The sequence below is a fragment of the Pectobacterium versatile genome, from assembly GCF_020166435.1.
Lineage (GTDB): Bacteria > Pseudomonadota > Gammaproteobacteria > Enterobacterales > Enterobacteriaceae > Pectobacterium > Pectobacterium versatile.
The window spans coordinates 1-57,671 of record NZ_JAINZP010000025.1 but is presented as its reverse complement, the minus strand read 5'-3'; the positions used below and the strand labels follow the sequence as shown (position 1 = coordinate 57,671).

At 48.0% G+C, this 57,671-nt stretch carries 54 protein-coding genes, 7 pseudogenes and 1 other annotated feature (1 of these 62 running past the window's edge); of the genes and pseudogenes, 33 read left to right on the top strand and 28 right to left on the bottom strand.

The window, feature by feature from the left end:
• From manX to mntP, 5 genes are all read left to right on the top strand, one after another.
• Positions 1 to 184 carry the final stretch of a PTS mannose transporter subunit IIAB gene (manX, locus tag K7X24_RS19480; protein ID WP_224557744.1) on the top strand. It extends 779 nt beyond the left edge of the window, so the window shows 184 of its 963 coding nt (coding positions 780-963); its start codon lies beyond the left edge, outside the window; its stop codon occupies positions 182 to 184.
• A gap of 196 nt (positions 185 to 380) precedes the next feature.
• On the top strand, positions 381 to 1,178 hold the full coding sequence (locus K7X24_RS19475) for a PTS mannose/fructose/sorbose transporter subunit IIC (protein WP_039300201.1): 798 nt from the start codon (positions 381 to 383) through the stop codon (positions 1,176 to 1,178).
• 14 nt (positions 1,179 to 1,192) lie between these two features.
• Positions 1,193 to 2,035 carry a PTS mannose transporter subunit IID gene (locus K7X24_RS19470; protein ID WP_224557741.1) on the top strand — a complete coding sequence of 281 codons (843 nt, stop codon included), beginning with the start codon at positions 1,193 to 1,195 and terminating at the stop codon, positions 2,033 to 2,035.
• 78 nt (positions 2,036 to 2,113) lie between these two features.
• The gene (locus K7X24_RS19465) at positions 2,114 to 2,572 is read left to right on the top strand and encodes a DUF986 family protein (RefSeq protein WP_103940420.1); all 459 of its coding nucleotides are present in this window, start codon (positions 2,114 to 2,116) and stop codon (positions 2,570 to 2,572) included.
• Between the two features lie 424 nt (positions 2,573 to 2,996).
• A complete protein-coding gene (gene mntP / locus K7X24_RS19460; protein ID WP_224557740.1) occupies positions 2,997 to 3,569 on the top strand; it encodes a manganese efflux pump MntP in 573 nt (190 codons plus the stop codon).
• Positions 3,570 to 3,636: 67 nt separating this feature from the next.
• Here mntP and rlmA read toward each other — a convergent pair whose 3' ends face one another.
• The 3 genes from rlmA to K7X24_RS19445 form a co-directional block, all read right to left on the bottom strand.
• A complete protein-coding gene (gene rlmA, locus K7X24_RS19455; RefSeq protein WP_224557730.1) occupies positions 3,637 to 4,467 on the bottom strand; it encodes a 23S rRNA (guanine(745)-N(1))-methyltransferase in 831 nt (276 codons plus the stop codon).
• A 107-nt stretch (positions 4,468 to 4,574) separates the two neighbouring features.
• Positions 4,575 to 4,784, bottom strand: coding sequence for a transcription antiterminator/RNA stability regulator CspE (gene cspE, locus K7X24_RS19450; RefSeq protein WP_005968829.1), 210 nt, complete (start codon positions 4,782 to 4,784; stop codon positions 4,575 to 4,577).
• Positions 4,785 to 4,825: 41 nt separating this feature from the next.
• On the bottom strand, positions 4,826 to 4,942 hold the full coding sequence (locus tag K7X24_RS19445; protein WP_224557728.1) for a DUF2627 domain-containing protein: 117 nt from the start codon (positions 4,940 to 4,942) through the stop codon (positions 4,826 to 4,828).
• An 883-nt stretch (positions 4,943 to 5,825) separates the two neighbouring features.
• Between K7X24_RS19445 and K7X24_RS19440 the strand changes: the two genes are divergently transcribed.
• The 5 genes from K7X24_RS19440 to K7X24_RS19420 all read left to right on the top strand — a co-directional run bounded on the left by K7X24_RS19440 (position 5,826) and on the right by K7X24_RS19420 (position 10,465).
• Positions 5,826 to 6,740: a metal ABC transporter substrate-binding protein gene (locus K7X24_RS19440; protein ID WP_224557726.1), complete on the top strand. Its 915-nt coding sequence runs from the start codon at positions 5,826 to 5,828 to the stop codon at positions 6,738 to 6,740.
• A complete protein-coding gene (locus K7X24_RS19435) occupies positions 6,737 to 7,627 on the top strand; it encodes a manganese/iron ABC transporter ATP-binding protein (RefSeq protein ID WP_224557724.1) in 891 nt (296 codons plus the stop codon). Before K7X24_RS19440 ends, K7X24_RS19435 begins: the two co-directional genes overlap by 4 nt.
• Entirely contained in the window at positions 7,627 to 8,490 is an 864-nt protein-coding gene (locus K7X24_RS19430) for a metal ABC transporter permease (RefSeq protein WP_224557722.1), read from the top strand. The genes K7X24_RS19435 and K7X24_RS19430 overlap by 1 nt, the downstream gene beginning before the upstream one ends.
• Positions 8,487 to 9,344 carry a metal ABC transporter permease gene (locus K7X24_RS19425; protein ID WP_103860780.1) on the top strand — a complete coding sequence of 286 codons (858 nt, stop codon included), beginning with the start codon at positions 8,487 to 8,489 and terminating at the stop codon, positions 9,342 to 9,344. Before K7X24_RS19430 ends, K7X24_RS19425 begins: the two co-directional genes overlap by 4 nt.
• 260 nt (positions 9,345 to 9,604) lie before the next feature.
• A complete protein-coding gene (locus K7X24_RS19420) occupies positions 9,605 to 10,465 on the top strand; it encodes a fructosamine kinase family protein (RefSeq protein WP_224557749.1) in 861 nt (286 codons plus the stop codon).
• A 70-nt stretch (positions 10,466 to 10,535) separates the two neighbouring features.
• Here the strand turns inward: K7X24_RS19420 and K7X24_RS19415 are convergent, their stop codons facing one another.
• The gene (locus K7X24_RS19415) at positions 10,536 to 11,084 is read right to left on the bottom strand and encodes a YniB family protein (RefSeq protein ID WP_044207798.1); all 549 of its coding nucleotides are present in this window, start codon (positions 11,082 to 11,084) and stop codon (positions 10,536 to 10,538) included.
• A gap of 186 nt (positions 11,085 to 11,270) precedes the next feature.
• Between K7X24_RS19415 and hxpB the strand changes: the two genes are divergently transcribed.
• A complete protein-coding gene (gene hxpB, locus K7X24_RS19410) occupies positions 11,271 to 11,939 on the top strand; it encodes a hexitol phosphatase HxpB (protein ID WP_224557720.1) in 669 nt (222 codons plus the stop codon).
• A gap of 109 nt (positions 11,940 to 12,048) precedes the next feature.
• Here hxpB and K7X24_RS19405 read toward each other — a convergent pair whose 3' ends face one another.
• Positions 12,049 to 12,381, bottom strand: coding sequence for a cupin domain-containing protein (locus K7X24_RS19405; protein WP_198999098.1), 333 nt, complete (start codon positions 12,379 to 12,381; stop codon positions 12,049 to 12,051).
• Between the two features lie 307 nt (positions 12,382 to 12,688).
• Here K7X24_RS19405 and K7X24_RS19400 point away from each other — a divergent pair.
• From K7X24_RS19400 to K7X24_RS19350, 11 genes and pseudogenes are all read left to right on the top strand, one after another.
• A pseudogene (locus K7X24_RS19400) lies at positions 12,689 to 12,898 on the top strand (5-dehydro-4-deoxy-D-glucuronate isomerase); the annotation flags it as partial.
• A gap of 83 nt (positions 12,899 to 12,981) precedes the next feature.
• A complete protein-coding gene (gene kduD, locus K7X24_RS19395; protein WP_044207793.1) occupies positions 12,982 to 13,743 on the top strand; it encodes a 2-dehydro-3-deoxy-D-gluconate 5-dehydrogenase KduD in 762 nt (253 codons plus the stop codon).
• A 273-nt stretch (positions 13,744 to 14,016) separates the two neighbouring features.
• The gene (gene pelW, locus K7X24_RS19390) at positions 14,017 to 15,648 is read left to right on the top strand and encodes a pectate disaccharide-lyase PelW (RefSeq protein WP_224557710.1); all 1,632 of its coding nucleotides are present in this window, start codon (positions 14,017 to 14,019) and stop codon (positions 15,646 to 15,648) included.
• A 47-nt stretch (positions 15,649 to 15,695) separates the two neighbouring features.
• Entirely contained in the window at positions 15,696 to 16,586 is an 891-nt protein-coding gene (locus tag K7X24_RS19385) for a carbohydrate ABC transporter permease (protein WP_005968854.1), read from the top strand.
• Positions 16,579 to 17,484, top strand: coding sequence for a carbohydrate ABC transporter permease (locus K7X24_RS19380; protein WP_044207784.1), 906 nt, complete (start codon positions 16,579 to 16,581; stop codon positions 17,482 to 17,484). The genes K7X24_RS19385 and K7X24_RS19380 overlap by 8 nt, the downstream gene beginning before the upstream one ends.
• A 13-nt stretch (positions 17,485 to 17,497) precedes the next feature.
• The gene (locus tag K7X24_RS19375) at positions 17,498 to 18,625 is read left to right on the top strand and encodes an ABC transporter ATP-binding protein (RefSeq protein ID WP_044207782.1); all 1,128 of its coding nucleotides are present in this window, start codon (positions 17,498 to 17,500) and stop codon (positions 18,623 to 18,625) included.
• Between the two features lie 15 nt (positions 18,626 to 18,640).
• The gene (locus K7X24_RS19370) at positions 18,641 to 19,930 is read left to right on the top strand and encodes an ABC transporter substrate-binding protein (RefSeq protein WP_224557708.1); all 1,290 of its coding nucleotides are present in this window, start codon (positions 18,641 to 18,643) and stop codon (positions 19,928 to 19,930) included.
• 256 nt (positions 19,931 to 20,186) lie between these two features.
• Positions 20,187 to 20,909 (top strand): oligogalacturonate-specific porin KdgM family protein, encoded by a 723-nt coding sequence (locus K7X24_RS19365; protein ID WP_198996782.1) that lies wholly within the window; start codon positions 20,187 to 20,189, stop codon positions 20,907 to 20,909.
• 348 nt (positions 20,910 to 21,257) lie between these two features.
• Positions 21,258 to 22,211 carry a pectin acetylesterase PaeX gene (gene paeX / locus K7X24_RS19360; protein WP_224557706.1) on the top strand — a complete coding sequence of 318 codons (954 nt, stop codon included), beginning with the start codon at positions 21,258 to 21,260 and terminating at the stop codon, positions 22,209 to 22,211.
• 80 nt (positions 22,212 to 22,291) lie between these two features.
• Positions 22,292 to 22,798: pseudogene (locus K7X24_RS19355) on the top strand (metal-dependent hydrolase); the annotation flags it as partial.
• 364 nt (positions 22,799 to 23,162) lie between these two features.
• Complete coding sequence (locus K7X24_RS19350; protein WP_224557703.1) at positions 23,163 to 24,557, top strand: L-cystine transporter; 1,395 nt, start codon at positions 23,163 to 23,165, stop codon at positions 24,555 to 24,557.
• A 109-nt stretch (positions 24,558 to 24,666) separates the two neighbouring features.
• Here the strand turns inward: K7X24_RS19350 and osmE are convergent, their stop codons facing one another.
• Complete coding sequence (gene osmE / locus K7X24_RS19345) at positions 24,667 to 24,996, bottom strand: osmotically-inducible lipoprotein OsmE (RefSeq protein WP_224557701.1); 330 nt, start codon at positions 24,994 to 24,996, stop codon at positions 24,667 to 24,669.
• Between the two features lie 224 nt (positions 24,997 to 25,220).
• On the opposite strand from osmE, the gene nadE reads away from it, so the two are divergent.
• The 4 genes from nadE to K7X24_RS19325 all read left to right on the top strand — a co-directional run bounded on the left by nadE (position 25,221) and on the right by K7X24_RS19325 (position 29,432).
• Positions 25,221 to 26,045, top strand: a complete 825-nt coding sequence (gene nadE / locus K7X24_RS19340; RefSeq protein WP_224557699.1) for an ammonia-dependent NAD(+) synthetase — start codon at positions 25,221 to 25,223, stop codon at positions 26,043 to 26,045.
• Positions 26,046 to 26,133: 88 nt separating this feature from the next.
• Positions 26,134 to 27,021, top strand: a complete 888-nt coding sequence (gene yddG, locus K7X24_RS19335; RefSeq protein WP_224557690.1) for an aromatic amino acid DMT transporter YddG — start codon at positions 26,134 to 26,136, stop codon at positions 27,019 to 27,021.
• A gap of 130 nt (positions 27,022 to 27,151) precedes the next feature.
• Positions 27,152 to 28,870, top strand: a complete 1,719-nt coding sequence (locus tag K7X24_RS19330; RefSeq protein ID WP_039489636.1) for an ABC transporter ATP-binding protein — start codon at positions 27,152 to 27,154, stop codon at positions 28,868 to 28,870.
• Positions 28,871 to 29,006: 136 nt separating this feature from the next.
• Entirely contained in the window at positions 29,007 to 29,432 is a 426-nt protein-coding gene (locus K7X24_RS19325; protein ID WP_224557678.1) for a nitrous oxide-stimulated promoter family protein, read from the top strand.
• A gap of 61 nt (positions 29,433 to 29,493) precedes the next feature.
• Here K7X24_RS19325 and ihfA read toward each other — a convergent pair whose 3' ends face one another.
• The 18 genes from ihfA to K7X24_RS19235 form a co-directional block, all read right to left on the bottom strand.
• Positions 29,494 to 29,790, bottom strand: coding sequence for an integration host factor subunit alpha (ihfA, locus tag K7X24_RS19320; RefSeq protein ID WP_009112984.1), 297 nt, complete (start codon positions 29,788 to 29,790; stop codon positions 29,494 to 29,496).
• A gap of 4 nt (positions 29,791 to 29,794) precedes the next feature.
• Positions 29,795 to 32,182 (bottom strand): phenylalanine--tRNA ligase subunit beta, encoded by a 2,388-nt coding sequence (gene pheT / locus K7X24_RS19315; protein ID WP_109224733.1) that lies wholly within the window; start codon positions 32,180 to 32,182, stop codon positions 29,795 to 29,797.
• A gap of 14 nt (positions 32,183 to 32,196) precedes the next feature.
• Positions 32,197 to 33,180 carry a phenylalanine--tRNA ligase subunit alpha gene (pheS, locus tag K7X24_RS19310; protein WP_014915263.1) on the bottom strand — a complete coding sequence of 328 codons (984 nt, stop codon included), beginning with the start codon at positions 33,178 to 33,180 and terminating at the stop codon, positions 32,197 to 32,199.
• Between the two features lie 108 nt (positions 33,181 to 33,288).
• Positions 33,289 to 33,414 (bottom strand) — a sequence feature (Phe leader region).
• Positions 33,364 to 33,408: a pheST operon leader peptide PheM gene (gene pheM / locus K7X24_RS19305; protein WP_106120997.1), complete on the bottom strand. Its 45-nt coding sequence runs from the start codon at positions 33,406 to 33,408 to the stop codon at positions 33,364 to 33,366. It overlaps the preceding feature by 45 nt.
• An 84-nt stretch (positions 33,415 to 33,498) precedes the next feature.
• On the bottom strand, positions 33,499 to 33,855 hold the full coding sequence (gene rplT / locus K7X24_RS19300) for a 50S ribosomal protein L20 (protein WP_005968887.1): 357 nt from the start codon (positions 33,853 to 33,855) through the stop codon (positions 33,499 to 33,501).
• Between the two features lie 43 nt (positions 33,856 to 33,898).
• Positions 33,899 to 34,096, bottom strand: a complete 198-nt coding sequence (gene rpmI, locus K7X24_RS19295) for a 50S ribosomal protein L35 (protein WP_010275699.1) — start codon at positions 34,094 to 34,096, stop codon at positions 33,899 to 33,901.
• A 95-nt stretch (positions 34,097 to 34,191) separates the two neighbouring features.
• Positions 34,192 to 34,734 carry a translation initiation factor IF-3 gene (gene infC / locus K7X24_RS19290; protein ID WP_095699351.1) on the bottom strand — a complete coding sequence of 181 codons (543 nt, stop codon included), beginning with the start codon at positions 34,732 to 34,734 and terminating at the stop codon, positions 34,192 to 34,194.
• 2 nt (positions 34,735 to 34,736) lie between these two features.
• Positions 34,737 to 36,665 carry a threonine--tRNA ligase gene (gene thrS / locus K7X24_RS19285; RefSeq protein ID WP_044207761.1) on the bottom strand — a complete coding sequence of 643 codons (1,929 nt, stop codon included), beginning with the start codon at positions 36,663 to 36,665 and terminating at the stop codon, positions 34,737 to 34,739.
• 258 nt (positions 36,666 to 36,923) lie between these two features.
• Positions 36,924 to 38,324 carry an amino acid permease gene (locus tag K7X24_RS19280; protein ID WP_224557675.1) on the bottom strand — a complete coding sequence of 467 codons (1,401 nt, stop codon included), beginning with the start codon at positions 38,322 to 38,324 and terminating at the stop codon, positions 36,924 to 36,926.
• A 136-nt stretch (positions 38,325 to 38,460) separates the two neighbouring features.
• The gene (locus K7X24_RS19275; protein ID WP_224557673.1) at positions 38,461 to 38,724 is read right to left on the bottom strand and encodes a YebO family protein; all 264 of its coding nucleotides are present in this window, start codon (positions 38,722 to 38,724) and stop codon (positions 38,461 to 38,463) included.
• Between the two features lie 257 nt (positions 38,725 to 38,981).
• Positions 38,982 to 39,773, bottom strand: coding sequence for a DNA-binding transcriptional regulator KdgR (gene kdgR / locus K7X24_RS19270; protein WP_224557671.1), 792 nt, complete (start codon positions 39,771 to 39,773; stop codon positions 38,982 to 38,984).
• Between the two features lie 214 nt (positions 39,774 to 39,987).
• Complete coding sequence (ogl, locus tag K7X24_RS19265) at positions 39,988 to 41,154, bottom strand: oligogalacturonate lyase (protein WP_224557669.1); 1,167 nt, start codon at positions 41,152 to 41,154, stop codon at positions 39,988 to 39,990.
• Positions 41,155 to 41,495: 341 nt separating this feature from the next.
• Positions 41,496 to 42,377 carry a protease HtpX gene (htpX, locus tag K7X24_RS19260; protein WP_224557667.1) on the bottom strand — a complete coding sequence of 294 codons (882 nt, stop codon included), beginning with the start codon at positions 42,375 to 42,377 and terminating at the stop codon, positions 41,496 to 41,498.
• Between the two features lie 174 nt (positions 42,378 to 42,551).
• Positions 42,552 to 43,775: an OFA family MFS transporter gene (locus tag K7X24_RS19255; RefSeq protein ID WP_224557665.1), complete on the bottom strand. Its 1,224-nt coding sequence runs from the start codon at positions 43,773 to 43,775 to the stop codon at positions 42,552 to 42,554.
• 183 nt (positions 43,776 to 43,958) lie between these two features.
• Positions 43,959 to 44,708 carry a LytR/AlgR family response regulator transcription factor gene (locus tag K7X24_RS19250; protein WP_109224738.1) on the bottom strand — a complete coding sequence of 250 codons (750 nt, stop codon included), beginning with the start codon at positions 44,706 to 44,708 and terminating at the stop codon, positions 43,959 to 43,961.
• Positions 44,705 to 46,450, bottom strand: a complete 1,746-nt coding sequence (locus tag K7X24_RS19245) for a LytS/YhcK type 5TM receptor domain-containing protein (RefSeq protein WP_224557663.1) — start codon at positions 46,448 to 46,450, stop codon at positions 44,705 to 44,707. Before K7X24_RS19245 ends, K7X24_RS19250 begins: the two co-directional genes overlap by 4 nt.
• Before the next feature lie 153 nt (positions 46,451 to 46,603).
• Positions 46,604 to 48,781, bottom strand: a complete 2,178-nt coding sequence (locus K7X24_RS19240; protein WP_224557661.1) for an EAL domain-containing protein — start codon at positions 48,779 to 48,781, stop codon at positions 46,604 to 46,606.
• A gap of 395 nt (positions 48,782 to 49,176) precedes the next feature.
• Entirely contained in the window at positions 49,177 to 49,329 is a 153-nt protein-coding gene (locus K7X24_RS19235) for a hypothetical protein (protein ID WP_224557638.1), read from the bottom strand.
• Positions 49,330 to 49,830: 501 nt separating this feature from the next.
• On the opposite strand from K7X24_RS19235, the gene K7X24_RS19230 reads away from it, so the two are divergent.
• The 3 genes from K7X24_RS19230 (at position 49,831) to K7X24_RS19220 (ending at position 53,025) form a co-directional block, all read left to right on the top strand.
• Complete coding sequence (locus K7X24_RS19230) at positions 49,831 to 50,565, top strand: XRE family transcriptional regulator (RefSeq protein ID WP_224557636.1); 735 nt, start codon at positions 49,831 to 49,833, stop codon at positions 50,563 to 50,565.
• A gap of 451 nt (positions 50,566 to 51,016) precedes the next feature.
• Positions 51,017 to 51,367 (top strand): Mor transcription activator family protein, encoded by a 351-nt coding sequence (locus tag K7X24_RS19225; protein WP_224557634.1) that lies wholly within the window; start codon positions 51,017 to 51,019, stop codon positions 51,365 to 51,367.
• 548 nt (positions 51,368 to 51,915) lie between these two features.
• Positions 51,916 to 53,025 carry a 4Fe-4S binding protein gene (locus K7X24_RS19220; protein ID WP_224557632.1) on the top strand — a complete coding sequence of 370 codons (1,110 nt, stop codon included), beginning with the start codon at positions 51,916 to 51,918 and terminating at the stop codon, positions 53,023 to 53,025.
• Positions 53,026 to 53,220: 195 nt separating this feature from the next.
• Here K7X24_RS19220 and K7X24_RS19215 read toward each other — a convergent pair whose 3' ends face one another.
• Together K7X24_RS19215 and K7X24_RS19210 are read right to left on the bottom strand one after the other, a co-directional pair.
• Entirely contained in the window at positions 53,221 to 54,099 is an 879-nt protein-coding gene (locus tag K7X24_RS19215; protein WP_224557630.1) for a cell envelope biogenesis protein OmpA, read from the bottom strand.
• Between the two features lie 110 nt (positions 54,100 to 54,209).
• On the bottom strand, positions 54,210 to 54,536 hold the full coding sequence (locus K7X24_RS19210) for a hypothetical protein (RefSeq protein WP_263499314.1): 327 nt from the start codon (positions 54,534 to 54,536) through the stop codon (positions 54,210 to 54,212).
• A 32-nt stretch (positions 54,537 to 54,568) separates the two neighbouring features.
• Here K7X24_RS19210 and K7X24_RS19205 point away from each other — a divergent pair.
• Together K7X24_RS19205 and K7X24_RS22220 are read left to right on the top strand one after the other, a co-directional pair.
• A pseudogene (locus tag K7X24_RS19205) lies at positions 54,569 to 54,807 on the top strand (integrase); the annotation flags it as partial.
• Positions 54,808 to 54,972: 165 nt separating this feature from the next.
• Positions 54,973 to 55,068: pseudogene (locus K7X24_RS22220) on the top strand (hypothetical protein); the annotation flags it as partial.
• Here the strand turns inward: K7X24_RS22220 and K7X24_RS19200 are convergent.
• A pseudogene (locus tag K7X24_RS19200) lies at positions 55,032 to 55,589 on the bottom strand (transposase); the annotation flags it as partial. The pseudogenes K7X24_RS22220 and K7X24_RS19200 sit on opposite strands and share 37 nt — an antisense overlap.
• Before the next feature lie 100 nt (positions 55,590 to 55,689).
• Complete coding sequence (locus K7X24_RS19195) at positions 55,690 to 56,154, bottom strand: hypothetical protein (protein WP_224557627.1); 465 nt, start codon at positions 56,152 to 56,154, stop codon at positions 55,690 to 55,692.
• A gap of 151 nt (positions 56,155 to 56,305) precedes the next feature.
• Here K7X24_RS19195 and K7X24_RS19190 point away from each other — a divergent pair.
• Positions 56,306 to 57,338 (top strand): annotated as a pseudogene (locus K7X24_RS19190) (IS630 family transposase).
• Between the two features lie 21 nt (positions 57,339 to 57,359).
• Positions 57,360 to 57,585: pseudogene (locus tag K7X24_RS19185) on the top strand (hypothetical protein); the annotation flags it as partial.
• Positions 57,586 to 57,671 lie beyond the last annotated feature (86 nt).

The following is a 57,671-nucleotide window of genomic DNA, read 5'->3' as shown; positions in this document are numbered from 1 at the left end:
TAATATTGGTGGGATGGCATTCAAACAGGGGAAAACGCAGGTGAATAATGCTGTCTCTATCGATGAGAAGGATATTGCGGCATTCCATGAATTAGATAAACGCGGTATTGAATTGGAGGTTCGAAAAGTATCAACCGATTCCCAGATTAAAATGATGGACTTGATTAACAAAATGCCGCGTTGATACCTATCGTGCTGCGAAGGTTATTAACGCTACTGTCACCATCAATAATAGTTTTATAGACCTGACGATTTTCAAGATAGGTATTTATGTCGATATTGAAAAGCTTTATGTCGACATGGAAAACTTTACGTTGACCTTGAAAAACAACGGGGATGGCGATTTATTTTACTCAGACACATTTTATAGGAGAAGTACGATGGAGATTACCACACTTCAAATTGTGCTGATATTTCTCGTCGCATGTGTTTCGGGGATGGGTTCGATTCTTGATGAATTCCAGTTCCACCGTCCACTCGTCGCTTGTACGCTGATTGGCGCAGTATTAGGTGATTTAAAAACCGGGATCATTATTGGCGGTACGCTGGAAATGATCGCGTTAGGCTGGATGAACATCGGTGCAGCCGTAGCACCAGATGCGGCGCTGGCGTCCATTATCTCAACCATTCTGGTTATTGCTGGCGGTCAAGGGATTGGTGCTGGGATTGCTCTGGCGATTCCGCTTGCGGCAGCCGGGCAAGTCTTAACCATCATTGTTCGTACCATCACAGTTGCGTTCCAGCATGCGGCAGACAGCGCGGCAGAGCGAGGTAATCTCACGGCTATCAGTTGGATTCACGTTTCTGCCTTACTGCTGCAAGCCATGCGTATCGCGATTCCTGCAGTGATCGTTGCCGTTTCCGTTGGCACCGACGCCGTTCACGCCCTGCTCAACTCCATCCCAGACGTTGTCACCAACGGCTTGAATATCGCCGGTGGGATGATCGTTGTTGTCGGTTACGCGATGGTCATCAACATGATGCGCGCGGGTTACCTGATGCCGTTCTTCTATCTTGGTTTCGTTACCGCTGCCTTCACTGAGTTCAATCTGGTGGCTCTGGGCGTAATCGGTATTGTGATGGCGGTGCTGTATATCCAACTCAGCCCGAAATATAACAAGGTTCAAGGCCAGTCTGTCGCATCAGGCAATAACGGTCTTGATAACGAACTGGATTAACAGGAGTGAGAAAAATGGTCGAAAATACGAAAGTCAAAAAACTCACTGCTAGCGATATCCGTGCAGTGTTTATCCGTTCCAATCTGTTTCAAGGTTCCTGGAACTTTGAACGTATGCAGGCACTCGGCTTCTGTTTTTCCATGGTGCCGGTGATTCGCCGTCTTTATCCTGAAAACTCGGAAGAACGTAAACAAGCGATCAAGCGCCATTTGGAGTTTTTCAATACGCAGCCTTTTGTTGCCGCTCCGATACTCGGCGTTACGATGGCGATGGAAGAGCAACGTGCTAACGGCGCTCCCATTGATGACGCAGCGATAAACGGTCTGAAAGTCGGGCTGATGGGGCCGCTGGCTGGCGTCGGCGACCCGATATTCTGGGGCACTGCCCGTCCGGTCTTCGCCGCACTAGGCGCAGGGATTGCGATGAGCGGCAGCCTGTTGGGGCCCGTCCTCTTCTTCGTCCTATTTAACTTGGTTCGCCTGTTGGTGCGTTACTATGGCGTCGCCTATGGCTACCGCAAGGGGATCGATATCGTCAGCGATATGGGCGGCGGTTTCCTGCAAAAAATGACCGAAGCGGCCTCTATCCTCGGCTTGTTCGTCATGGGGGCATTGGTCAATAAATGGACTCACGTCAACATCCCGATGGTGGTGTCGACAGTGACGAATCAGAACGGGGAAACCACGGTGACCACCGTTCAATCCATCCTTGACCAGCTCATGCCGGGGCTCGTTCCCCTACTGCTGACGTTCGGCTGTATGTGGTTGTTACGGCGCAAGGTAAATGCGCTGTGGCTGATTATGGGCTTCTTCGCTATTGGTATCTTCGGGTACTGGATCGGTCTGCTCGGCGTGTAATGTTCAATGGCCGGGTGCCAATACGCCCGGCCATTGTTATTCACGGACACAAATAGTTAACGGACAAGGGTAATACGGATGACGATGACGGATATCACGCTGGTGGTGTTGATTGCATTAGCACTGGTTTATGCCATCTACGATGAGTTCATCATGGATAAACTCAAAGGGAAAACGCAGCTCCTCGTCCCCTTAAAGCGGATGAATCGACTCGATACGCTGATTTTTATCGGCTTAGTCGGCATTCTTATTTATCAGAATGTGATGAGCAATGGTGCCATTATCACCACCTATCTTTTGATTTCTCTGGCCTTCATGGCGTGCTATCTAGCTTATATTCGCCGTCCCAAACTGGTTTTTAAATCAACCGGATTCTTTTATGCGAATATATTCATTCCTTATATCAGAATTAAAAATATGAATTTATCTGAGGATGGCGTATTAGTTATCGAACTTGAGAAGCGTCGTTTATTGATACAGGTTGCACAGCTCGACGATTTAGAGAGAATATATAAATTTATGATTGAAAATCAATGAGGTAAGTTTACCTTTAAATTATTTAAAATAACGTTAGCTATACACCTCATGTTTAGATGGTATTTTAACCACAATAACTCTGTCGTTATTTTATACGATTCCTCATTACCAATCACTAAATGAAAATAATTATCAATTGCATTATTAACACTTAAAACTTTTAGTGTTGTTTGCACCATAAATAATATGGTAAGGTTGCGCCGTCATTGGGGAGTAGCCGATTTCTGATTAGTCATTATTCATAGTAACTCGTCAGAAATGCTCGTATCAACATACTCGTTCTATCTCCATATTATCGGAGCATAAACGTGGTGCGGGCGGCCAAGCGTGATTGGCAGGCGAGACCATAGACACGTGGCATCATCTATCGGGTTGGAGATGATCTGCGTGGATATGGTTAATCGTCCAGCCGAGGCTACTTAAAATGAACATGTCAGCAACACTTATCCTAGCATTTGGTATGTCAATGGATGCCTTCGCCGCGTCAATTGGTAAAGGTGCCGTACTGCATAATCCCCGTTTCCGCGATGCCATTCGTACCGGCCTTATCTTTGGTGTTATCGAAGCTATCACCCCGCTCATCGGCTGGGCACTTGGCTTTTTTGCCAGCCAATATATTCTCGAATGGGATCACTGGGTTGCCTTTACCCTGTTACTGATTCTGGGTGGCCGCATGATCGTTGAGGGACTCAAAGGTTCTTCAGACTGCCGCTGCGAAAAAGTCAAAAACCATAGTCTGGCACTGCTAGTTTGTACCGCGGTTGCCACCAGCTTGGATGCCATGGCAATTGGCGTCGGGTTAGCTTTTCTTCAGGTCAATATTTTCCATACCGCCATGGTCATTGGCTGTGCCACCATGATTATGGTCACGCTCGGAATGATGATTGGCCGCTATATCGGCCCGATTCTCGGTAAAAAAGCAGAAATTATGGGTGGGCTGGTTCTGATTGGTATCGGCTGTAATATCCTGTATGAACACCTCGGCTACGCCGCCTGATATACCCGTCATACTTCAGATCAACGGGCAACCCGACTATCGTGCTGCCCGTTTTTATTCTTCCCGATCACACGATAGCATCGTTCTCAACACGCTGATGCAGGCGGATAATAAAATCTGTTTCACAGTTAAACAATATGGTTGCTTGCAACCGCTCGCTGACTTCTGGTGTTGCCCGCCAGGCAAAGGGCGTCATGTGTAATAGCGCTGCTGCCTCACTCCCAGATAGCTGCATTGGATACGCGATCGCCTGCTGATCCATAAGCTGAAAACCTACGAGCATTTCATCTTTGCTCGGGTGCAATAGCACCTCATCGTAAACTTCCGCCTTTAGTTGATAAAGATGTCGTGGGCCCGGAGACACCGTCACCACCCAACCACCAACCTTAATGGTGCGCTGTAGCTCCGCGTCATTACACGGTGCGTAAATTTTTACCACAGCATCAAGGGATTCGTCGCGAAAAGGCAGTCTCTGGCTGGATGCAACGCAAAACTCAACGTTTTCATATCGCTTTGCCGCGCGCTGAATCGCCGCTTTGGACACATCCAGTCCGTAGATCGTCATCGTTCTGTGCGATATAAGACGATGCGCCAGCTCCGCGGTGTAATACCCTTCACCACAGCCGATATCTAACAGCGCAGCAGCGTCATCTGCCACAATAGTATCAACACGTTGCGCCACGACTTCGCGTAACGGTTGATAGTGGCCAGCCTCCAAAAAGCTGCGCCGAGCCTGCATCATTTCCGCACTATCGCCAGGTTGCTTCGAGCGCTTAAACTGTACTGGCAGCAGGTTGACGTACCCTTCTTTCGCGCAGTCAAAGCTATGTTTACCACACGTCCATTGCCGCGGGTGTCGCTCCAGAGGTAACTGGCATAGCGGACACTGATAACTCATCGGCACATTTTCCTCATTAAAAATGTTTTCATTGCATCACAGGTGCAGATAAAACGCAGACAACAAAAAACCCGCACCATGGCGGGTTTTGCAACAGAGCTGTAAAACTACAGCGCAGTGACGTTTACTGCGGAAGGACCTTTCTGGCCATCCTGAATTTCGAATTCTACGTTCTGGCCTTCAGCCAGAGTTTTGAAGCCGTTGCCTTGAATTGCAGAGAAGTGTACGAATACATCTTTGCTGCCGTCAGCAGGAGTGATGAAACCAAAGCCTTTAGACTCGTTGAACCACTTAACCTGACCTTTAATCTTTGCCATTTCAAATATTTCCTTTAATTGTTTAAACCGCCCAAAAGGCGTTATACAGACAAACCAGAGTCGTTACTGCTTGAGGCACTAAGATAAGGATCGGCAGAGAAGCAGCATGCAACGCTAAAGGTTGTATTTAAGTCTTCTTTACTGAAAATGCCATTCATATACAGAACTGTACCTCGTTTTACCCAGAATCGTTATTACACACTCTGTAAACGATGGCAAGGCATTTTTTATCGGTCGTGGACATGCCGCACAAATTCACGCCATTACTGATTCATTAATACACGATAGCACTACCTGACATCTATATTTACAGGCATCTTTTGATGCCACACAATAAACACTCTTTGGATTCAATTATGCAATAAGAATACCCTACAGCTGTCACAACGCTGAAAAAAAAAGCCCATGCAATTATAACAAAAAGCTATAATTGGCATGCTTATATCAATGTTTAAAATCAATTGTCGGTTTTATGCTATCTATGGCTTTTGCATTAATACATTACATAATGAATATTATTTATAACCTAATTGTTTTGCCTCGCTGGGAATTAACTTGTTTGAATCAAAAAAGCTAGTAACACCACAAGAAAAGTCAATAACACTATACTTGCCAACTTCCAGCGTCGTTCTGATTTAGTACTCATATCACTCACAATCCTTTCGTATTAAAAATCCAGAGGTATCACTTACATTATTTATGGTTTATCGGCAGCCATCGAGGTTTTTTTAAGGCTATATCATTTTTTTCCCGTTTTTTGATATAAGCCTTACCATGTGTGCACCAGACCATCATCGTTACCGTTAGACTTTCGTTGTAACCTTAAGTACGATTCATTAAATTAAAGCAATATTCCTGTTACCAAAGGAGCATGATGCATTCCTTACCCGCGCAAGCGCGTGCTACGTGCCTGCGAACAGTGACTTCTTGTGTCATGAGACACCCCTCTATATTGACTCCACGCTCTTCTGTGCCCCTTGACTTAAATGATATTGATAATTATTCTCAAATAATATTTTCACGGTTTGTAAGGATATCCGCATGATTGGCTTTCACATCCCTTTGTCTGCCCTGTTTCGCCGTGTTGCACTGCCGTGCTCATTGCTGCTTTTAGCCAGCACATCCGCTCAAGCGACTGAAAAACTCAAAGTCATTACCACCTTTACTATCATTCAGGATATTGCCCAGAACATAGCGGGAGATGCCGCAACGGTCGAATCCATCACTAAACCCGGCGCAGAGATTCATGATTATCAACCAACACCGCGTGATATCGTGAAGACACAGTCTGCACAACTGGTGCTGTGGAACGGCATGAATCTCGAACGCTGGTTTACTCGCTTTTTCGAGAACGTAAAAAACGTCCCCTCAGTTGTGGTGACAGAAGGCATCACACCGCTTCCTATCCGTGAAGGTGCCTACAATGGCAACCCAAACCCGCATGCCTGGATGTCTCCCTCCAATGCATTAATCTATATCGAAAATATCCGTAAAGGTCTGGTTCAAGCCGATCCGACCAATGCAGAGACGTATAACCGTAACGCGAAAGCCTATGCCGAAAAAATCAATGCTCTCGACACTCCGCTGCGTGAGCGTCTCTCCCGTATCCCAGTGCAGCAGCGTTGGTTAGTGACCAGCGAAGGCGCATTTAGCTATCTGGCGAAAGATTACCAGTTTAATGAAGTTTATCTCTGGCCAATCAACGCCGATGAACAAGGCTCACCGCAGCAGGTACGTCGGGTGATCGATACCGTGCGTGAGAAGGCCATTCCTGTAGTCTTCAGCGAAAGCACCGTTTCCGATAAGCCAGCAAAACAGGTCAGCAAAGAAACGGGGGCGAAATATGGCGGCGTGTTGTATGTTGATTCGTTGTCTACGGAAAAAGGCCCTGTGCCAACCTATATCGACCTGTTAAAAGTGACGGTGGAAACCATCGCTAAAGGATTTAATCAATGAGTAGTGATCGAGCCGTACAGTCATTAGAAGTCAATGATGTTTCGGTTACTTACAGCAACGGGCATCAGGCCATTCGCCACGCTTCGTTTTCTCTGAGCGGCGGTACGATTTGCGCCTTGGTTGGCGTAAACGGCAGCGGAAAATCGACGTTGTTCAAAAGCATCATGGGGTTGGTCAAACCCACCTCAGGGCAGGTACTGCTCAACCAGCAACCGATCTACCAAGCGCTGAAACAGAATCTGGTTGCCTATGTTCCACAAACGGAAGACGTAGACTGGAATTTCCCCGTTTTGGTTTCCGACGTAGTCATGATGGGCCGCTATGGGAGGATGAATTTCCTGCGCATCCCCAGCAAACAAGACCGCACTATTGTGGCGGAATCGCTGGAGCGCGTCGGGCTATCGACGCTGCAACATCGTCAGATCGGTGAACTGTCCGGTGGACAGAAAAAACGCGTCTTTTTGGCGCGGGCGCTGGCTCAACAAGGCAGTGTGTTGCTGCTGGATGAGCCTTTTACTGGCGTAGACGTTAAAACAGAGAACGCCATTATCGATCTGCTTCGCACCTTGCGTGATGAAGGGCATTTGATTCTGGTGGCAACCCATAACCTCGGTAGCGTTCCTGAGTTTTGTGACAACGTTATTTTGGTTAATCGCACCGTTTTAGCCGCAGGACCGACGCACAGCACCTTTACCCAAAGCAATTTGGAGAAAACGTTCGGCGGTGTTCTGCGACACATCAACCTCGGAGGTTCTCATCTTCACGATGATGATGATGTCCGCTCGGTGACAGTGTTGACAGACGATGAGCGTCCTGCCGTGTTCTATGGATCGACCAAGAGCGATCCTCCTGCGTCACGCGTAATACCGGAGGAGAAAAAGCCCTGATGATCGATATCCTGTTGCAGCCATTCAGCTATAACTACATGGTCAAGGCGATCTGGGTCAGCGCGATTGTCGGCGGCGTGTGTGCTTTTCTTTCGGCGTACCTGATGCTGAAAGGCTGGTCGTTGATGGGCGATGCGCTCTCCCACTCTGTCGTCCCCGGTGTTGCAGGAGCCTATGCTCTGGGCCTGCCCTACGCGGCGGGTGCATTTTTTACCGGTATGCTTGCCGCACTGGCAATGACGCTCATCCGCCACATTACCCGATTGCGCGAAGATGCGATTATCGGCTTTATTTTCTCAACGTTTTTCGCTGTCGGCCTGCTGATTATTTCACTCAACCCGACATCGGTTAACGTGCAGTCCATCATTTTCGGCAATATTTTGGGCATCGCCGACGAAGATGTCCTGCAAGTTGAAATCATCATTGGCGTGACGTTCGTGATTCTCTGCCTACTGTGGAAGGATCTGCTGGCCGTGTTCTTTGATGAGAACCATGCCCGCTCGATCGGTCTTTCCCCGCTGAAGCTGAAAATTCTGTTCTTTACGCTGCTGAGTGCCTGTACGGTCGCAGCACTGCAAACTGTCGGCGCAATTTTGGTAATTGCGATGGTGATTACACCAGGTGCCACCGCTTACCTGCTCACCGATCGATTTGGTCGTCTGGTTGTGCTTTCTATTGCTCTGGGCGCGATCACCAGCGCGGTCGGGGCGTACCTGAGCTTCTTCCTTGATGGTGCAACCGGCGGCGTGATTGTCACATTGCAAACCGTCGTCTTCCTGTTGGCATTTGTCTTTGCACCCAAGCATGGGTTGCTGGCCTCTCGCCGCCTGCGGTTACGCGATCAATCAGGAGATGCATTATGACGCTCATTAGCTGGCTCATCGATCCTCTGTCCTATCCGTTCATGCAGCGTGCACTACTTGCCGCCGTCGTCACTGGTACGGTCTGCGCGGTGCTGTCGTGCTATCTGGTGCTGAAAGGTTGGTCGCTAATGGGTGATGCCATTTCCCATGCCGTGTTGCCCGGTATCGTTGTCGCATTTTTACTGGGGATCCCGCTGGTCATCGGAGCTTTCGTTTCCGGTATTTTTTGTGCGGTAGCGACGGGATACGTGAAAGAACACAGTAGGGTTAAAGAAGACACGGTCATGGGGATCATCTTTTCTGGCATGTTCGCGTTGGGGCTCGTGATGTTTGCGCGCATCGATACCGATCAGCACCTGAACCATATTCTGTTTGGTAACGTGCTGGGCATCACTCAGCAAGAGCTGACGCAAATCTTACTGATTGCCGGAGTGACCCTAGCCATCATTTTATTGAAACGGCGAGATTTCATGCTGTACTGCTTCGATCCCAATCATGCCCGCGTTATCGGCCTGCCCGTTAAGCTGCTGCATTACGGATTGCTGAGCCTGCTGGCGATGACCATTGTCGCATCCTTGCAGGCCGTCGGCGTTATTCTGGTTATCGCGATGCTAATTGCACCGGGCATTATTGCCTTCATGGTCTGTAAGCGCTTCGAACGGATGGTTATCGTCGCCACGCTGGTTTCCGTCATTTCCTGTATTGCTGGCACCCTGATCAGCTTCTACATCGATGGCGCAACAGGCCCTTGCATCGTCATCGTTCAGGCACTGTTCTTTACGCTAGCACTGACCTACCACCAGCTTAAATTGCGTCGTCAGGCAACATCTCAGGTTGTCACCGACACGCTGTAATCCTCACGCCCTCAGTCTTTTAGCATGACGTAACCGTCGGTTACGTCATCAATCCGCTATTTCATTACCTTATCTAACGGATTGAGCGTCATCCTAACCCCGCTATTTTTAATTATGACTATACTTGTTTCTCGCTATCTCGACCTATCGGTTATCACTGTGCGATAGATTCCATTTTTATTGTGCACAATGGATTACCGTAAATGAATCACCCCAGTGAACAGCATCGTATCGGGCAATATCAACGGGAGGATGACCTTATGTGGCAAGCTATCAGCCGACTTTTGGAAGAGCATCACGGTACTGCGGATATTCAGGAACACCGCGAATTGTCTGGCGGTGAAATACACCCAGCCTGGTACGTCCGCTACGGCGAGCATGACGTTTTCGTAAAATGCGATAGTCACGAAATGCTGGCTAAATTCACTGCTGAAGCCGATCAGCTTCACTTACTGAGCCGCAGCAATACGGTTCGTGTGCCTGAGGTCTATGGCGTCGGTAGCTCACGTGATTACAGTTTTCTGCTTCTGCAACATCTGCCCGTCAAACCGTTAGATGCCCACAGCGCCTGGTGTCTGGGCGAACAATTAGCACGTCTCCACCAGTGGAGCGAGCAGCCGCAATTTGGGCTGGATTTTGATAACGACCTCTCGACCACGCCGCAGCCAAACAGCTGGCAACGACGCTGGGCTACCTTTTTTGCCGAACAACGAATCGGCTGGCAATTACAGCTAGCGGCGGAAAAAGGGATGCATTTCGGCCACATTGAAACGCTGATCGCACGCGTCGATGAACGTCTCGCAGGGCATCAACCTCAGCCGTCGCTCTTGCACGGTGATTTGTGGCCGGATAATTGTGCGAATAGCCAGGATGGGGGGTATCTGTTCGATCCTGCTTGCTATTGGGGGGACAGAGAGTGTGATTTGGCAATGCTGCCACGCTATCCCACCCTGCCCGCACAGATTTATGATGGTTACCAAAGCGTATGGCCGCTGGATAAAGGCTTTATCGATCGCCAACCCATTTACCAGATTTACTATCTACTTAACCGTGCTAATCTTTTCGGCGGCAAGCATATAGTTGAGGCACAACAGCTCATCGAGCGGCAATTGCTGATCTAATACGGAAAATTTGATCTAAGGTAGGCAGGACATTTCAGCGTCTGGCGCAATCGTTGCGCCAGACCGTCAATCAGACTGGCAACCCGAGTAAACGTAACACCAAGTAGCCAATACCCGCGATAATCACTGGCAGGATATAAAGCGGAAAGAATTGCACAAAAATCGAGTGTCCAGGAACAATAACACGTGATTCCAGCGTCTCACGCGTATTCCCACCATCACCTTTCATTTTTTCCAGAATCAGTTGATCTTCAATGCCTTCCTTAATGGTCTTCGCCTGACGTGACATCCGGGCACCCGAAACCTGTAAAGCCAAGCCAATAAAAATCAGGATGTAGATCAGCCAAAACATCAGCGTCGCCCCACTGAAAAAACGCGTGAAATCCGGTACTGGCGAGTTGTACCAAAAAATGTTCAGGAAAGGCGTATTAAAGCGCACCATGTCGACCATCAGATGCACAAAATCCAGAAGAACAGCATCAATGCCCTGTTTTTTCTGGGTATAAGCGTAGAGATAATTAGCTAGCGAGACGAAGGTTGAAAGCAGCGCGGGAATAAAAAGGATCCATCCGGCAATGCGTTTAACGACGGCAATACGGCCAGCCTGTTGATACGTCATGAGAACCCCTTCTTAGCGACGCAACATCGGTAATGTATCGTTTTAGTACGACGGGTAGCCTACTGTAACTTTACGCGCAGTCAACACTTTATCTCCCGCACCACCTGAGTAGTCCCCTGCAACTCGACTTATTAGGGTATAGTTTATCAGTAAATGTTCTTTTTCTTTGCTGACGGAGCCAGTGGTATGTCCTTTGATTCTTCTATTATACGAGCGGCGATTTTCGATATGGATGGGCTGCTGATTGATTCAGAACCGTTGTGGGACAAGGCCGAACTGGAGGTTATTGCCTCGCTTGGCGTAGACATTTCACTACGAGAATCCATGAAAGATACTTTGGGTTTACGCATCGATATGGTGGTCGAACTCTGGTATCAGCGTTCTCCCTGGGCGACCCCCGCCCGGGACGAGGTTGTCCGCCGTATTATCGATCGCGCGATTGAACTTGTTGCCGAACAGCGCCCCCTTCTGCCCGGCGTCGAACATGCACTGCAACTGTGCCGTGAACAGAATCTCAAAATTGGACTAGCTTCCGCTTCGCCGCTCCGCATGCAGCAGCAGGTGCTGCGAATGTTTAACTTGGAACACTACTTTGATGTCCTAATGTCAGCCGAGACACTGCCGTATAGCAAGCCTCATCCGGAGGTGTATTTGAATGCAGCAAACAGACTCGGCGTTCCTCCGACACAATGTGTGACGCTGGAAGATTCGGTGAACGGTATGATCGCAACCAAAGCAGCACGCATGCGTTCAATCGTTATTCCACAGGCTGAGTTTCGCGATGACGCTCGCTGGGTGCTGGCAGACGATAAGCTGGATTCCCTGAATCAGCTGACCGCTGAACATGTAGTCTAGGGATTTAGGAGTAGGAATTAGAAATAAAGAAGTAGAAGAATAGAAAAGCAGACATCGTGGGATATGACGAAAGCGTGGCCAGTCTATCGGCTGACCACGCTTTGAGGCATTACAGGAAATCAGCTCGCTTAGGCGAGAAAGCATCGATCAGGACGCTGCCGTCTTCCAGCGAGACCACACCGTGCATCTCGTTTTTCACTGCCAGATAAGCATCGCCCGTTTTCAGGATACGTTTCTCACCTTCGATCTCGACTTCAAAGCTGCCAGCGGCAACATAAGCAATCTGATCGTGAATTTCATGGAAGTGCGGCGTACCAATCGCATCTTTATCAAAATGCACGTAAACCATCATTAGCTCATCGCTCCAGGTCATGATTTTACGTTTAATGCCACCGCCCAGCTCTTCCCATGGCGTTTCATCATCAATAAAGTATCTTCTCATCATCTCTCTCCTCTAACGCTCTTTATTGCCATACCTTCTATTGCGCCAACAAACCGTGTACGACAACGAGTGTATGACTATGGATTGCGACATTTTAGCCACATCAGTACCAGAAGAAACATAAAATAAGCAAAACCATGACGGCCCTCAAGAAATAAATAAAACATTATTTCATTTTTATTGAATTCACATCCCATCCAAACTATCATCCCGCATAACAAGAAAGAACCGGGCAGTTTGAGGAACAGGTGACGTTGTCACTGCCACGCAACACCATCTGTTTCGCCCGGCGCTTTCACCAAGAACGGTTAGTAATGAAACAGCAGTTTTCCACATGATGGGCAGCAGCAGGAAACCCGTCATTAGAGTAATAAAAAACGAGCGGGCGGTGATTTCACCGATCTGGTCGATGCATTCCGGTGTTAGCACCAGACGCTACACCTTTATCTGGGGCATGGTTGGCGATAATCAAGTTTTCGGTGACATGGATCACGTCAAGGTTAGCGAGTTACGTTAATCGCTTTCAACCGGAATTACCGATGTTCCCTACAGTAACAGCTAACGACTAAGTATTTTGTCGCTTATAGAGAGATTACAGATATGATTTTAAATTCTTTTGATTTGCAAGGTAAAGTTGCTCTGATCACGGGTTGTGATACGGGTTTGGGTCAAGGCATGGCTATCGGTCTGGCACAAGCAGGCTGTGATATCGTCGGCGTCAACATCGTTGAACCTAAAGACACTATCGAGAAAGTCACCGCACTGGGACGCCGTTTCCTGAGCCTGACTGCCGACATGAGCAATGTCTCTGGTCATGCAGAGCTGGTAGAGAAAGCTGTTGCTGAATTTGGTCACGTTGACATTCTGGTCAACAACGCCGGTATCATCCGTCGTGAAGATGCGATCGAGTTCAGCGAGAAAAACTGGGACGACGTAATGAACCTGAACATTAAGAGCGTTTTCTTTATGTCTCAGACCGTTGCTCGCCAGTTCATCAAGCAAGGTAAAGGCGGTAAGATCATCAACATCGCTTCTATGCTGTCCTTCCAGGGTGGTATCCGCGTACCTTCTTATACCGCATCAAAAAGCGCCGTTATGGGTGTAACCCGTCTGATGGCGAACGAGTGGGCAAAACACGGTATCAACGTCAACGCAATTGCACCGGGATATATGGCTACCAACAATACCCAGCAACTGCGCGCTGATGAAGAACGCAGCAAAGAAATTCTGGATCGTATCCCAGCTGGCCGTTGGGGTTTGCCACAGGATCTGATGGGCCCATCCGTCTTCCTGGCATCCAGCGCATCTGATTACATCAATGGTTACACGATTGCCGTTGATGGTGGCTGGCTGGCTCGCTAAGGGAAACCTTTCTTAGCGGCATTTCGCCAACCTACGATAAAAAGCACAATTTCGGTTGTGCTTTTTATTTGTTTTTCAAGTTGTTATTTCGTTTTTCATGATTCTTTCTCCTGCCAAAATCCTTTCTTAAAAAAAATCAAAACAACGTTCCGACTTTGATCACACTTTCGATATTGCGTGCATGACGACAAGGTTAATAGCGCAATATAATCAATCAAAACAGTGTTTCTATTTATAAGGAACTGTTCACACGGTTCCATAAGAAGGTACTCCATGAGTATTTTTGAAAGCTTATACACCAGCAGGAAATCGCAGCTCGACGAATGGGTTGCAGCACTCGATAGCCACATTGCCTGCGTTCAGGAGAAAGGCCGCAGCCAAAGTCAGCCGACGTTATTATTGGCTGACGGTTTTGATGTGGAAAATTATGCACCTGCGATGTGGACATTCCCAGATGGACATAGCGCTCCTATTTCTAATTTTGCCAGCCAGCAAAATTGGCTAAGAACGCTGTGTGCCATGAGCGTCGTTACGGGTAATGAGAGTTACCAGCAGCACGCTATCGCACAAAGCGAATATTTCCTGGATCATTTCGTTGATGATAATAGCGGCCTGTTCTTCTGGGGCGGCCACCGCTTTATTAATCTGGATACGCTGGCAGGCGAAGGGCCAGAATCCAAAGCTCAGGTGCATGAATTAAAACACCACCTGCCCTATTACGCGTTGTTGCATCGTGTTAATGCGGAAAAGACGCTGAATTTCTTTCAGGGTTTCTGGAACGCACACGTTGAAGACTGGGATTCACTGGATCTAGGCCGTCATGGTGATTACAGCAAAAAACGCGATCCAAATGTGTTCCTGCATGCCCGCCATGATGTCGTCGATCCGGCACAGTGGCCTGTTCTGCCATTAACGAAGGGGTTAACTTTTGTTAATGCTGGCACAGACCTGATTTATGCCGCATTCAAATACGCAGAATATACGGGCGATAGTCACGCCGCGGCTTGGGGTAAACATCTTTATCGCCAATACGTTTTGGCCCGCAACCCAGAAACTGGTATGCCTGTGTATCAGTTCAGTTCACCACAGCAGCGCCAGCCAGTGCCGGAAGACGATAACCAGACGCAATCCTGGTTTGGCGATCGTGCTCAACGCCAGTTTGGCCCAGAGTTCGGTGAAATAGCGCGTGAAGCCAATGTGCTGTTCCGCGATATGCGCCCACTGCTGATTGATAACCCACTGGCAATGTTGGATATTCTCCGCACGCAGCCTGATGCAGAAATGCTGAACTGGGTTATTTCAGGGCTAAAAAATTACTATCAGTACGCCTACGATGTCACCAGCAATACACTGCGCCCGATGTGGAACAACGGCCAGGACATGACAGGCTACCGTTTTAAACGCGATGGCTATTATGGTAAAGCGGGTACGGAATTAAAACCGTTTGCATTAGAAGGTGATTATTTATTACCGCTGGTTCGTGCTTATCGTCTGAGCGGCGATGAGGACCTTTATGCTCTAGTTAACACCATGCTGACACGGCTGAACAAAGAAGAGATTCAGCACATCGCCAGCCCGGTACTTTTGTTGACCGTTATCGAACTGGCCGATCACAAACAATCAGAATCTTGGGCACATTACGCCGCGCAGTTGGCTGACGTTTTGTTTGAACAACATTTCCACCGTGGTTTGTTCGTTCGCTCCGCACAGCATCGTTATGTTCGTCTGGATGATACCTATCCGCTGGCTTTACTGACTTTCGTTGCCGCTTGTCGCAACAAATTAAACGATATCCCATCGTATCTGACACAAGGTGGATATGTTCACGGGGATTTTCACGTTAATGGGGAAAATAGAATTGTTTATGACGTGGAATTAATTTATCCAGAGTTATTAACAGCTTAATTTTATGTTTTTTTTAATGGTTCACAATTAATCAATAGGTAAGCATTATGAATGAAAACAGAATGCTGGGGTTAGCCTATATCTCCCCCTATATTATAGGGCTGATAGTTTTTACCGCTTTCCCCTTTGTTTCGTCATTTATCCTCAGTTTTACTGAGTATGATTTGATCAATCCGCCTGAATTTACGGGGCTAGAAAACTATCACCGTATGTTCCTGGAAGATGATCTCTTTTGGAAATCCATGGGCGTCACCTTTGCCTATGTATTTCTGACCATTCCATTGAAATTAATCTTCGCATTGTTAATTGCGTTTGTACTTAATTTCAAATTACGTGGTATCGGTTTCTTCCGTACTGCTTACTATGTGCCTTCTATTCTGGGCAGCAGCGTGGCAATCGCCGTTCTGTGGCGAGCACTGTTCGCTATCGATGGCTTGTTAAACAGCTTCCTCGGCGTGTTTGGCTTTGACGCTATCAACTGGCTGGGCGAGCCGTCGCTGGCACTGATGTCGGTAACCCTGCTGCGCGTATGGCAGTTTGGTTCCGCCATGGTTATCTTCCTTGCTGCATTGCAGAACGTTCCGCAATCTCAGTATGAAGCCGCCATGATCGATGGTGCATCCAAATGGCAAATGTTCCTGAAAGTAACGGTACCGCTGATTACACCGGTTATTTTCTTTAACTTTATCATGCAGACCACTCAGGCATTCCAGGAGTTTACGGCACCTTACGTCATTACTGGCGGTGGTCCAACGCACTACACCTACCTGTTCTCGCTCTATATCTACGATACGGCGTTCAAGTATTTTGATATGGGCTACGGTGCTGCATTGGCATGGGTTCTGTTCTTGGTTGTTGCGGTATTTGCGTCTATCTCCTTTAAGTCGTCGAAATACTGGGTGTTCTACTCCGCTGATAAAGGAGGAAAAAATGGCTGACATGCATTCAAACCTGACGACAGCACAAGAAATTGCTGCTGCAGAAGTACGCCGCACGCTGCGTAAAGAAAAAATCAGTGCCGCTATCCGTTACGTGGTTCTGCTGTTCGTTGGCTTGCTGATGCTTTATCCACTGGCGTGGATGTTCTCAGCATCGTTCAAACCGAACCATGAGATCTTCACCACGTTGGGTCTGTGGCCAGAACACGCCACCTGGGACGGTTTCGTTAACGGTTGGAAAACCGGTACGGAATACAATTTCGGTCACTACATGATTAACACGTTCCAGTATGTGATTCCGAAAGTGGTTCTGACCGTCATCTCCTCGGTGATTGTGGCTTATGGCTTCGCTCGCTTTGACATTCCGTGGAAGAACTTCTGGTTTGCTACGCTGATTACCACCATGCTGCTGCCAAGCACCGTACTGTTGATTCCGCAGTACCTCATGTTCCGTGAAATGGGCATGCTGAACAGCTATCTACCACTGTATTTGCCGCTGGCGTTTGCAACACAAGGGTTCTTTGTATTCATGCTGATCCAGTTCCTGCGTGGTGTACCACGTGATATGGAAGAAGCTGCCCAGATCGATGGCTGTAACTCCTTCCAGGTGCTGTGGTATGTGGTCGTGCCGATTCTGAAACCAGCCATCATCTCTGTTGCGCTGTTCCAGTTCATGTGGTCAATGAACGACTTTATCGGTCCGCTGATTTATGTCTATAGCGTGGATAAATATCCGATTGCGCTGGCGCTAAAAATGTCTATCGACGTGACTGAAGGCGCTCCGTGGAATGAAATCCTGGCCATGTCCAGCATTTCCATTCTGCCATCCATTATTGTTTTCTTCCTGGCACAGCGTTACTTCGTACAAGGCGTGACCAGCAGCGGAATTAAAGGTTAATAGAGGATTTATCATGGCTGAAGTTATTTTCAAAAAGCTGGAAAAAGTATACACCAACGGTTTCAAAGCGGTTCACGGCATCGACCTGACCATTAAAGACGGTGAATTCATGGTTATCGTCGGCCCGTCTGGCTGTGCGAAATCCACGACGCTGCGTATGCTGGCCGGTCTGGAAACCATTAGTGGCGGTGAAGTCCGTATCGGCGAGCGCGTTGTTAACAATCTGGCGCCAAAAGAGCGTGGGATTGCCATGGTGTTCCAGAACTACGCCCTCTACCCTCACATGACGGTAAAAGAGAATCTGGCGTTTGGTCTGAAGCTGAGCAAACTGCCTAAAGAGCAAATTGAAGCGCAGGTCGCTGAAGCGTCCAAAATTCTGGAGCTGGAAGACCTGATGGATCGTCTGCCGCGCCAGCTGTCTGGTGGTCAGGCACAGCGTGTGGCCGTAGGCCGTGCCATCGTTAAAAAGCCAGATGTGTTCCTGTTTGACGAACCATTGTCTAACCTGGATGCCAAACTGCGTGCTTCGATGCGTATCCGTATTTCTGACCTGCATAAGCAGTTGAAGAAAAGCGGTAAAGCAGCAACAACGGTCTATGTTACCCACGATCAGACTGAAGCAATGACCATGGGTGACCGTATCTGCGTCATGAAACTCGGTCACATCATGCAGGTCGATACGCCAGACAACCTGTACCACTTCCCTGTCAACATGTTCGTTGCTGGCTTCATTGGCTCACCAGAAATGAACATTAAGCCGTGCAAACTGGTCGAAAAAGACGGTCAGATTGGCGTTGTGGTGGGTAACAACGCGCTGGTATTAAACAGCGAGAAGCAAGACAAAGTCCGCAGCTATGTCGGACAAGACGTCTTCTTCGGTGTTCGCCCAGACTATGTTTCCGTGTCAGATACGCCATTTGAAGGCAGCCACTCACAGGGTGAGTTGGTTCGCGTAGAAAACATGGGTCACGAATTCTTTATGTACATTAAAGTCGATGGCTTTGAATTAACCAGCCGCATTCCTTATGACGAAGGCCGGCTGATTATCGAGAAGGGCCTGCATCGTCCGGTGTATTTCCAGTTCGATATGGAAAAATGCCATATTTTTGATGCAAAAACAGAAAAAAATATCTCTCTTTAACAGGAGTAGTAACCGATGAAAAAAGCGATCCTACACACGTTAATAGTTTCATCTCTGGCATTAGTGGCAATGCCTTCTTTCGCCGCTGATAATGTTGAATTGAGAATGTCCTGGTGGGGCGGTAACAGCCGTCACCAGCAGACGCTCAAAGCCATTGAAGAGTTCCATAAACAGCATCCGAACATCACGGTGAAAGCGGAATACACCGGATGGGATGGTCACCTGTCTCGTCTGACTACACAGATTGCCGGTAACACCGAGCCAGATGTGATGCAGACTAACTGGAACTGGCTGCCGATTTTCTCTAAAAACGGTACCGGTTTTTATGACCTGAACAAAGTGAAAGATACTCTGGATCTGGCACAGTTCGATCCAAAAGAGCTGCAAAGCACCACGGTCGACGGGAAACTGAACGGTATTCCAATTTCCGTTACTGCTCGCGTATTCTACTTCAACACCGAAAGCTGGCAAAAAGCGGGACTGGAATATCCGAAAACGTGGGACGAACTGTTGAACGCCGGTAAAGTGTTCAAAGAAAAACTGGGCGACCAATACTACCCTATCGTGTTGGAACACCAGGATTCTCTGGCACTGCTGAACTCTTACATGGTTCAGAAATACAACATCCCTGCTATTGATGTAAAAAGTCAGAAATTCGCCTACACCGATGCGCAATGGGTTGAATTCTTTGGCATGTATAAGAAATTGATCGACAGCCATGTCATGCCTGATGCGAAATACTATGCCTCTTTCGGTAAGAGCAACATGTATGAGATGAAGCCATGGATCAACGGCGAGTGGTCTGGTACTTACATGTGGAACTCCACCATTACCAAGTACTCTGACAACCTGCAACCACCAGCAAAACTGGCATTGGGTAACTATCCGATGCTGCCTGGTGCGAAAGATGCCGGCTTGTTCTTCAAACCTGCACAGATGCTGTCTATCGGTAAGTCAACCAAGTATCCTAAAGAATCTGCTCAGTTGATCAACTTCCTGCTGAACAGCAAAGAAGGTGCTCAGGCTCTGGGTCTGGAACGTGGTGTACCATTGAGTAAAGCCGCTGTGGCTCAGCTGACTGCTGATGGCATCATCAAAGATGATGCACCAGCCGTTGCCGGGTTGAAACTGGCGTTGGCTCTGCCGCATGAAGTGTCTGTCTCTCCTTATTTCGACGACCCGCAAATCGTTTCTCTGTTTGGTGATACCATCCAGTCTATCGATTACGGTCAGAAATCTGTGGAAGACGCAGCGAAATACTTCCAGCGTCAATCAGAGCGTATTCTGAAGCGCGCAATGAAGTAATGTCGTACCCGATTTAAGCTGTAATTCATCCCTGCCGCACTGACGGCAGGGATTTTTCATTTAAATTAAAACAACCGCTATATTCAATTCGATCTCCCTCACAATTTGAAACCCCATTTTACTTTTTGTTACCCAAGCCGATCTCGATCACAGAACGTAATTTAATAATAAATAAAATAGAACTTGTCCCAAAAAGCATAATGCGTCTTTCGAAATAAAGTATTAAGCATCATCCTAACCAATAGGGAATATAACAATGAAATTTAAATTATTAGCTCTGGCTGTTACGTCATTAATTAGTGTGAATGCAATGGCTGTGACAATCGATTATCGTCATGAAATGAAAGATACACCAAAAAATGATCATCGCGATCGTTTGTCAATATCACACCGTTTTGATAACGGCTTTGGCCTTTCTGCCGAAGCAAAATGGCGTCAGGCAAATAACGACAACACGCCGAATAAACCATTTAATGAAACCGTCAGCAATGGTACAGAAGTGGTTGCCAGCTATGTGTATAAAATTAACAAAACCTTCCAAGTTGAACCAGGTTTCTCTTTAGATTCAAGCTCTACTTCTAACAACTACCGTCCTTATTTGCGTGGGCGTGCGGCAGTTACTGATGATTTTTCTGTTTCTTTCCGCTATCGCCCATACTATTTAAGAAACAGTGGACTTAATATTGGAAAAGCAAACAGTGATCCTTCCGTTGAAAAAGGTTACAATTTAACAACTGTATTAAGTTATAAATTCCTGAAAGATTTTCAAGTTGATTATGAGTTAGATTATAAAAAAGCAACTAAAGCTGGAAAAACACTCTACGACAACGATAATGATAATTTCGATCATGACGTAAAACTTTCTTATAAATGGGATAAAAACTGGAAACCATATACGGCTGTAGGTAACGTAGCTGAGGATGGAAAAACAGATCGCCGTCAGACTCGTTTCCGTGTTGGTGTGCAATACAGCTTCTAATAACGGCCTTGTTATTTAAATAAGCGTCATTAGTTGGCAAAAGGGATGTGAGTGTTAATTGATTCACTCAGCTTTATCATTAGCATCCCTTTATTATGATGTGTTGTTGGTTAAACAAGTTAGTTACGTTTCGTTGTTACATGTGGCGTCGTTAAATGTAATTTAGCTACATGCGAGTTAGCTGTTGGAATTGCTGTGTCTGATTTACCCTCTTCGTGTATGAATGTTATTTCTTTATTAAAGTTTGCGGTTCAGGGTAGTCATTTTTTCTCCGATGTGATGGCTACCCTATTTTTTTACCATCGCCCAACGATTTCCCCCCTTCTCCCCTTTGTCAGGTGATCTATCATGATTGTTCGTTCTCTGCTTGTCGGGGCCATTATGATGTCTGTGCATGGATTAGGTTACGCCCAACCTGTTTTTCCTGTCTGGCCACACGGTGAGGCTCCGGGAGCCTCTTCTTCAACGGCACAGCCGCAGGTGGTTGAGCGCAGCAAAGATCCTTCCCTTCCCGATCGAGCAGCAACCGGTATTCGCAGCCCTGAAATCACCGTTTATCAGGCCGAGAAGCCAAACGGCATGGCATTGCTCATTACACCTGGCGGCTCTTATCAGCGCGTCGTGCTGGATAAGGAAGGCAGCGATCTGGCACCGTTCTTTAATCAACAGGGTTATACCCTTTTCGTGATGACCTATCGCATGCCCGGCGAAGGCCATAAAGAAGGTGCTGACGCCCCGCTAGCCGATGCCCAGCGAGCCATCAGAACGCTAAGAGCCAACGCCGATAAGTGGCACATTAACCCGCAGCGCATCGGAATTATGGGGTTCTCCGCGGGTGGTCATGTTGCTGCCAGCCTGGGAACCCGATTCGCCCAGTCCGTTTACCCCGCGACGGATGCTATTGACAGCGTCAGTGCACGCCCTGATTTCATGGTGCTGATGTACCCCGTTATTTCGATGCAGGCAGATATTGCGCACGCAGGTTCGCGCAAACAGTTAATCGGCGAACAGCCGACGGAAACGCAGGTGCTGCGCTATTCGCCAGAGAAGCAGGTTACCGATCAGACGCCTCCTACGTTTCTGGTGCATGCTGTTGACGATCCGTCAGTGTCAGTTGATAACAGTCTGGTGATGTTTAGCGCATTGCGGGAAAAACAGGTTCCGGTCGAAATGCACCTTTTTGAGAAAGGTAAACACGGCTTCGGCCTGCACGGCACCAAAGGACTTCCTGCGGCGGCCTGGCCTCAGTTGCTGGACAACTGGCTGCGCGTTTTACCTGTGAACAACGAACAACCGAAATAAATCATTACGCCGCCACCGCTTCCGCAGGCAGGGATAATCTCTTATACTGTATAAAATAACAGTTTTATTTGAGAAGTTTCATGACTGCGGAAGGACACCTGCTGTTTTCTGTTGCCTGCGCGATTCTGGCTAAAAAAGTTGAGCTATCACCTGCGCTGGCTACCGGAGACTGGTGGCACATTATTCCCGGTGCACTCCTTACCGCGCTGCTGCCCGATATCGATCACCCTAAATCCGTTCTCGGGCAGCGCCTGAAGTGGCTTTCTTCACCGATTGCCCGCCTCTTTGGTCACCGCGGGTTTACGCACAGCCTCCTTGCTATCGCCGCGGGTATTTTCTTTATTCAGACGCGCCTGCCGCCAGACTGGCCAATTCCAACCGATGCCTACCATGCCATGATCGTCGGTTATCTGAGCCACATTCTCGCTGATATGCTGACGCCATCGGGCGTCCCTCTGCTGTGGCCCTGTCGCTGGCGTTTCCGTTTGCCAATTTTAAACAGCCAAAAAGGCAATCAGTTGGAACGCTTTCTGTGCATTGCCTGTATCGGCTTTTCGCTGTACCAGCCACAAAAAAATCTGGACTGCTGCACCTACGAACAGTCATTTCGCTTTTTGCAGTCAGCGCAAACTTACCTCTTCCAATACGTGAAATAACCACGTTACCTGGCGTAATACCCTAAATAATTCGAGTTGCAGGAAGGCGGCAAGAGAAGGAATCCCGATGAGCTTACTCAGGTAAGTGATTCGGGTGAGTGAGCGTAGCCAACGCACATGCGGCTTGAAGTATGACGGGTATAGACATATCTCTGTAACATGATGGAAAAAGACCTGCTATCCTGTGCGCGTTTGTTATTTTTCATCGCAAAAATCACGCTACCTCCACCGATCTACGTTACCGCGCGAGATCGTAGGCAGCGTGGCACGACTCACTGATAGGGAGCAAAGCCGGATGAATTTTCCGCTACTCATCAATATTCTGCTATTTGTCGTATTACTGCTCGGATTAGGTTACGCCAACCGTAACCCATCCTGGAGTCTGGCCAAGAAAGTGTTGCTGGGGTTGGTTGTCGGGGTGCTATTTGGCCTAGCACTGCATCTGATTTATGGTGGCGACAACCCGGTTGTTAAGCAGTCCATCTCATGGTTTAACATCGTTGGTAATGGCTACGTGCAGCTGTTGCAGATGATCGTCATGCCGCTGGTCTTTATCTCCATCCTCAATTCCGTTGCCAAGCTGCATAACGCCTCGTCATTAGGGAAGATCAGCCTACTGACGCTTTCTACCCTGTTGATTACTACGCTAATTTCTGCCTTGGTCGGCGTTTTTGTCACCAACCTGTTTGGCCTGACGGCTACCGGATTGGTGCAAGGCGCGCAGGAAACCGCGCGATTAACAGCGATTGAAAGCAACTATGCAGGTAAAGTCGCTGACCTTAACGTGCCTCAGCTTATCCTGTCATTCATCCCTAAAAATCCGTTTGCTGAGCTGACTGGCGCAAACCCAACGTCTATCATCAGCGTCGTTGTCTTTGCAGCCTTCCTTGGCGTAGCAGCGCTACAGCTGTTGAAAGATGACGCAGTCAAAGGCCAGCGCGTTTTAACCGCGATTGACACGCTGCAATCCTGGGTGATGAAGCTTGTTCGTCTGGTAATGAAATTAACGCCTTATGGTGTTATGGCGCTGATGACCAAAATGGTCGCCAGCTCTAACCTGCAAGATATCCTCAAGCTGGGCAGCTTCGTTGTCGCCTCCTATCTGGGGCTGGCGATTATGTTCGGCGTCCATGCACTGATTCTGTCTTTCACGGGTATCAATCCAGCTCGTTTTTATCGCAAAGTCTGGCCGGTACTAACGTTCGCGTTTACCAGCCGCTCCAGCGCAGCAACGATCCCACTCAGCATCGAAGCACAGACGCGCCGAATTGGCGTACCGCAATCTATCGCCAGCTTTGCGGCGTCTTTTGGGACTACAATCGGTCAGAACGGCTGTGCAGGGCTTTACCCTGCGATGCTAGCGGTGATGGTTGCGCCAACAGTGGGAATCAACCCGCTAGACCCCGTATGGATCGCGACGCTAGTCGGTATTGTCACCATCAGTTCTGCCGGTGTGGCAGGTGTGGGCGGTGGTGCCACCTTTGCCGCATTAATCGTTCTGCCCGCGATGGGGCTGCCGGTCACTCTCGTTGCTCTACTGATTTCCATTGAGCCGCTTATCGATATGGGCCGTACCGCGCTTAACGTTAGCGGATCGATGACGGCAGGGACGGTCACCAGCCAGTTGATGAAGCAGACGGATAAAGCGGTTTTCAACGAGCAGGATGATGCTGAGTTGACGCACCGCTAAACCACATAGCGACAGAAAAAGAAAACGCCGGCAGCATCAGCTGTCGGCGTTTTCTTTTTCTGACTCTTCACCCGCTCTTTTTAATGACGACTTCGTGCAATCACGTTACTTAGCGCTGTGGGTTAGTATCGTAAGCCTGGCAGCTCTGGAAGCCTTTATTGAGAACGTGGCCAGTCTCGCCGTAGCTCACAAAATAGTTCTGTGCAGTACCATCACGGTTCTTCAGCAGATAATCACTACAGGTGCCTTTGGCATTCACCAGCCGTTTTTCTACCCCGCTGCCTGCAAGTTGATGGACCTGCTGCTTCATCATTCCTACTTTCACATCTTTCACCACCGGCTCATTGACATAACTTTCTGCCTTATTATAAGCCGAACATCCCGCCAACATGACAGCACCTGTTACCGCAATACACAAGAGTAATCTGTTATTCTTCATCTCATTACCTCATTATTAATGGGTCACACTAAGGCTAGTCGGCAGTGACCACTTTTTCAAATTATAAGGAGAGTATGTAACCTATTGGCCAATAGTCTAAAACGGGTTATCTATAGGGAAAATGACTACCTGACAGCTTGTTCTTTTTCTTCACGTCGATTCGTTTTACACTCAGGCAGCGTAATAATTCTTTTGCAGTATCAATAAGTTCAGGAGGGGATGGCATGTCATTACAAAACGACATTATCACTGCGTTAGGAGTGAAAAGCAGCATCGAACCAGCACAGGAAATCCGTGTTAGCGTTGATTTTTTAAAGAATTATCTGAATGCTCACCCGTTCGTTACGTCGTTAGTTTTGGGTATCAGCGGCGGGCAGGATTCTACGTTGACAGGCAAACTGTGCCAGATGGCTATCACAGAGTTACGCCATGAGACGGGGAATTCTCGTTATCAATTCATCGCTGTTCGGCTGCCTTACGGCGTGCAGGCTGATGAAGCTGACTGTCAGGATGCCATTGCCTTTATCCAACCTGACCGCGTATTAACCGTCAACATCAAGCCTGCTATTGAGGCCAGTGAAGCCACCTTACGTGCCATCGGTGTGGAGCTTTCCGATTTTGTAAAAGGCAACGAGAAGGCCAGAGAACGTATGAAAGCGCAGTACAGCATCGCGGGTATGAATGCTGGCCTCGTCGTAGGTACCGATCATGCAGCGGAAGCCGTAACAGGCTTTTTCACTAAGTACGGCGACGGCGGCACTGATATCAACCCGATTTTCCGACTGAACAAGCGTCAGGGTAAAGCGCTATTGCACGAACTGGGCTGCCCTTCTCATCTTTATACCAAAGCCCCCACCGCCGATCTGGAAGAAGACCGTCCGTCCCTTCCGGATGAAGTCGCATTGGGCGTCACCTATGAAAAGATCGACGACTATCTGGAAGGTAAGCAGATCGAGGCTAACGATGCGGCCATTATCGAAAACTGGTATCGCAAAACTGAACACAAGCGTCGGCCGCCGATTACCGTTTTTGATGATTTCTGGCGATAAATCATTGTGATGAGCAAACCGGACGCAGATAACGGCGTCTGGTTTGTTTTTGGTTTCCTCTGCACAGACTTCATAACTGGGAATAAACATGACGCCACAGCGCGCCACGCTCACGGGCCTACTGGCGATCGTTTTATGGAGCACATCCGTCGGGCTTATCCGTAGTCTGACAGAAGCGCTCGGCCCCATCGGCGGCGCCGCGATGATTTATTCCACCAGCACGCTATGTCTTCTGGCCTTTTATGGTCTTCCCCGCATTAAAACGCTACCCAGAATCTATTTATTCGCAGGCGGTGCGATGTTTGTCTGCTACGAGATATTTCTGTCGCTGTCCATCGGGCTAGCGGATAGCCGCATGCAGGCGATAGAAATAGGGATGATTAACTATTTGTGGCCCAGTTTGACCATTCTTTTTTCTCTTTTTATCAATCAGCAGAAAAGCCGTTTCCTGCTCTGGCCCGGTCTCGCACTCGCGCTGGGCGGCATTGTGTGGATTATGAAAGGAGAAAGCGATTGGACACCAGAACTGCTGTGGAACAACGTTCTTGCTAACCCGCTGGCCTACAGTCTGGCGTTTTCTGCGGCCTTGACCTGGGCGCTCTACTGCAATATCACTAAACGTTACGGGCAGGGAAAAAGCGGCGTCTCGCTGTTTTTTTTCATCACCGCCCTCATACTCTGGACGCAGTATTCCTTCAGTGCCGAAAGTGCGATTTCATTAACCTTGCCAAGTTCGCTGCAACTGCTCTTTATGGGCGCATCAACCGCATTAGCCTATTCCGCCTGGAATATCGGTATTCAGCATGGCAACCTAACATTTCTGGCAACCGCCTCTTATTTCACGCCCGTGTTTTCCACTCTATTGGCCGCGTTCTGGCTCAATATCACGCCCGCCATTTCATTTTGGCAAGGCGTCGTCATGGTCACGGCAGGCTCACTGCTTTGCTGGTATGCGACGCGTACGCCGACAAGCTGATCTCAACCGTCCCCACGGTTTTCGTCTGGATTTCCTGACCAATAAAAACCCTAATCTGCTCGTGGTCATATTTTTCTTACTAACCTGTTATAGTCGTCCTCACATTTCGTTACCTAAAAAATAGTCACACATGTTAAGGCGTTTCTTTTCGTACTATTCCCCTTACAAAGGGTTATTCGTCCTCGATTTCGGCTGTGCCATTATCGCTGGTCTGCTTGAATTAGGGTTTCCGATGGCGATTAAAGCGTTCATCGACAAACTATTGCCGGATCAGGACTGGTCGCTGATCCTGTTAGCGTCGGTGGCGCTATTGGCGGTGTACCTGCTGAATACCGCGCTGATGGCCATCGTCAACTATTGGGGACATGCGCTGGGCGTGGGTATTGAAACCGATATGCGGCGGCAGGCATTTGAGCACCTGCAAAATTTGCCGTTCCGTTACTACGACAATATGAAGACCGGCCATATCATCACCCACGTCACCAAAGATCTGGAAGAAGTGGGGGAAATTGCCCATCACGGCCCGGAAGACCTCTTCCTCGCGATCATGACGTTTATTGGTGCGTTCATCCTGATGGCAACGGTTCACCTGAATCTGGCGCTGCTGACGATTATTATCGTGCCTTTCATGACGTTTCTCGTCAGCCGCTATGGTGCGCGCATGACGGAAACCTGGCGTCAGCTATTCGGTCAGGTTGGCAACTTCAACGCCCGAATTGAAGAAAGCGTTGGGGGTATCCGCGTCGTTAAAGCGTTTGCTAATGAAGCGCATGAGAAGAAACTGTTCTCCAACGATAACGAAAACTACCGCCGTACCAAGCTGCAGGCCTATCGGATCATGACCGCCAGCATGACGCTCAGTTACCTCAGCACGCGCCTGATACAGCTTATCGTGATGCTGGCCGGTATTTGGTATGTCATTCAGGGCGAACTCAGCTACGGCGGTTTTATCGGCTTCCTGCTGCTGATTGAGGTTTTCTTCCGACCAGTCGCCAAAATTACCTCGGTGCTGGAGAGCTATCCCAAAGGGATTGCGGGATTCAAACGCTTTACTCAACTGATCGACACCGTTCCTGAGATTGCCGACGCCCCCGATGCGCATGATGCCGGGCCGCTGAAAGGCGATATCCGCTTTAATCAGGTGAGCTTTGGTTATTCTGCCGATCGTCCGATTCTGCGTAATATCGACCTGTCGATTCGCGCAGGGGAAACCGTGGCGTTTGTTGGCCCATCTGGTGCGGGCAAAACCACGCTCTGTTCCCTGCTTCCCCGCTTCTACGATTTAACCAGCGGAGCCATCACCATTGACGGCATGGATATCCGCCAGATGACGCAGGCGTCACTACGCAGTCAAATCGGCATCGTACAGCAGGATGTCTTCCTGTTCGGCGGCACCATTCGGGAAAACATCGCTTACGGTAAGCTTGATGCCAGCGATGAAGAAATCATGGAAGCCGCACGGCGTGCGCGGTTAGATGAGCTGATCGAAAATCTGCCTGACGGGTTAGATACCGTGGTCGGCGAGCGCGGCGTTAAACTCTCAGGTGGACAAAAGCAGCGTTTATCGATCGCGCGAATTTTCCTGAAAAACCCGCCGATCTTGATTCTGGACGAAGCGACATCTGCACTGGATACCGCGACAGAGCAGGCGATACAGCAGTCGCTCAGCGAGCTTTCCGCAGGACGTACCACGTTGATCATCGCCCACAGGCTGGCAACCATACAGAATGCTGGGCGCATTGTGGTGGTGGATAACGGCAGCATCATTGAGCAAGGCAGCCATCAGGTACTGCTGGATCAAAGTGGTATCTATGCCAGATTACATCAGGCGCAGTTCGGTCAGGCCTGATTACGATCTCCCTCGGCGAGGGTTCTCCTCGCCTTTTTCTCTCTGCTTTCCCACATAGATGTGACTTCAGAGGTTTCCCTTGCAATAAATTGCATTTAAAATGCATCTATTATGATTTCATCAGGACATGACGCACATGGCGAGAAAACCCCTGGGAAAATACCGACAGCGGGAGATCCGTACCGTCGGATTGATGATCGAACTGTATGAAGAGCATCATCCTGAAACCGACGATAACGCGCAGTATAAAGACTTATTCAATTACGCCATCAAGCGTCTGGAACGCTGCCAGTTCGGTGAAGATAAACCCGCGTGTAAGCATTGCCCCATTCACTGCTATCAACCCGCCAGACGTGAGGCGATAAAAGCGATTATGCGTTGGTCGGGGCCACGGATGTTGTTACGCCACCCGATTCTGGCAATACGCCATTTAATTGACGATCATCGACCAGTACCGGACTATCCGAAAAAAGAGACCGCGCCAAAAGTGTCAACCGGGCGGGCAACCCGCTTAGCTTCGCAGCATACGGCACCAGCAGATACCGAATCGACGTTGAAATAGATAATGTGAAGACGAATAAGATAGGAAAAGGCCGCTTGCGCGGCCTTTTTGGGTGACACTGTTACTCTTTGGGAGAGGCGTTCTCTACCCTGCTTTTTAGCTTTTGCCCCGGACGGAACGTGACCACACGGCGCGCCGTAATCGGAATATCTTCGCCAGTTTTTGGGTTACGTCCCGGACGTTGGTTCTTGTCTCGCAAATCAAAATTGCCAAAACCTGACAACTTGACCTGCTCGCCATTTTCCAAAGCGCGACGAACTTCTTCAAAAAACAGCTCGACTAGCTCTTTGGCATCCCGTTTGCTCAGCCCGAGCTTCTCAAACAGGTATTCTGACATTTCAGCTTTAGTAAGCGCCATAGGTTCAATCCCTCAAGGATGCTTGGAATCGCTGTTTTAATGCTGCTACGCATTCTGCAACGGTAGCGGCAATTTCCTCTTCTGCCAGTGTACGCGTGGTATCTTGCAGGGTCAGACTGATAGCCAGACTCTTATAACCTTCCGCTACGCCCTTCCCTCGGTACACGTCGAATAAGTTTACGCCAACTAACTGATTTGCGCCAACTTTCTTACACTCAGCCAAAATATCGCCCGCAGGGACATTTTCAGCGACCACAACGGCGATATCGCGACGGTTCGCCGGGAAGCGGGAAATCTCGTTCGCCTCAGGCAATACGCGGTCTGCGACCTTATCCCACAACAATTCGAACACCACGGTGCGCCCGTTAAGATCCAACTTGCGCTCCAGTTCTGGGTGAATAACGCCAATAAATCCAATGCGTTCTCCGCACAGATAAATAGCAGCACTTTGTCCTGGATGCAATGCCGGATTATTTTCGGCCTTGAACTCAACCTCAGACAACTTGCCCGTCAATGCCAGTACCGCTTCCAAATCGCCTTTTAAATCATAGAAGTCAACGGCCTGACGCGCCAGATCCCAATGCTCTTCATAACGGGTGCCAGTAATCACACCCGCCAGCATCAGGTCCTGGCGAATACCCAGGTCAGCACTGGTGTCGGGTACAAAACGGAGGCCGCTTTCAAACAGGCGCAGGCGGCTTTGTTGACGGTTTTGGTTATACACCGCAGCACTCAGCAAGCCACTCCACAGCGATAAACGCATCACCGACATCTCTGCGGAAATCGGGCTCGGCAGGCTCAGCGACGCTTCATTAGGGTGGATTAACCCTTGAATTTTCGGGTCAACAAAACTGTAAGTAATTGCTTCTTGATACCCGTGATCGACTAATAATGTCTTCACGCGCTTCAATGACAGTGACGCTTCGCGATGCGAGGTCATAATCAGCGGAGCTTGAGTCGGAATATTCGGAATGTTGTTATAGCCGTAAATACGCGCGACTTCTTCAACCAGATCCTCTTCAATTTCCATGTCGAAGCGCCAGCTCGGTGCCGTCGCCTGCCAACCTGCATCGGTTTTCGCGACGTTACAGCCCAAACGTTGCAGAATATCGCTCACCTGCTCATCCGCAATCACATGGCCAATCAGACGATCCAGCTTTTCACGGCGCAGCGTAATCGTTGCGCGCGTCGGCAAGTCTGCCTCACTGGTAACATCAACCACCGGACCCGCTTCACCACCACAGATATCAATCAGCAGACGAGTCGCGCGTTCAATGGCTTTGTGCTGTAACGCCGGATCAACGCCACGCTCGTAGCGGTGAGAAGCATCAGTGTGCAAACCGTGACGACGTGCGCGTCCAGTAATCGACAGCGGATTGAAATAAGCGCATTCCAGCAGAACGTTTTGTGTCTCTTCATTGACGCCAGAATGCTCGCCGCCAAAGATACCGCCCATCGCCAGCGCATTCTGCTGGTCAGCGATAACCAGCGTATCCGCATTCAGCTTCGCTTCATTACCATCCAGCAACGTCAGCGTTTCGCCTTCTGTCGCCATACGCACGATAATGCCGCCGCTGAGACGGTCAAGATCGAACGCGTGCATTGGTTGACCGAGCTCCAGCAGAACGTAGTTAGTCACGTCAACCACTGGATCGATAGAACGAATACCGCAACGACGCAGTTTTTCACGCATCCACAGCGGCGTTGCCGCCTTAACGTTGATGCCTTTCACCACACGGCCTAAGTAACGCGGGCATGCCTGCGGCGCATCGACCTGAATCGGGAAAGTATCCTGAATCGTCGCGGCAACGGGCTCAATAGTCGGTTCATTCAACGCCAGTTGATTCAACACGGCGACATCGCGCGCCACACCGATGATACCGAGGCAATCTGCACGGTTCGGCGTCACGCTGATTTCAATCGCGTTGTCATCCAGCTTCAGGTACTCACGGATATCCGTGCCAATCGGCGCATCTACTGGCAGCTCGATGATGCCATCGTGATCGTCGGAAATGCCCAACTCGGAAAATGAGCACAGCATGCCTTCAGACGGCTCGCCACGCAGCTTGGCGGCTTTGATTTTAAAATCGCCCGGCAATACGGCTCCCACCGTCGCCACCGCCACTTTCAGGCCTTGACGGCAGTTCGGCGCACCACAGACGATGTCCAGCAGGCGATCACCGCCTACATTGACTTTCGTCACACGCAGTTTGTCTGCGTTCGGGTGCTGCCCACATTCAACCACTTCACCGACAACCACGCCGTGGAATGCGCCAGCAACAGGCTCAACGCCATCCACTTCCAGCCCTGCCATCGTGATCTGTTCAGATAGCGTTTCACTGTCAACTGCCGGGTTTACCCACTCGCGTAACCAGAGTTCACTGAATTTCATGATGTATACCCGCCTTACTTAAACTGTTTGAGGAAACGCAGATCGTTTTCGAAGAATGCACGCAGATCGGTCACGCCGTAACGCAACATCGTCAGACGCTCCATACCCATACCGAACGCGAAGCCGGAATACACTTCTGGGTCGATACCGACATTACGCAGGACATTCGGGTGCACCATGCCGCAGCCCAGAACTTCCAGCCATTTACCGTTTTTACCCATCACATCCACTTCAGCAGACGGTTCGGTAAACGGGAAATAAGACGGGCGGAAACGAACCTGCAAATCTTCCTCAAAGAAATTACGCAGGAAATCATGCAGCGTACCTTTCAGGTTGGTGAAGCTGATATCTTTATCGACGATCAACCCTTCCATCTGATGGAACATCGGCGTGTGGGTCTGATCGTAATCGTTACGATAAACGCGACCAGGCGCGATGATACGTATAGGCGGTTGCTGCTTTTCCATGGTACGAATCTGAACGCCAGAAGTCTGTGTACGCAGCAGGCGTGTAGCATCAAACCAGAACGTGTCGTGGTCAGCACGCGCAGGGTGATGCCCTGGAATATTCAGCGCATCAAAGTTGTGATAGTCATCTTCGATCTCTGGCCCGGTAACAACCGAAAAACCCAGCTCGCCGAAAAAGGTTTCGATACGATCGATGGTACGCGTCACCGGATGCAAGCCACCATTTTCAATGGTGCGGCCCGGCAGGGAGACATCAATGGTTTCTTGCGCCAGACGCGCATTTAGCTCAGCGGATTCCAGCATGTGCTTACGGGCATTCAGCGCGTCCTGAACGTCTTGCTTAGCCTGGTTAATGACAGCACCAGCCGCAGGGCGTTCTTCAGCCGGCAACTCGCGCAGCGAGGTCATCTGAAGGGTTAAGTGACCTTTTTTGCCCAGATATTCGACGCGCACATTTTCCAGTGCGGCAACATCCTGAGCCTCTTCTATAGCTGTTCTGGCTTTGGCAACCAGCTCTGCGAGATGTGGCATTGTGTTCCTCTTTTTCTGCCTATGTGGCCAACGGTCATGATTGAAGAATGTCGTTTTACTCAAAACGATAAATGTTACTAAAAACAAGAGTAAAAACCGATTATTGTAAACAAAAAAGCCTCCCTATGGGGAGGCTTAAGCGCTACTTTTCGTTTCTTTTCTTACGCGCAAAGCCCCCTGAATTCAGGCGCTAAAGTAAAAAAAGAAACGGAAAATAGCAGCGTTCATACTTGCGTTACCTTTGTCTTATAAATAATAAAAACTAAAAGTGTAAAACTCGACGAAAAGAGGGAGCCAAAGCTCCCTCTCTCAACTGACTTACGCCAGTGCTGCTTTCGCTTTTTCGACCAGCGCGCTGAACGCTAACTTATCGAATACTGCGATATCAGCCAGAATCTTACGGTCAATTTCAACAGAGGCTTTTTTCAGGCCGTTGATGAATTTGCTGTAAGACAAACCGTTTTGACGAGCTGCCGCATTGATACGTGCAATCCACAGCTGGCGGAATTGACGTTTACGTTGACGACGGTCGCGGTAAGCGTATTGACCAGCTTTGATTACTGCCTGGAAGGCAACACGATAAACACGCGAACGGGCACCGTAGTAACCTTTCGCTTGTTTCAATATTTTCTTGTGACGTGCACGGGCAACTACACCACGTTTTACGCGAGCCATATGCTCTCTCCTAAAGTCTTATTCTGAATTAAAAAAAGGTTACTTATGCGTACGGCAGACATGCGATAACAAGACCCAGATCCCCTTTGGAGACCAGACCTTTTGGACGCAGGTGACGTTTACGCTTAGTTGACTTTTTGGTCAGAATATGACGCAGGTTAGCATGCTTACGCTTAAAACCACCGCTTGCGGTTTTTTTAAAGCGTTTAGCGGCGCCACGTACTGTTTTGATCTTTGGCATTGTTATTTCCACTTCGCATTGTTAATAAAACGAATCAGATAAGGCGAACAAAGCCGTACAACACAGAGGTTGTACGGTCTTGCTACTTGAATGCCTTACTGTTTCTTCTTCGGTGCTAGCACCATGATCATCTGGCGGCCTTCGATCTTCGATGGGAAGGATTCGACAACTGCCAGTTCACTCAGATCGTCACGAACGCGGTTAAGCACTTCCATACCAATCTGTTGGTGCGCCATTTCACGACCGCGGAAACGCAGTGTGATTTTAGCTTTGTCACCGTCTTCAAGAAAGCGAATCAGGTTGCGTAGTTTGACCTGATAGTCGCCATCATCGGTACCAGGTCGGAATTTGATTTCCTTGACCTGAATAACTTTTTGTTTTTTCTTCTGTTCCTTTGTGGACTTACTCTTCTCATAAAGGAACTTGCCGTAATCCATAATTCGGCAAACCGGCGGCTCGGCGTTCGGACTGATTTCGACTAAATCAACACCTGCTTCTTCGGCTTTTTCTAATGCTTCATTTAGACTTACGATGCCCAGCTGTTCGCCTTCGACGCCTGATAGGCGTACCTCGTGTGCGCGAATCTCTCTGTTGATGCGATTAGGACGCGCCGGTTGAACTCGTTTTCCGCCTTTAATACTTATACCTCCAATTGATGAAGACTACGGCTGCGAATCTCTTGTTGCAGCTTACTGATGACTTCACTGACGTCCAAGCTCCCCAGGTCTTTACCACGACGAGTACGGACAGCAACTTTTCCTGCCTCGACCTCTTTGTCGCCACAAACCAGCATATAGGGAACACGTCGTAAAGTGTGTTCGCGGATTTTAAAGCCAATCTTCTCATTTCTCAAGTCTGCTTTTACACGAATGCCCGCTTCTTGCAGTTTTCGGGTCAATTCGTTGACATAATCAGACTGACTATCGGTGATATTTATAATCACCGCTTGAACCGGGGCTAACCAGGTCGGGAAGAAACCTGCGAATTCTTCGGTCAGAATACCGATAAAACGCTCCATTGAACCCAAAATAGCTCGGTGAATCATAACCGGAACCTGACGCTCGTTGCTTTCGCCAACGTAAGACGCGTTCAGACGACCCGGTAATGAAAAGTCGAGTTGCACCGTACCACACTGCCACGCACGATCCAAACAGTCATGCAAGGTAAATTCAATTTTTGGGCCGTAGAACGCCCCTTCACCCGGCTGATAGGCGAATTCGATGTTGTTTTCAGTCAACGCGGCAGCCAAATCGGCCTCAGCGCGATCCCACATCTCATCACTACCAATACGTTTTTCAGGACGCGTAGACAGTTTCACCACGATTTTTTCAAAACCGAAGGTGCTGTACATGTCATACACCATCTTGATGCAACTGTTCACTTCATCACGAACCTGCTCTTCCGTACAGAAGATGTGCGCATCGTCCTGAGTGAAGCCACGCACGCGCATTAAGCCATGCAGAGAGCCTGACGGCTCATTACGGTGGCAGCTACCGAACTCAGCCATACGCAGCGGCAGATCGCGGTATGACTTCAATCCCTGATTGAAAATCTGTACGTGGCCTGGGCAGTTCATCGGCTTGATGCAGTATTCACGGTTTTCTGATGACGTCGTGAACATCGCTTCTTTGTAGTTTTCCCAGTGACCGGTTTTTTCCCACATCACGCGATCCATCATGAATGGACCTTTTACTTCCTGATACTGGTACGACTTAAGCTTCATGCGGACAAACGCTTCCAACTCGCGGAAGATCGTCCAGCCGTCGTTGTGCCAGAAAACCATACCTGGTGCTTCTTCCTGCATATGGTACAGGTCAAGCTGTTTGCCGATCTTGCGATGGTCGCGCTTAGACGCTTCTTCAAGACGTTGCAGGTAAGAAGCCAGTTGCTTTTTATCCGCCCATGCGGTGCCGTAGATGCGTTGCAACATTTTGTTTTTGCTGTCGCCACGCCAGTAAGCGCCGGATGTTTTCTGCAATTTGAAATGGTGGCAGAAACGCATATTCGGTACGTGCGGACCACGGCACATATCGATGTATTCTTCATGGTGATACAGACCCGGACGATCGTCACGACTGATGTTTTCATCCAGAATCGCAATTTTGTAGGTTTCGCCGCGTGCAGCGAACGCATCGCGCGCTTCTTGCCAACTGACTTTTTTCTTAATGACGTCATAGTCAGTGTCGGCAAGCTCGTGCATACGCTTTTCGAGCAGCTCAATATCTTCCTGAGTCAGGGTACGGTCGATATCAACGTCATAGTAAAAACCGTTATCGATAACTGGACCAATCGCCATTTTGGTATCTGGCCACAGTTGCTTAATCGCATGGCCCAATAGGTGCGCACAGGAGTGGCGAATAATTTCCAGACCGGCTTCATCTTTAGCGGTGATGATGGCTAACTGCGCATCGGTATCGATCTTATCACTGGCATCAACCAGTTCGCCATTGACACGTCCTGCGATACAGGCTTTTGCCAGACCGGGACCAATATCAAGTGCAACATCGAGGGGAGAAACGGCGTGGTCGTAATGACGCTGACTTCCATCAGGAAGAGTGATAACTGGCATTATAATTCCCTTATTTACAGTGGTGAGCCACACGAAAGCTCACATGCAAAAAATCGCATATCAATTGAAAATCAAAAGTGTTAACCCTGCTATTTCTCTTTACTCTGTGAAATATATACACATGATGCGAACACTAAAGGTGCGCATTAGCGTGACATGGATAACGTCGGGGCAATAATACACCTTATAACTTACGTGTTAAAGCCGGATGGCTAGCCTGTTCATCTTTGCATCGTGATGAACAGGCTACGGAGGGGTTTACTGTGTCTGCACAGACTTCAGCGATGTATTATTTTTGCGGGACAATCGGAAGCCAAGCCAAATAACGGCAATCCAGAACGGAATTAAGATGACCGAAATGCGAATCCCCGGAGACAGCAACATAATCACAAGAATCCCCGCCAGAAACGCCAGACACAGGTAGTTACCCCACGGATACCAAAAGGCTTTAAACGCAGGAACAATGCCCTTCTCTATCATCGCCTGACGAAAACGCAGGTGAGCAAAGCAAATCATGATCCAGTTAATCACCAGCGTTGAAACCACCAGCGCCATCAACAACTCAAAGGCTTTGCCTGGCATCAGGTAGTTGATCGCTACGCCGAACGATGTTGCTAATGCTGACAGCGCGATAGAACGAACGGGGACACCACGTGCGTTGACCTTCGCAAGAGATTTTGGCGCATTTCCCTGTTTTGCCAAACCGTACAGCATCCGGCTATTGCAGTACACACCGCTGTTGTAAACCGATAACGCTGCCGTGAGTACCACGATGTTAAGTACGTTTGCCACTATATTGCTATTCAGCGCCTGGAAAATCAGAACAAACGGACTCCCGCCATCGACGACATTTCCCCACGGATAAAGCGATAACAAAATAGACAGCGCGCCAATATAGAAAATCAGGATGCGATAGACCACCTGATTGGTCGCCTGAGGAATAGAGCGCTTCGGATCGGCTGCTTCGGCAGCGGTAATTCCCACCAATTCCAGACCGCCGAATGAAAACATGATCACGGCCATCGCCATGATCAATCCGCTTGCGCCATTCGGCATGAATCCACCGTGGATCCATAAGTTACGCACCGTTGCCGTTTCGCCGCCATTGCCACTCAGCAGCAACCAACTGCCGAAGACAATCATCCCAACGATGGCAAGCACTTTGATAAGGGCAAACCAGAATTCCGTTTCCCCAAACATCCGCACATTAACCAGATTGATAAGGTTGATCAGCACGAAGAATATCGCGGCGGACAGCCAGGTTGGCGTTTCAGGCCACCAGTATTGGATATAAATCCCCACGGCCGTCAGTTCAGCCATCCCTACCAGAATAAACATCGCCCAGTAATTCCAGCCAGCCAGAAAGCCCGCAAAATCGCCCCAGTACTTATAGGCAAAATGGCTAAACGAACCCGCTACCGGTTCTTCCACCACCATCTCACCCAACTGTCGCATAATCAGAAACGCAATCATTCCAGCAACCGCATAGCCCAATAGAACGGACGGTCCAGCCATTTGGATAGTCTGTGATATCCCTAAAAACAATCCGGTACCAATCGCGCCACCCAGCGCAATCAGTTGAATATGTCGGTTCTTTAACCCTCGTTTTAAAACCAATTCCTGTTGATCGTTTGCTATGTTGTTTTGATCATTTGCCATGTTGTTTTTGTGCTTCCTGTAAAACCTTCTTCATTTTATACCAATTATACCAATGCCTGCTCACGCCATCAGCATGAAGGATGGCATAAGCAGGTAAAGGGATAGGTATTTTACGCGTTACACAGTGATTGAGCCATTAACGTTCCGGGATGACACTTTTAAACGTTAACTCCACATCATCACGATCGCGCTCAGCGGCAAGCGCCTCAGGCTCATTTTTCTCTGCATTCTGGGGCAGCAATTTTTTCAATAACGCTAACTGCTGGCGTTGCTGCTCTACGATCTCCTGCAGCAATTTCACTTGCTCATTCGCTCTGACACTCGCCCGATTAACAAAAAACCAGACCAGCGCGGCCAGCAGCACAATCAGCAAGACAAAAACCACTTCTAATATGTTCACAACGACTCCAGTTATAACCACTTATGACAGGTACCTGTGGGCTATCTTACCACCGTGGCATAGCCAAGTTCGATACCCAACCCTATCAGTTACCCACATCGTGTTGATGCGCATCACTATCGTATTGGTGCAAAAACAAAAAAACGTGGGGAACGTTTTTCAACGTCGCTTGCGACGGCCCGCAGGGTAACGGCTAGGGATAGCACGCCATAAAAAAGCCTGTCGGCAAGGACAGGCTCTGGCATTGATAGGGAATATCAGAAAGGGTAATCGTGGTAGCCCATTTGCTCAGAGATATTTCTGGCTGCGGTGTGCAGCGTCGCGACATATTCGTGTTTGTTTTCTTCTGAAAAACGAATCGTTGGGAAAGAAATACTGAGGCCCGCAATCACCACGCCAAAGCGATCGAATACCGGCACGGCGATACAACGCAGCCCTTCTTCTTGCTCTTCGTTGTCTTCTCCGTAGCCTTGCTCACGCACGACATCCAATTGGTTGAGAAGCGCTTCAGCAGAACACAGCGTGTGTGGCGTACTGCGAGTGAATTCGACGGTCGACAGAACCTCTTCCACTTCGCTACGATCGCGCCATGCCAACAGCACTTTACCAATTGCGGTACTGTGTAACGGATTACGACGGCCAATACGTGAATACATACGCAGGTTATACATCGAATCAATCTTGTGGATATAAACGATGCCTTCTTCATCCAACGCGCCAAGGTGGATTGTTTCTCGCGTTAGTGCAGACAACTCACGCATCTGTATATCCGCACTGCGGATTAAATCTACATTCTGCAATGCTTTTGCCCCAAGTTCAAACAACTTGAGCGTTAGCGAATATTTCTCTGATTCACCTTCCTGCGCAACATAGCCCAGGGATTTCATCGTCTGCAAGAAGCGGTAAACGGTACTCTTGGACATCATGACTCGCTGAGAAAGCTCGGTAATACCAATTTCTCTCTCTTCACCTAATGCCTGTAAAATACCAAAAACCTTTAAAACGGACGACACGGAATCGGGTTGTTTATCTAAATCTGCACTAGCCATTTTTGTGGTTACCCTACTCAGGTTTTTTTGTTTTAAAAAAAATAGAACAATGGTTTTAGTATAAAGGGAACGCTTTGATTATGGCAATGGAGCAATAACGATAATCAAGTTAAGTTTGAGAAATAACCGCGTCAGAGACTTAATAAAATAATATGTAAGAAAATATTTTAAAATAATCCGCGCCATAAAATGTGACGCGGATTTATTAGTATTATTAGTGCCAGACTGAATCAGGAACTTTCGCCAGATACAGCGCAGGTTTTCCATCTACGTCAGAAGTAAACAGGACTTGTTTATTATCTGGCGTAAAGGAAGGATGTGGGTGAGTAACCTGACGGTCCCCTTCCAACACGTCCCAAGATGTATTGTGCTGTGCAATACGATGTTCTTTGCCGGTTTTCAGGTTGAAAACATACAGGAATGGATCGTTCTCAATTTTGTAACCGCCATCATCCTGCACGTCGACTGGCGCATCGGAACCATCGCCGACCAACAGCGTGCCATCATAGTTACTCATCAGGTGAGAACACGGCGGCATGACGCGCAGTTGGCGATCTTCCAACGTAACAGGATCGATGCTGCGGATGTAGCGATTGGTATCGTCTTTAAGGTAAGAGACGTAAATCATCGCTGAACCATCTGGAACCCAGAATTCGTGGGTGCAGCTTTCGCCTTCCGCATGCTCTTTCACTTTACGCATGTTGTTGCCATCTTCATTGATGAACCACATACGCGCATCAACTAGGTCATGCGGACCTTCGTGGCAGAACGCAACCGTGTTGTCATCACCCGGACGGTAGATTGGGTGACCCAGCCACTGGTTTTCCTGAAGGATAGTCTCCGCTTCGCCCGTTATCAAATCGACGCGAATCAGACGACAGCAAGGATTGGTGAAATAGAATTCTTGGAACTTTTTCCAATCGGTCAGTGGTTTCCAGTCTTCTTTTTTGATCTCAATACCGACCATTTTAGTGCAATCAGAGTTGGCAACCCAAGTACCGTAGCCGACCCAGTCGTCAGGCACCTGATAAATCGTTTTCTCTTCCAGCGTAGCCAGATCGACACGCATCAGATTACGGGTATTTTTAACGTAATACAGCGCATCGTCATTCGGAGACAGGAAGCCACCGAAGGTATTGTCGCCTTTGCCTTCCGTCAACTGCGTGGCGCTCTGCTCTTTTAAATCCAGCAGATAGTAATTCCACGGGCCATCAAACGCAGCGCCAAACAGCAGTTTGCTGCCATCATTGAAGAAACACTTCTGATAGAAATAGTTGCGATGGCAGATAACATCGGGCGGGGTTAAGCGCACAACTTCGGTGCCGGTTGCTGAATCCTGATAGGTATGAAACGTTAGGGGGATCTTGTTACCTTTGGCCATCCGTAAATCCTTAGAACTTATCATGAAGAATCTGACGCCACACGCGCATACTCTTCGATAACCTGACATTTCAATCGCCCGATAAATCTGTCATCCCGACATCGGTTGTTCAAAAATCAGGCCACCAATCTCACGCGAGACGCCTGTTATATCGGCATTATAGAAACAATGTTTCATTTTTCCGTGATCGTGGTTTTATTTTATAAAACATTCTTCATATTTTCACCACCTGTTTCAGATCTAATGAAAACACTCGGGCAGAGAACACACAGGATCGATGAATCAATAAAGGCAGAAATAACAAAGGCCCGGATGGGCCTTTAGGAGGAAACTACTGAAAATTACTTCAGGTACTCGCCGGAACGCAGCGCTTCGATGCGCTTATCCAACGGCGGGTGCGACATAAACAGTTCGCTGAAAGATTTCGATTTGCCATTAATGCAGAAAGCCATCAAGCTGCCCTCTTCCTGCGGCTCATAGCTGGTCTTCAAGCGTTGCAGTGCAGCGATCATTTTCTCGCGCCCCACCAGTTTGGCAGAACCGGCATCCGCATGGAATTCACGGTAACGTGAAAACCACATGGTGATAATGCTGGCAAGAATACCAAACACCAGTTCCAGCACGGTGGCGACAGCAAAGTAAACCAGTGGGTTGCCGTTGCTGCTTTCGCCTTCATCTCGGTTGCCGGATAAAAAGCCAGAAACGACCTGAGCGATCAGACGAGAAATAAAAATAACGAAGGTGTTAACTACCCCTTGAACCAGCGTCATCGTCACCATATCGCCATTCGCGATGTGGCTGATTTCATGCGCAATAACCGCTTCGGCCTCGTCACGGCTCATGTTTTGCAGCAAACCAGTACTTACCGCCACCAGCGATGCATCACGGCGGGCTCCCGTTGCGAACGCATTGATGTCCGGTGCATGGTAGATTGCCACCTGTGGCATCGCGATCCCAGCCTGCTGTGACTGTGAACGAACCGTTTCCATCAGCCAGCGTTCAGTTTCGTTACGTGGTTGTTCAATAACTTCACCGCCAACGGACCGTAACGCCATCCATTTAGACATCAGCAGTGAAACAAACGCACCGCCAAAGCCAAACAGCCCAGCCATAATCATTAAGCCTTGGACACTGCTGGACTGAATTCCCGTCAGGCTGAGTACCAGCCCGAAAACCAACATCACCGCCAAGTTGGTGATCAGGAAAAGCGCAATACGCATCATAAAGGTCTGATTTCCTCTTGCAGAAAGATAAAGTTTGCAATACCTACATCGTATGGGTTGCCGTGGCATTTTCAAGCATTCTTAACTTTTCAGTTACTAAATCCACATAACTTTACACTTTTCAAAAGGAAAACAGCGTCCAGCATGAGCTTGCTTACTCAGTACAATATTCGACTAGCTCTGTGCATGTGCCATATCTGCATGCATTGAAGCAGCAGCAGGTTGATACTTAGGCGGTTTGATCCACAGAGTAATCAACAGCGAGACAACAGACATAATGATGATTGCCATGAAGGTGGCCTGGAAGCCCCCTAACTGTGCGGCAATAAACGAGCCAGACAATGCACCGATACCGAACCCCTGATAAATCACGCCATAGTTTTTGCTATGATTTTTCAGGCCGAAGAAGTCGCCGACAATCGCCGGAAACACCGTGATATTGCCACCAAAACAGAAAGCAATGGCGCTGACACAGGTAAAAAACAGAATAGGATTAAGCGGCAGGAACGTCATCACGGACACTGCCAGAATCGTCACGAACAGCGTAAAGGTGATCACCCGCATACGACCGACATTATCGGAAAGCGCACCAAGCACAATACGTCCAACGGTATTAAAAATCGCAATCGCAGACACCGCATTTGCCGCCGTCGCCATATCCATTCCGGCCATTTGCACGCCAATATCTTTCACAATACCGATCAAATACAGGCCACTCATGCACGCAGTGAAGAAGATAATAAACAGCAAATACGACTCTTTGGTTGCTAGCATCTCGGCCAGCGAGAAATCACGCGTCTGCCCCTGAGCCGCAGCCTGCTGTACCGGCACCGCAGCAGGTTCTTTCAGCAGTGAGCTACCGACCAGAATCATCGCCATAACGATAATGCCCCAGTAGAAAAAGGCTTCTGACACACCGACTTCCGCAATCAAAAAACTGTTTACGTATTTGAACAGCAGGCTTCCGGTACCGAATGCGCCAACAGAAATGCCCGCTATCAGCCCTTTGCGGTTAGGGAACCATTTGATCAAATTGGACAGGGTCGTGATGTAAGCCGTGCCGTCCGCAAAACCGACAACAACGCCCATCAGCAGATAAATCAGCGTCAGTGACGGGCTTGCTGCACTCGCCATAAGCCCCGCACCCAGCGCGATGCCAGCGATCATCGTTAAGCGGCGCAGACCAATACGCTCCTGAAATTTACCAGCAAACAGCGTGGCAAATGCCAAACAGAAGCTGGTAATAGAAAACGTCGTCGCCACAGAGCTCAGCGTCCAGCCGAATTTGTCCACCAGCGGCTGGTTGAATAAACTCCAGGTGTAAATCGTGCCTAGTCCCATTTGGGTGATGATCGTACCGAGGACAATCAATCCCCGGTTAACAGGTTTGGTATTCATGGGCTTTCCCTTACATCAAAATTGGTCCGATTCACTCGGCACGCTAAAAAATATAAGCTGATGTGGAGAAGAGAAAATCCATCAAAACACTGTCAGCTTATGGGCTGAGGCCAGTATACAAGCGGGCTGACAGTGGTTGATCGAATGGGGAATGAGATGCCTGAAACGCGGAATGAAATGCCGTTAAAGACGCATCAATGACCTGAACGCCTTTATCTTGCTTCTGCTTACTGGGACTTCAAAATCCAGGTCGTTCAATCGCAGGATATAGGTATTGTTAAACCACGGCACAATTTCACGGATTTTCGTCAGGTTGACGCAGTAAGAACGATGGCAGCGGAAGAAGTACTCTTCCGGCAAGCGGCTGCAAAACTCCGTAATATTCATCGGCATGATGAATTCTTCACGTCGAGTATAAACCAGCGTGACCTTTTCCTGCGCGGCAGCATAGTAGATATTGTTAATATCCGTGACGATAATCCGTTCGTCTTTCATCAGGTTAATAGTGTGCTGCGCACTTCTCGGGGCACTCGCCTGCGCGCCAGTTTCGACAGCAGGTGCTATTTGCCGCTGCTGCCAGGTTGTTTCCAGTTTACGCAGCATCGTGATGATGCGTGATTCATGATACGGTTTGAGAATATAATCGAAGGCTTCGACTTCAAACGCCTCAACCGCATGTTCTTTGTACGCCGTAATAAAAATGATGTAAGGCTTATGCGCGAATTTGCTGATATTTTGCGCTAGCCAGACGCCATCCAACGAAGGAATATTGATATCCAAAAAGATTGCATCGACGTCGTTATGTTGCAGATATTTCAGTACATCCAGCCCGTCATCAAATGTCGCCTCAATCGTAATATCACTGTGTTGTTTGATGAGATAACTCAGCTCTTGCTGCGCGAGGAACTCATCTTCAACAATAATGGCTTTCATGGGTTGCCTCCTGTTTGTTCAGCAGCAGAATCTCCCGACTGCGGCACCTGAATGATATCCGGCAACGCCGACGGGGTTTTATCTTCTCGTGGAATGTAGAAATAAATCTCAGTCCCCGGTTCCAGCCGGCGAATATGCAAGCCATCGCCATAGAGCAAGCGGACCCGATGGTGGACATTCAGCAGACCAATTCTATTCCCTGGCAATTCGTTACGCGCGACGCGATCCATCGTTTCCTGACTAATGCCATTACCCGTGTCTTTTACCGTCACCAGCAGTTTATCGCCCCGTTCCTTCACGGACAGCACCACAGTCCCTTTACCTCTGCAAGGTTGAATACCATGCACAATCGCGTTTTCTACCAGCGGCTGAATTAACAAACTGGGGATTTTGTACGCTAAATCGTCGTCGATATCGTAGATCACCGTTAGCTTGGCACCGAACCGCGCCTGCTCAATCGCGATATAATCCTGAATCTGGTACAACTCTTTTTTTATATCGATCAGCGCATCGTCGTTGAGTTCGAGGTTATAGCGTAAATAACGAGACAGATTGATCACCAGTTGGCGCGCGGTATCGGGATTAATACGAATAGACGAGGAGATCGCATTCAGCGCATTAAAAAGAAAGTGCGGATTGATTTTACTTTGCAGCGCTCTCAACTCCGCTTTATTTGCCATATCACGCAGTTGCTCGGTGCGGGACACTTCAATTTGCGTTGACATGATTTGCGATAAACCGACGGCCATCACGCGTAATGAATAGGTAATTTTATGCGCATGACGATAATAGATTTTCAGCGTGCCAGTCACCTGCCCGTGTTCCCACAGCGGGATGACAATCATCGAATGGATTTCCGGCGTCAGGTGCTGTTCATCATTATTTTTAATGATGATTTTCCCATCATGGATCGCCTGCTGTGTCATCGGGCTAATTATATCGTGGCCAATATTATATTTTTCTTCCCCAATCCCCACATACGCCTGAATGTGCTGCGTGTTCGTTATCGCTACCGCATCGGCATTAATTTCAGTCCGAATGATCCTACAGATCGCCGTCAGTGAATCGCTGTTGATATTGCGGAAATACGGCAGTGTTTTGTGTGCGATATCCAGCGCGAGTTTGGCCTGTCTGGCGGCAATGACCTCTTTTTCATTCGCCACGCTTTGCACCAGCAGGACGATCAGGCCAATACAAACGGAGCCAAGAATCATCGGCACCGCAATCTTTGAGACAATATCCAGCCCTAACTCGATCGGCGTCGCCCATGCCACAACCAGCAGCATCGTTAACGACTCACACAGCATACCGCCCAGAATCCCGATGCTCCACTGCTGCTCTTTTTTGACTTTCTTATTGATGTAACCGGAAGTGATACCAGCGATGATGCTGGTAATCAGGCAAGGTACGGAGGTGATACCATCAATATCAATGAGATAACGGTGCGCACCCGCAATGATGCCAGTTGCAATCCCTACCCAAGGGCCAAAGAGAATACCGCCGGACATCACGGCAATCACGCGCACGTTGACGAGCGACCCTTCAACATTAATGCCGGAATACGTACCGAACAGCGCAAACAGTGAAAAGATAGCCGTCACCGTCACTCGCTCTCCTGGCGAGTGTTGCTCTTTTTGCAGTAATTGCCGGAACTGACTGGTTCTTGTCAGGAAAAACAGACAAATCAGCATCAGCGCGGCGCGGTCGAAGACCGCAAGGAGCATCTCAAATATTTCGTGCACGGGACATCCGGTACAGGGTTACGAGCCAGCACTATAGAAAAAATGTGATCCAGATTCCACTTTTTAGTCTGTGAACCGCGTGGGGAGCGCAAAGTATGGAAGCCAGCGGATGCTGGCTTTCTGGGAAGGCTAGGTGGTACAACCGCTGTTTGTCTATCTTGCTGAAACGTCTATTGGCTTATTCAGTTTCAGTAACTGGGTGAATTCCTCGGCCGGCATTGGATGCCCAAACAGATATCCCTGCGCTTCCTCGCACCCTTTACCCCGCAGACGCTCGCTCTGCTCTAATGTTTCCACACCCTCGGCAATCACACCCAGACCGAAACTTTTCCCGAGATACAGGATCGCCCGGACAATAGCCGCATCCGGCGGGGACTCGCACATGGTTCTGACAAAAGTTTGATCGATCTTCAGCCGAGTTACAGGGTAGTTTTTAAGCATGCTGAGCGATGCATAACCCGTGCCATAATCATCAAAGGCAATACCGATTCCCGCTTCACGCAACGTATTTAACGGCTGCAACATACTTTCGTCGTAACGCAGAATGATATTCTCCGTGATTTCAAGCTCCAGCGAACTTGGCTGTAACCCTGTACGCGCAAGAATATCCATAATCTTTTGCGCCAACATACCGGTACGAAACTGTGCGCTGAAAAGATTAATGCTGATACGAAAATAGCTGTCGCTCGCCTGGCACCATTCCGCCGCCTGCCTGCATGCCGTTTCGACGATCCAATCCCCGACTCGTTCTGCCCACGGGCCGTTTTCCAGTGCGGTAAGAAATGCGGCAGGGGTCAGCAGCCCTCTTTCTGGGTGACGCCAGCGCAGCAGCGCCTCTGCACCAACAATCTCATTTGTCGCCAGTTTGACCTGTGGCTGATAAAACATCTCAAATTCATGCTGCTCGTAAGCGCGCACAAACTCTAACTGGAAGGCGTGTTTGGCCTGAAAGACATCAAGCAGTTCTCGCGTGAAAAAGCGGTAGCAGTTTCGACCTTCAGACTTCGCCTGATACAGTGCTAAATCCGCGCTGGTCAACAGATCCTGCACAGTCAACCCATATTCTGGGTATAGCACCGCACCAATACTGGCACTAATATTGATTTGATGATCGTCAATAATCATCGCCTGCGAAATTTCATGGATAATTTGCTCGGCAATTTTTCCCGCGACCTTTTTGTCACTCAGGCCGGGAAACAGCAGCGCAAACTCATCCCCACCCATTCTCGCCACAACATCACCGGAGCGAACCGTGGCTTTTATTTTTTTGGCGACATGCACCAGAATATTATCGCCGCTGGAATGCCCCAGACTGTCATTCACATCTTTAAACCCGTCCAGATCGACCATCATGATACAAACCGCAGGTTCATTCTTTAGTGCAGTTTCCAGATTGGATGTCAGTAACGTCCGGTTTGCCAACCCGGTTAACGGATCCAGATGCGCCAGTAAAAACAGCCGCTCTTCATTGCGCCGCCGTTCTGTGATGTCACGCAATATCGCGCCATAGCTAATATTGTCGTTGTCTTCCCACATAGAAACCGACAATTCGACCGGAACCAGATTCCCGCTTTTGGCTTGCACGTTCAGTTCCAGCGTCACGCCTTTCATCAGCGAATCGTGGTCGGTGACTAAATGGTTGAGTTGTACGATAAAGGCATCAGGCACGATGGTATTAATATTGCGGCCAATAATGTCCTCACCACTGTATCCCAGCATATTTTCCGCAGCGGTGTTCCAGAAAGTAATCATCCCCCTCTCATTCACACATAAAATCGTATCCGGAGAGGTATTAGCGATATTTTCAAAACGTATCTGACTGGCTTTACGCGCCAGTTCCAAGCGGCGCATCTCCAGCTTGTCCATGACCAGCGAAGCTAGATCTTGCATATTGTGCTCATCACGCTTGGTGAATGTCGCTCTGGGTTTCACATCAATAATGCACAGCGTACCGATAGCATGCCCGGACGGCGTAATTAATGGTATACCCGCATAAAAACGAATGTAGGGAATCCCCACAACCAGCGGGTTATTTTTAAAACGCGCGTCCTTAAGTGCATCTGGCACGACCATAACTTTTTTCTTCAGGATCGTATGAGCACAAAAAGAGATATCGCGAGATGTTTCACAAAAAGGAACCCCCACGCTGGCAGCAAACAATTGGCGCTCAGCTTCTACCAGCGACACCAAAACTATCGGCGCGCTAAAGATATTAGCGGCAAGGCTAATCAGGTTACTCAGACTCGGGTCGAATAGTACATTCTTAATGCCATACTCACGAAGAGCAGCAAGACGTTTGTCTTCATCTTTGCTTATTGGGGCACGGCTCATGGGTTCTCCCCTCCCATCGTATTAATGTTCTGATTAGACAAAAATTTAGCTATAAATCCAAAATATTGCAGCAATGAGCACGATAAGAGTAGCAGGCTAACGTTAGTAAACCAAGGCTCCTTCTCTCGCCAAGAGTCAAGATACATGGTGGCTGAGTATTGAGTATGGCAAAAGATCCAGACTCTATCATCCCTTCGAATCATTAAGAATAACAAGTGTAAGTATCTATTAAGATGATAGATGAAAAACGAAATAAAAGGATACCGCCCCCCTCACAACGTTGAGCGAGGAAGGCAAAGAAGAGAGGATAAGGCTGGTATATTCAAAAGTTCAATACCGGATAACGACAATATATTATAAATATTATTAACAGAATATAACCAACCAAAGCATTATTAGGCGGGAAAATAGGTTATTGAATGTTCAGGCGTGTCATTTTTTGCTCGGATCACAACATCCCAAACTCCAGTATAAGGCACAGTTAAATACACTTCGCCTTCTGCATGACGGAAAATAGAGTCTTGCGTAGCACTATTTTCTTCGGTCATGGTTTCCTACTCACCATTACTCATTTGCACTTCAAATGTATTAGCACACCGGACAATTACCGTATCACCACCAAACAGACTTAAACACGTGCGAATTACAGACATGCATCCTCCGCGACATGCAGCCATGCGCATACTTAATGAAACGAATTTATTGGTTATATTTTCCCACAACGGGATTTCCATAAGAGCAAAATGCATACGGTCAGATTGTGAATTTAGATCAAGCGAAACACATGTTTAAGTCAAATCAGGTGATGGAATAAGACGATATTATGACTGCCTGACATTAATTAGGATCTTTGATAGTCAGGCGATAGCGCTTATTTCGATGTTATCTCATACATTCGCACGGTTTTCTCCGCGCGACATAACAACTTAAATTGTTTTCATGGTTGTATTTATGATGTCCTTCTCACACCAACGATACATAGCTTTGGTTTTTTTAAACAACAATAATATCCACTTGATAATTTACAACTTAGGTTGTAAATTGAACGAATGAAAACGACACTTGCAGAACGATTAAAGACCGTCAGGACTGCACAAGGGCTTAGTCAAAAAGCACTTGGCGACATGATTGGTGTATCTCAGGCTGCCATACAGAAGATAGAGGTGGGGAAAGCATCGCAGACAACTAAAATTGTTGAGCTTTCCAATGCACTGCATATTCGTCCTGAATGGTTGGCAAATGGCGAAGGCCCAATTCGTAACGACAGAGTGGTTCGATCACTCCAGGAATCGAGCATTCCGCCAGCATCAGAATGGGGCACCGTATCAGCTTGGGACAGCACGACAGAACTATCAGAAAACGAGGTGGAAGTGCCTTTTTTAAAGGATATTGAGTTTGCTTGCGGCGACGGACGCATTCAAAGTGAGGATTACAACGGCTTTAAGCTCCGTTTTTCCAAAGCCACGCTGCGTAAGGTCGGGGCAAATACTGATGGTTCAGGCGTCCTTTGTTTCCCAGCAGCAGGTGACAGTATGGAGCCCATCATCCCGGATGGCACCACCGTCGCCGTTGATACCAACAACAAGCGCATCATTGATGGAAAACTCTACGCCATTGCTCAGGAGGGCAGCGGCAACGATAAGCTCAAGCGAATCAAACAACTTTATCGCAAGCCTGGCGGTCTTCTCGTTATCCATAGTTTTAACCGAGATGTTGACGAAGAAGCCTATGAATCAGAGGTCGAGATCATCGGCCGAGTGTTCTGGTATTCGGTACTGTTATAGCCCGATATAGGTGATTTTTCACTTACATAGCTATCGCTTTTTTCCTCTAATCAAAGCCGGTGGCCAATGCGGGCACCAGCTTTGTTTCACATTTCAAAAAAACGCTTACTCTCGCCCAAATAACCTTACCCACGCATAACAATTTTATACAATCGCCGTGCTATTGTTTTATCACCCCCTTGTTGATGTTGTGTTATTCCTCCTATCTATGTGTTGCTTTCCCGCCCTATGGCGGGATTTTTTTGCTTGCCTGCCATGCACTCGTTGCGTGTAATCACGCAGTCGAACACGTCTACTAACAACCAAAAACAACCCAAATTAAAACTAAAGATGTTGACATAAAAACAACCATGGTTTTAAATAGACATGTACCAGCAGGACAATCCCTGCAAACGTAGCAACCCAGTTTTCACGTCAGTAACAACGCACATGCATAACAATAAGGTGATTTATGACTGAACCACAATTTCGTAGTAAAGGTCCTGAGCTTCTGGTCGAACTTTCTCAACATGTCGCCAATACGGTCAAAAACGTCACAGAACTGGATCCACAAACCGCCGAACTAGTCGGCAATGCCGTTGCCAAACATATGATGACCGTATGGGGAGGACAAAACGTTTACTTCCCGATGGGGATCTCCTGGCGTGCCTCTCAACGCGATCTTCAAATATATGAGGAGTTCGACGGTCGCAATCACAGCGCTTTGGCTAAAAAATATAATGTCTCACTGCAATGGATTTATAAAATTGTCAGAACAATGCGAAAAGAAGAATTAAAAATAAAACAACAAAATCATTCGTAATATAATCAATATAAAGAAATCATGATCCAATAACCACCTGCAATTCTAACAATATACAATCTAGGTAATTCGATTTTTCACAATATGTAACAAGATAAAATATTCCAATAAACCAACTCCAATAAGGAATTCGGATGACTGACACCCCTGAAAATAATTAATTTTTAAATAATTTTAAATCACTCAAGGAGCGAACTAAGTCATACATCCAACGCCCATACGATTTGAAATATGATGAGTATAATCGAGATAGCTTGTAGAAATTAGTAAAATGGGTACGTTTGCGTACCCTTTATTTATGATATACCTAACGTTATTTTTTAAGTAAAACCCGCCAACACTATATCCTGTCATTCAATACATATGTCATATCGTCCACGATATTTGTTTATCTTCTTATATAAATCAATCAGCTAAAAAACTCAAAAACATGCATTTACAATGCATAAATCAATTTTTGGCGGTTAAGAGCGTGATAACGTAACCACACGATCCCTCGGTGTGCTGAAAATGCCGAGCGAAAAATATAATGGAGGTAATTAAGAGTAATGAGCGAAAAAGTAAGAAAGCGCTGGCAACGTCGACCCGGAACAACTGGTGGTAAACTTCCCTGGAACGACAGGCGCAACGCTCTGACCTGGCGCAGAGCAACACAAATTTTACTACTGACAATCAACGTTTATATCGGCATCACCTTCTATTTTTGGGTACGCTACTTTGAAACCGGCGGCACAAGCCTTTATATGTCGAGACCGGGTGGTATTGAAGGCTGGTTGCCAATTGCCGGATTGATGAACGTGAAGTTCACTTGGGAAACGGGTGATTTTCCCCCTATCCACCTTGCGTCAATGCTATTACTTGTCACATTTATTTTTATCAGCCTGTTACTGAAGAAATCATTCTGCTCCTGGCTGTGCCCTATCGGCACGATTTCCGAGTGGGTGGCTGCTTTGGGGGGGAAAATATTTGGGCGTCATTTCATTCTCCCGAAGTGGCTGGATATTCCACTGCGTAGCCTGAAATATCTGCTATTAGGCTTTTTCCTCTATATCGCTTTATCGATGCCAGCACAGGGCATTTATATGTTCCTGATGTCGCCTTACGGTCTGATCGCCGACGTCAAAATGCTCGGTTTTTTCCGCAATATCGGCACTATCACGTTGGTCAGCGTTTTTCTTTTTACGTTTACCAGCCTGTTTATCCACCATTTCTGGTGTCGCTATCTATGTCCTTACGGCGCGCTTTTAGGGGTATTTTCGCTGCTGTCCCCTTTTAAAATTCGTCGCAACGCCACCCGTTGTATCGATTGCGGCAAGTGCGCTAAAGCCTGCCCATCTAACATCCCAGTGGATAAGCTCATTCAGGTGAGAACGGCGGAATGTACAGCCTGCATGACCTGCGTCGAATCCTGCCCGGTAGCATCGACGCTCCATTTTTCGCTTACGAAGCCTTCAGACTCACAGCAAAAGGGCAGAGAAGCTGCCAAACCGCTATGGCGACAAACCGCACTGTCCGGTATTGCGATGACAGCGGTGGTACTCGGCATCCTTTTCGGCATGATCGGCTTTGCGATGTACATCGGCGGCTGGGACAGCCCGATCCCTGAACACATGTACTTCCGGCTCATTCCCGACTCACAGGGGATTGGTCATCCGTAAAAAAGGGGCCAAATCGGCCCAGTGTAGTTTCCCCTGAATTGAGACTTACCGATTAATGGCGTTATTTGGTTAAAATACAACCCATCTAGGCTCGCTATAGGAGGAACGGTGTTACATTTACCACTGGTGCTGATGAAGCGCTGCATTGAGGTCAGTCATTATCACAGGCACTCAGTGAATGCCTGCTGTAATGCCTTATTTGATAACTGAGTTATCGATAGTCCTAATGGCTGTGCCATTTTGCTGCTTGATGATGTTTAAGTGGATGTTATCAGATTTACGCGCTGCCAAGACGTTAATATCTTTTTCATCATCACAATTGAAATCACCTTGTAGCGATAATGCCATAGCCTTCAAAGAGTCATCGGTAGAGAAAGGGACATACGACACAACGTTATCTTTATTAATGATTTTGACGCCTACTGCTCCAGTGACATCATTCTGATACAGATTGTAAACCTTGCCGTTGCGTGAGTCGGTGTCGACAAATATTTCAGTGCCGAGTGCTTTAGCACTCGTAATAACAATAGAATCAATATCTGAACCGGCTGACCCTGTATAGGATGATAGGCTCGTGTCTACGATTTTTAGATAGGCAAATGAATCTTCTGTCGAATCAATAACGTCAACATCATAGCCAATAACTGAACCACGAGTTGCGACGATACTGTCCGGCTCAGGATTGATCTCAGTAAATACCGCAGTAGCCTTGATCCATAAATTGCCATCATTAGAAACATAAGCATCCCATGATTCGTAAATCCCAACTTCATAAATATAAAAATCAGCGTCTGCTGTGCCACTTTTCTTAATAGCGTACGGAGCAAAACCGACAACCATACTGCCTGCTGAACCAAGAGATAATGACACATTACCAGTACTGTAAACAGTAGGCTCCCCCAAAACCCGCTCTGGCACTTTACGATTTGAGTCTACATTTTTCCCTGGAGTATAACTGACGACCTCTGTAGCAAAACCAACTGCATTGCCTGGGATATCAGGATAGCCTTTATAGGTCTCGGCAAATGCTGAAACCGAAAACAGGCACATTAACGCAATAGCGTATTTTTTCATTTCACTTCCTCTTGATAAAAGATCCCCACTATTGCGAGGAATAAATGGATTCCGTTCTACGTATTCCAGAAAGCTGATTGTTAGCTTGATCAATTGCCGTCAATAGCGGATCAATCCAATAAACAACCTGCGCATACGTCAGTTTGCAACCGGTGGCAGTGAAAGTCAGTTCCGCTTGTAACGGGACGTATTGTGCTAGCACGTAAACGGTACGTGTAGTCAAGCAACCGATCCGCAACATCATCGCTAACGCACTGACGACCGATTGGGTCACGTTTGATAATTGTCCAGTAAACGATCTGTGTTTCATCTGAATTCACTTTAATATTTGTGCTGTGCTGATTGTCCTGATGGGCAATCTCATTGTGGACGTCGTGATATTCCAGAGCGAAAATCACCGCTAGTGTGAAAACTCCGTATAACACCGCCTCCAACATTATTTTTCTCCAACAACCGCCCGTATACGTAACGCGTATCAACAAAAATACTGACTTCTACATTCAAAAAGTCAGAGATAAAAGCGGATCGATATGGGATTAGGGAACTGAGCCAACCTTTCACGAACAACGATTTCTTTCAGAAAGGCTTTATCGCGATCGAGGGATCGACACTCAGAAACTACCAGGTCACAGATCGAGGAAAATGACTGACAAATATAACGATGACAGAGGTAAGGATTGGGTGATTATCGGCACAAAACTAGCCTAGTTATTGAACGGTTTTGGGGAAACATTTTGGGGAGAGTTTTGGGGAAAGGTTTTTAACACAAAAAATAAGGGGCCAATCAAGGCCCCTATTGTTAACCCATGCTTAATACTGGATTACATGTTATCGATGATGTCCTGCGCAAACTCGCTACATTTCCGTAGGGGTATTGCCAATATGAAATTTTCAGATATCTGGGATGACCACCTACATATTGTTCAAGAGAACGCGAGGAAGACGGCTTTGTTAATGACAGAACCATTGTGACGAACCTTTACCACGATACAGTCAAGATAAACAATGGGATAGAGAAACTCCAGAAGCCTATTTTGCCACTCGACAACCAGCTATTTAACTGCGTCGGTGACTTTCGATATCAACGCAGGCGAAACATCAGCATCGTACATTTCTTTGAAGGTGGCGACGCTCTCACGGGTCGTCATACCTTTGGCGTACAGGGACAAAATCTGGCTCCCCATCGGGGTAATACGCGTCTGGTTTTTCTTTATGAGTTGAGGATCGAAGGTATCTTCACGGTCACGTGGCGCGTTCAGCTCTATTTCGCCGTCATCGCAAAGAAGCGTTTTGGATGAATACCCGTTGCGGGTATTCGAGCCTAATTTTGGGACATTTTTCTCGTGCTCGAGGTGCTCTGACAGTTCAGCATTCAGTGCTGCTTCGACGGTTAACGTCGTCAGCATGCGAGAAAATGCATTGAGGTCAGCTTCAGTTTTGATGCCTTTAGCCGGTTCGGCAGAAAGTACCTTAAGTTTCTTTTCGTCCATAATTTGCCTGTCTCCACAGTTGGAGTGAACATATCAAAAACGGGCAATTACACAATTTTAATTACAGGCTCACTTGCTCTGATACAGTGCCCAAGTACACTTAATGTGACAAAGACCATTTCTTAACACTTTCAGTTATTTTACTTTGCCGTTCTAACTCCAACTGTTGTTGTCTTTGTTTTTCTTGTATTATTTCACGTTCATTGCGTTCTTGCCGCAAATCCCCTAGGTTGTTATTCATGCCTTCTCCACCTATGAGATAATCATGGGGATTCATGTTGGTACGTGAAAGCGCATAGCATTGTTCTTGATTGATGCTACTGCCCCGCCGTTTCAGTTCCGCAGTTAATCGAAGAATGGTTTGACCATCATAATTATATGTACCCAATGCTTTGCACAATTCGTCATTTTTGAACGTAGCTATCTGTTGACGGGATGGTGTTGATATTCCACAGCCTGACAACAGCACAACTATGACTAAAGCTAATAGTGGACCCTCAGTTTTATTCGGCAAAAAATTTATATTGGCGCGCACAATATCGGCAAAATGAGAAAAAACACCCATAGTTCATCTCCTGTTATGATAGTGCCTGAAGCACTACATTAAGTCATACTTCCTACCCAAGCTAAATAGTAGATCACTTTAAGGGAACTCAGTCCGAGTTGTGCGATCTGATCAATCGCCACACATCACAAATCACCAACCAGACTGAGCGATGCCGATCATAGCAGCAATCTCTGATGAAGAACGACGACTAATGCGTAAAGAAGCCCAACAAACACGCGATAAAAACCATTCCAGACGACTCATCGCCATACTGATGCTGAATCGGGGAATGACCGTTACCTACGTCGCCAGACTGCTCTGTGCCGCTCGTTCATCCGTTGGACGATGGATAAGTTGGTTTACTTTACATGGTGTTGAAGGGCTAAAGAGCCTCACATCTGGACAAGAACCTCGCTGGTCAGTCGCCGATATCCTGCATACTCTCCCGCTTTTAATTCAACGTTCTCCTCAGGATTTTGGCTGGCTGCGTTCCCGCTGGAGCACCGAGTTATTGGCACTTATCGTTAATCGGCTTTTTAATCTAGCACTTCATCCCGCCACGTTGCACCGCTACCTGAGATGAGCGGGCATTGTCTGGCGCAGAGCCACACCAACACTGAAAATCAAAGACCCGCATTATGAGGAAAAACGTCTCGCCATCGAATGCACCGTCGGCCAGAAGCAAACAGAGCATCCCGTGTTTTATTAGGATGAAATTGATATCGACCTGAACCCGAAAATAGGCGCGGACTGGATGCTCAAAAAGCAACAGAAACGTGTGACTACGCTGGGACATAACCAAAAGTACTATCTGGCAGGGGCACTGCATTCGGATACGGGGCGAGTCCATTACGTCGGCGGCAGCAAAAAGTGTTCTGATTTATTTATCAATCTGTTAAAGATATTATGGCGGACATATCGGCGAGCGAAAACCATTACGCTGGTCGTTGATAACTACATCAATTCATAAAAGCCGCAAGGTGGAACGGTGGCTGGAAAAAAATACGGCGTTCCGGTTGTTGTTCCTGCCTAGGTATTCGCCGTGGCTGCATCCCATCGAGTTGCTCTGGTTGTCGTTACACGAAACCATAATGCGTAACCATCAGTGCCGGTATATGTGGTAGTTACTGGAACGGGTAAAGCTATTTATGAATGCGACTTCGCCGTTCCCCAGCAATCAACATGATCTGGCTAAAGTGTAGCGCTATTATGCGAAGTTATTTAGACAATTGGCAACCATGGAGCCGGAACTGCAACGGGAAAAAGTAAAGGAACTGGTACAAGCCACCAGCGGTGTATCTGGCCATGAACGTGTTTGCCGTCAGCATGAAATTTTAGGTAGACTAAAACACCAAGGCCCTTGAAGGCGCGACTGGCGATTATGCGTCAGCCCTGCGTTGGGTTCTGGGTAATGTTTCAGCGGATAGCTATCGGCAGGAGGGATTATGAGTGAGGTTGCCATCATTATCCCTCCTGATATAAGCACAAAAGCCCGTGAGAAGATTTTTAGCACAAAAAATAAGGGGCCAATCGCG

Bases quoted from the DNA above. Each gene is read 5' to 3' on its own strand.
- K7X24_RS19440 (WP_224557726.1), top strand. From the start codon at position 5,826: ATGATTGGCTTTCACATCCCTTTGTCTGCCCTGTTTCGCCGTGTTGCA.
- K7X24_RS19420 (WP_224557749.1), top strand. From the start codon at position 9,605: ATGTGGCAAGCTATCAGCCGACTTTTGGAAGAGCATCACGGTACTGCG.
- K7X24_RS19385 (WP_005968854.1), top strand. From the start codon at position 15,696: ATGAATGAAAACAGAATGCTGGGGTTAGCCTATATCTCCCCCTATATT.
- thrS (WP_044207761.1), bottom strand. From the start codon at position 36,665: ATGCCAGTTATCACTCTTCCTGATGGAAGTCAGCGTCATTACGACCAC.
- K7X24_RS19370 (WP_224557708.1), top strand. From the start codon at position 18,641: ATGAAAAAAGCGATCCTACACACGTTAATAGTTTCATCTCTGGCATTA.
- K7X24_RS19250 (WP_109224738.1), bottom strand. From the start codon at position 44,708: ATGAAAGCCATTATTGTTGAAGATGAGTTCCTCGCGCAGCAAGAGCTG.
- K7X24_RS19330 (WP_039489636.1), top strand. From the start codon at position 27,152: ATGTTAAGGCGTTTCTTTTCGTACTATTCCCCTTACAAAGGGTTATTC.
- kduD (WP_044207793.1), top strand. From the start codon at position 12,982: ATGATTTTAAATTCTTTTGATTTGCAAGGTAAAGTTGCTCTGATCACG.
- K7X24_RS19220 (WP_224557632.1), top strand. From the start codon at position 51,916: ATGAGCGAAAAAGTAAGAAAGCGCTGGCAACGTCGACCCGGAACAACT.
- cspE (WP_005968829.1), bottom strand. From the start codon at position 4,784: ATGGCAAAGATTAAAGGTCAGGTTAAGTGGTTCAACGAGTCTAAAGGC.
- K7X24_RS19365 (WP_198996782.1), top strand. From the start codon at position 20,187: ATGAAATTTAAATTATTAGCTCTGGCTGTTACGTCATTAATTAGTGTG.
- paeX (WP_224557706.1), top strand. From the start codon at position 21,258: ATGATTGTTCGTTCTCTGCTTGTCGGGGCCATTATGATGTCTGTGCAT.
- K7X24_RS19445 (WP_224557728.1), bottom strand. From the start codon at position 4,942: ATGAATGGCATTTTCAGTAAAGAAGACTTAAATACAACCTTTAGCGTT.
- pheS (WP_014915263.1), bottom strand. From the start codon at position 33,180: ATGCCACATCTCGCAGAGCTGGTTGCCAAAGCCAGAACAGCTATAGAA.
- osmE (WP_224557701.1), bottom strand. From the start codon at position 24,996: ATGAAGAATAACAGATTACTCTTGTGTATTGCGGTAACAGGTGCTGTC.
- K7X24_RS19415 (WP_044207798.1), bottom strand. From the start codon at position 11,084: ATGACGTATCAACAGGCTGGCCGTATTGCCGTCGTTAAACGCATTGCC.
- htpX (WP_224557667.1), bottom strand. From the start codon at position 42,377: ATGATGCGTATTGCGCTTTTCCTGATCACCAACTTGGCGGTGATGTTG.
- mntP (WP_224557740.1), top strand. From the start codon at position 2,997: ATGAACATGTCAGCAACACTTATCCTAGCATTTGGTATGTCAATGGAT.
- K7X24_RS19240 (WP_224557661.1), bottom strand. From the start codon at position 48,781: ATGAGCCGTGCCCCAATAAGCAAAGATGAAGACAAACGTCTTGCTGCT.
- rlmA (WP_224557730.1), bottom strand. From the start codon at position 4,467: ATGAGTTATCAGTGTCCGCTATGCCAGTTACCTCTGGAGCGACACCCG.
- K7X24_RS19425 (WP_103860780.1), top strand. From the start codon at position 8,487: ATGACGCTCATTAGCTGGCTCATCGATCCTCTGTCCTATCCGTTCATG.
- K7X24_RS19225 (WP_224557634.1), top strand. From the start codon at position 51,017: ATGACTGAACCACAATTTCGTAGTAAAGGTCCTGAGCTTCTGGTCGAA.
- K7X24_RS19405 (WP_198999098.1), bottom strand. From the start codon at position 12,381: ATGAGAAGATACTTTATTGATGATGAAACGCCATGGGAAGAGCTGGGC.
- pheT (WP_109224733.1), bottom strand. From the start codon at position 32,182: ATGAAATTCAGTGAACTCTGGTTACGCGAGTGGGTAAACCCGGCAGTT.
- K7X24_RS19465 (WP_103940420.1), top strand. From the start codon at position 2,114: ATGACGATGACGGATATCACGCTGGTGGTGTTGATTGCATTAGCACTG.
- K7X24_RS19470 (WP_224557741.1), top strand. From the start codon at position 1,193: ATGGTCGAAAATACGAAAGTCAAAAAACTCACTGCTAGCGATATCCGT.
- ogl (WP_224557669.1), bottom strand. From the start codon at position 41,154: ATGGCCAAAGGTAACAAGATCCCCCTAACGTTTCATACCTATCAGGAT.
- K7X24_RS19235 (WP_224557638.1), bottom strand. From the start codon at position 49,329: ATGACCGAAGAAAATAGTGCTACGCAAGACTCTATTTTCCGTCATGCA.
- K7X24_RS19230 (WP_224557636.1), top strand. From the start codon at position 49,831: ATGAAAACGACACTTGCAGAACGATTAAAGACCGTCAGGACTGCACAA.
- ihfA (WP_009112984.1), bottom strand. From the start codon at position 29,790: ATGGCGCTTACTAAAGCTGAAATGTCAGAATACCTGTTTGAGAAGCTC.
- K7X24_RS19255 (WP_224557665.1), bottom strand. From the start codon at position 43,775: ATGAATACCAAACCTGTTAACCGGGGATTGATTGTCCTCGGTACGATC.
- yddG (WP_224557690.1), top strand. From the start codon at position 26,134: ATGACGCCACAGCGCGCCACGCTCACGGGCCTACTGGCGATCGTTTTA.
- rpmI (WP_010275699.1), bottom strand. From the start codon at position 34,096: ATGCCAAAGATCAAAACAGTACGTGGCGCCGCTAAACGCTTTAAAAAA.
- K7X24_RS19375 (WP_044207782.1), top strand. From the start codon at position 17,498: ATGGCTGAAGTTATTTTCAAAAAGCTGGAAAAAGTATACACCAACGGT.
- K7X24_RS19380 (WP_044207784.1), top strand. From the start codon at position 16,579: ATGGCTGACATGCATTCAAACCTGACGACAGCACAAGAAATTGCTGCT.
- pelW (WP_224557710.1), top strand. From the start codon at position 14,017: ATGAGTATTTTTGAAAGCTTATACACCAGCAGGAAATCGCAGCTCGAC.
- K7X24_RS19475 (WP_039300201.1), top strand. From the start codon at position 381: ATGGAGATTACCACACTTCAAATTGTGCTGATATTTCTCGTCGCATGT.
- hxpB (WP_224557720.1), top strand. From the start codon at position 11,271: ATGTCCTTTGATTCTTCTATTATACGAGCGGCGATTTTCGATATGGAT.
- rplT (WP_005968887.1), bottom strand. From the start codon at position 33,855: ATGGCTCGCGTAAAACGTGGTGTAGTTGCCCGTGCACGTCACAAGAAA.
- nadE (WP_224557699.1), top strand. From the start codon at position 25,221: ATGTCATTACAAAACGACATTATCACTGCGTTAGGAGTGAAAAGCAGC.
- K7X24_RS19215 (WP_224557630.1), bottom strand. From the start codon at position 54,099: ATGAAAAAATACGCTATTGCGTTAATGTGCCTGTTTTCGGTTTCAGCA.
- K7X24_RS19325 (WP_224557678.1), top strand. From the start codon at position 29,007: ATGGCGAGAAAACCCCTGGGAAAATACCGACAGCGGGAGATCCGTACC.
- K7X24_RS19435 (WP_224557724.1), top strand. From the start codon at position 6,737: ATGAGTAGTGATCGAGCCGTACAGTCATTAGAAGTCAATGATGTTTCG.
- K7X24_RS19280 (WP_224557675.1), bottom strand. From the start codon at position 38,324: ATGGCAAATGATCAAAACAACATAGCAAACGATCAACAGGAATTGGTT.
- kdgR (WP_224557671.1), bottom strand. From the start codon at position 39,773: ATGGCTAGTGCAGATTTAGATAAACAACCCGATTCCGTGTCGTCCGTT.
- K7X24_RS19430 (WP_224557722.1), top strand. From the start codon at position 7,627: ATGATCGATATCCTGTTGCAGCCATTCAGCTATAACTACATGGTCAAG.
- K7X24_RS19210 (WP_263499314.1), bottom strand. From the start codon at position 54,536: ATGTTGGAGGCGGTGTTATACGGAGTTTTCACACTAGCGGTGATTTTC.
- K7X24_RS19350 (WP_224557703.1), top strand. From the start codon at position 23,163: ATGAATTTTCCGCTACTCATCAATATTCTGCTATTTGTCGTATTACTG.
- K7X24_RS19195 (WP_224557627.1), bottom strand. From the start codon at position 56,154: ATGGGTGTTTTTTCTCATTTTGCCGATATTGTGCGCGCCAATATAAAT.